The sequence below is a fragment of the Thermodesulfovibrio sp. 1176 genome (genome assembly GCF_029946585.1).
Classification (GTDB): Bacteria; Nitrospirota; Thermodesulfovibrionia; order Thermodesulfovibrionales; family Thermodesulfovibrionaceae; genus Thermodesulfovibrio.
Map to the genome: position 1 here is coordinate 346,030 of NZ_JARZRZ010000001.1, position 57,671 is coordinate 403,700.

Annotated in this window: 60 protein-coding genes, 1 other RNA gene, 1 pseudogene and 1 CRISPR repeat array (2 of these 63 only partly in view); of the genes and pseudogenes, 34 read left to right on the forward strand and 28 right to left on the reverse strand. The window is 32.6% G+C overall.

The genetic code is table 11. From position 1 onward, the window contains the following. The 17 genes from aroC to QI155_RS01930 form a co-directional block, all read left to right on the forward strand. Positions 1-737, forward strand: partial view of a chorismate synthase gene (gene aroC / locus QI155_RS01850; protein ID WP_068861038.1) — the 3' portion only. It extends 433 nt beyond the left edge of the window; 737 of the gene's 1,170 nt are visible here — the last part of the coding sequence; its start codon lies beyond the left edge, outside the window; its stop codon occupies positions 735-737. Then, entirely contained in the window at positions 734-2,653 is a 1,920-nt protein-coding gene (locus QI155_RS01855; RefSeq protein ID WP_083200129.1) for a transglycosylase SLT domain-containing protein, read from the forward strand. The genes aroC and QI155_RS01855 overlap by 4 nt, the downstream gene beginning before the upstream one ends. Then, entirely contained in the window at positions 2,646-2,852 is a 207-nt protein-coding gene (gene zapB / locus QI155_RS01860) for a cell division protein ZapB (protein ID WP_068861034.1), read from the forward strand. Before QI155_RS01855 ends, zapB begins: the two co-directional genes overlap by 8 nt. Beyond that, entirely contained in the window at positions 2,845-3,120 is a 276-nt protein-coding gene (locus QI155_RS01865; protein WP_068861032.1) for a cell division protein ZapA, read from the forward strand. The genes zapB and QI155_RS01865 overlap by 8 nt, the downstream gene beginning before the upstream one ends. A gap of 207 nt (positions 3,121-3,327) precedes the next feature. Beyond that, complete coding sequence (locus QI155_RS01870; RefSeq protein ID WP_068861030.1) at positions 3,328-3,594, forward strand: co-chaperone GroES; 267 nt, start codon at positions 3,328-3,330, stop codon at positions 3,592-3,594. Between the two features lie 22 nt (positions 3,595-3,616). Next, positions 3,617-5,239 carry a chaperonin GroEL gene (gene groL, locus QI155_RS01875; RefSeq protein ID WP_281320987.1) on the forward strand — a complete coding sequence of 541 codons (1,623 nt, stop codon included), beginning with the start codon at positions 3,617-3,619 and terminating at the stop codon, positions 5,237-5,239. Positions 5,240-5,339: 100 nt separating this feature from the next. Further along, positions 5,340-5,783 carry a 50S ribosomal protein L9 gene (gene rplI, locus QI155_RS01880; RefSeq protein ID WP_281320988.1) on the forward strand — a complete coding sequence of 148 codons (444 nt, stop codon included), beginning with the start codon at positions 5,340-5,342 and terminating at the stop codon, positions 5,781-5,783. Continuing rightward, entirely contained in the window at positions 5,783-7,165 is a 1,383-nt protein-coding gene (gene dnaB, locus QI155_RS01885; protein ID WP_068861023.1) for a replicative DNA helicase, read from the forward strand. Before rplI ends, dnaB begins: the two co-directional genes overlap by 1 nt. 1 nt (position 7,166) lies before the next feature. After that, the gene (gene amrB, locus QI155_RS01890; RefSeq protein ID WP_068861021.1) at positions 7,167-7,976 is read left to right on the forward strand and encodes an AmmeMemoRadiSam system protein B; all 810 of its coding nucleotides are present in this window, start codon (positions 7,167-7,169) and stop codon (positions 7,974-7,976) included. After that, positions 7,960-8,568, forward strand: coding sequence for a molybdenum cofactor guanylyltransferase (locus QI155_RS01895; RefSeq protein ID WP_083200128.1), 609 nt, complete (start codon positions 7,960-7,962; stop codon positions 8,566-8,568). The genes amrB and QI155_RS01895 overlap by 17 nt, the downstream gene beginning before the upstream one ends. Continuing rightward, on the forward strand, positions 8,556-8,738 hold the full coding sequence (locus QI155_RS01900) for a twin-arginine translocase TatA/TatE family subunit (protein WP_068861019.1): 183 nt from the start codon (positions 8,556-8,558) through the stop codon (positions 8,736-8,738). The genes QI155_RS01895 and QI155_RS01900 overlap by 13 nt, the downstream gene beginning before the upstream one ends. A 2-nt stretch (positions 8,739-8,740) precedes the next feature. Next, positions 8,741-9,871 (forward strand): alanine racemase, encoded by a 1,131-nt coding sequence (gene alr / locus QI155_RS01905; RefSeq protein WP_068861017.1) that lies wholly within the window; start codon positions 8,741-8,743, stop codon positions 9,869-9,871. Further along, positions 9,871-11,061, forward strand: coding sequence for a pyridoxal phosphate-dependent aminotransferase (locus QI155_RS01910; RefSeq protein ID WP_281320989.1), 1,191 nt, complete (start codon positions 9,871-9,873; stop codon positions 11,059-11,061). The genes alr and QI155_RS01910 overlap by 1 nt, the downstream gene beginning before the upstream one ends. Further along, positions 11,058-11,936, forward strand: coding sequence for a GTPase Era (gene era / locus QI155_RS01915; protein WP_281320990.1), 879 nt, complete (start codon positions 11,058-11,060; stop codon positions 11,934-11,936). Before QI155_RS01910 ends, era begins: the two co-directional genes overlap by 4 nt. Before the next feature lies 1 nt (position 11,937). Continuing rightward, positions 11,938-12,390 (forward strand): bifunctional nuclease family protein, encoded by a 453-nt coding sequence (locus QI155_RS01920; RefSeq protein ID WP_068861011.1) that lies wholly within the window; start codon positions 11,938-11,940, stop codon positions 12,388-12,390. Between the two features lie 3 nt (positions 12,391-12,393). Continuing rightward, positions 12,394-13,107: a DNA repair protein RecO gene (recO, locus tag QI155_RS01925; RefSeq protein WP_068861009.1), complete on the forward strand. Its 714-nt coding sequence runs from the start codon at positions 12,394-12,396 to the stop codon at positions 13,105-13,107. Positions 13,108-13,185: 78 nt separating this feature from the next. Continuing rightward, positions 13,186-13,353 carry a hypothetical protein gene (locus tag QI155_RS01930; protein WP_143600776.1) on the forward strand — a complete coding sequence of 56 codons (168 nt, stop codon included), beginning with the start codon at positions 13,186-13,188 and terminating at the stop codon, positions 13,351-13,353. Between the two features lie 14 nt (positions 13,354-13,367). On the opposite strand, the gene QI155_RS01935 is transcribed toward QI155_RS01930, so the two are convergent. The 4 genes from QI155_RS01935 to hisC are packed head-to-tail and all read right to left on the reverse strand — an operon-like array spanning position 13,368 to position 16,651. Beyond that, positions 13,368-14,276, reverse strand: a complete 909-nt coding sequence (locus QI155_RS01935) for a cysteine synthase family protein (protein ID WP_068861007.1) — start codon at positions 14,274-14,276, stop codon at positions 13,368-13,370. Between the two features lie 13 nt (positions 14,277-14,289). After that, entirely contained in the window at positions 14,290-15,018 is a 729-nt protein-coding gene (gene thyX / locus QI155_RS01940) for an FAD-dependent thymidylate synthase (RefSeq protein WP_143600774.1), read from the reverse strand. Next, positions 15,015-15,590, reverse strand: coding sequence for an imidazoleglycerol-phosphate dehydratase HisB (gene hisB, locus QI155_RS01945; RefSeq protein ID WP_068861005.1), 576 nt, complete (start codon positions 15,588-15,590; stop codon positions 15,015-15,017). Before hisB ends, thyX begins: the two co-directional genes overlap by 4 nt. Then, a complete protein-coding gene (hisC, locus tag QI155_RS01950; protein ID WP_281320991.1) occupies positions 15,587-16,651 on the reverse strand; it encodes a histidinol-phosphate transaminase in 1,065 nt (354 codons plus the stop codon). The genes hisB and hisC overlap by 4 nt, the downstream gene beginning before the upstream one ends. Positions 16,652-16,695: 44 nt before the next feature. Further along, positions 16,696-19,279: a CRISPR direct-repeat array (repeat unit 36 nt; unit sequence GTCGCAATCCCTTTTAAATGAGGTCAAGTTTCCTAC). Positions 19,280-19,521: 242 nt separating this feature from the next. On the opposite strand from hisC, the gene QI155_RS01955 reads away from it, so the two are divergent. Then, entirely contained in the window at positions 19,522-19,647 is a 126-nt protein-coding gene (locus tag QI155_RS01955; protein WP_256364162.1) for a hypothetical protein, read from the forward strand. A 157-nt stretch (positions 19,648-19,804) separates the two neighbouring features. On the opposite strand, the gene cas2 (QI155_RS01960) is transcribed toward QI155_RS01955, so the two are convergent. The 15 genes from cas2 (QI155_RS01960) to QI155_RS02030 all read right to left on the reverse strand — a co-directional run bounded on the left by cas2 (QI155_RS01960) (position 19,805) and on the right by QI155_RS02030 (position 33,689). After that, complete coding sequence (gene cas2 / locus QI155_RS01960; RefSeq protein WP_068861595.1) at positions 19,805-20,080, reverse strand: CRISPR-associated endonuclease Cas2; 276 nt, start codon at positions 20,078-20,080, stop codon at positions 19,805-19,807. Then, positions 20,077-20,922 (reverse strand): CRISPR-associated endonuclease Cas1, encoded by an 846-nt coding sequence (locus QI155_RS01965; RefSeq protein WP_068861596.1) that lies wholly within the window; start codon positions 20,920-20,922, stop codon positions 20,077-20,079. The genes cas2 (QI155_RS01960) and QI155_RS01965 overlap by 4 nt, the downstream gene beginning before the upstream one ends. Further along, positions 20,897-21,850, reverse strand: coding sequence for a CRISPR-associated endonuclease Cas1 (gene cas1, locus QI155_RS01970; protein ID WP_281320992.1), 954 nt, complete (start codon positions 21,848-21,850; stop codon positions 20,897-20,899). The genes QI155_RS01965 and cas1 overlap by 26 nt, the downstream gene beginning before the upstream one ends. Position 21,851: 1 nt before the next feature. Next, the gene (gene cas2, locus QI155_RS01975; protein WP_068861598.1) at positions 21,852-22,130 is read right to left on the reverse strand and encodes a CRISPR-associated endonuclease Cas2; all 279 of its coding nucleotides are present in this window, start codon (positions 22,128-22,130) and stop codon (positions 21,852-21,854) included. An 85-nt stretch (positions 22,131-22,215) separates the two neighbouring features. Further along, positions 22,216-23,142, reverse strand: a complete 927-nt coding sequence (cas6, locus tag QI155_RS01980; protein ID WP_068861599.1) for a CRISPR system precrRNA processing endoribonuclease RAMP protein Cas6 — start codon at positions 23,140-23,142, stop codon at positions 22,216-22,218. 2 nt (positions 23,143-23,144) lie between these two features. Then, positions 23,145-23,393 carry a CRISPR-associated protein Csx3 gene (locus tag QI155_RS01985; RefSeq protein WP_254045505.1) on the reverse strand — a complete coding sequence of 83 codons (249 nt, stop codon included), beginning with the start codon at positions 23,391-23,393 and terminating at the stop codon, positions 23,145-23,147. Between the two features lie 14 nt (positions 23,394-23,407). Then, positions 23,408-24,559, reverse strand: coding sequence for a DUF1887 family CARF protein (locus tag QI155_RS01990; protein WP_068861601.1), 1,152 nt, complete (start codon positions 24,557-24,559; stop codon positions 23,408-23,410). Between the two features lie 3 nt (positions 24,560-24,562). Next, positions 24,563-25,705: a type III-A CRISPR-associated RAMP protein Csm5 gene (gene csm5, locus QI155_RS01995; RefSeq protein WP_068861602.1), complete on the reverse strand. Its 1,143-nt coding sequence runs from the start codon at positions 25,703-25,705 to the stop codon at positions 24,563-24,565. Further along, positions 25,692-26,681 carry a type III-A CRISPR-associated RAMP protein Csm4 gene (gene csm4 / locus QI155_RS02000; protein ID WP_068861603.1) on the reverse strand — a complete coding sequence of 330 codons (990 nt, stop codon included), beginning with the start codon at positions 26,679-26,681 and terminating at the stop codon, positions 25,692-25,694. The genes csm5 and csm4 overlap by 14 nt, the downstream gene beginning before the upstream one ends. A 1-nt stretch (position 26,682) precedes the next feature. Then, positions 26,683-27,480: a type III-A CRISPR-associated RAMP protein Csm3 gene (csm3, locus tag QI155_RS02005; protein WP_068861604.1), complete on the reverse strand. Its 798-nt coding sequence runs from the start codon at positions 27,478-27,480 to the stop codon at positions 26,683-26,685. Positions 27,481-27,483: 3 nt separating this feature from the next. After that, on the reverse strand, positions 27,484-27,930 hold the full coding sequence (gene csm2, locus QI155_RS02010) for a type III-A CRISPR-associated protein Csm2 (RefSeq protein ID WP_068861605.1): 447 nt from the start codon (positions 27,928-27,930) through the stop codon (positions 27,484-27,486). Beyond that, entirely contained in the window at positions 27,923-30,322 is a 2,400-nt protein-coding gene (gene cas10 / locus QI155_RS02015; protein ID WP_281320993.1) for a type III-A CRISPR-associated protein Cas10/Csm1, read from the reverse strand. The genes csm2 and cas10 overlap by 8 nt, the downstream gene beginning before the upstream one ends. Positions 30,323-30,405: 83 nt before the next feature. Further along, a complete protein-coding gene (gene csm6 / locus QI155_RS02020; RefSeq protein ID WP_281320994.1) occupies positions 30,406-31,545 on the reverse strand; it encodes a CRISPR-associated ring nuclease Csm6 in 1,140 nt (379 codons plus the stop codon). 3 nt (positions 31,546-31,548) lie between these two features. Further along, positions 31,549-32,880 carry a CRISPR-associated CARF protein Csx1 gene (csx1, locus tag QI155_RS02025; protein ID WP_068861538.1) on the reverse strand — a complete coding sequence of 444 codons (1,332 nt, stop codon included), beginning with the start codon at positions 32,878-32,880 and terminating at the stop codon, positions 31,549-31,551. Further along, positions 32,877-33,689, reverse strand: a complete 813-nt coding sequence (locus tag QI155_RS02030; RefSeq protein ID WP_068861539.1) for a putative CRISPR-associated protein — start codon at positions 33,687-33,689, stop codon at positions 32,877-32,879. Before QI155_RS02030 ends, csx1 begins: the two co-directional genes overlap by 4 nt. A 160-nt stretch (positions 33,690-33,849) precedes the next feature. Between QI155_RS02030 and QI155_RS02035 the strand changes: the two genes are divergently transcribed. The 5 genes from QI155_RS02035 (at position 33,850) to QI155_RS02055 (ending at position 38,418) form a co-directional block, all read left to right on the forward strand. Further along, complete coding sequence (locus QI155_RS02035) at positions 33,850-34,542, forward strand: molybdopterin-guanine dinucleotide biosynthesis protein MobB (RefSeq protein WP_083200169.1); 693 nt, start codon at positions 33,850-33,852, stop codon at positions 34,540-34,542. Further along, positions 34,542-35,348: a cytochrome c biogenesis protein CcsA gene (ccsA, locus tag QI155_RS02040; RefSeq protein WP_068861540.1), complete on the forward strand. Its 807-nt coding sequence runs from the start codon at positions 34,542-34,544 to the stop codon at positions 35,346-35,348. The genes QI155_RS02035 and ccsA overlap by 1 nt, the downstream gene beginning before the upstream one ends. Then, on the forward strand, positions 35,345-36,622 hold the full coding sequence (gene hemA / locus QI155_RS02045; protein WP_068861541.1) for a glutamyl-tRNA reductase: 1,278 nt from the start codon (positions 35,345-35,347) through the stop codon (positions 36,620-36,622). The genes ccsA and hemA overlap by 4 nt, the downstream gene beginning before the upstream one ends. Then, the gene (gene hemC / locus QI155_RS02050) at positions 36,609-37,541 is read left to right on the forward strand and encodes a hydroxymethylbilane synthase (RefSeq protein WP_068861543.1); all 933 of its coding nucleotides are present in this window, start codon (positions 36,609-36,611) and stop codon (positions 37,539-37,541) included. Before hemA ends, hemC begins: the two co-directional genes overlap by 14 nt. 421 nt (positions 37,542-37,962) lie before the next feature. After that, positions 37,963-38,418 carry a transposase gene (locus QI155_RS02055; protein WP_281320995.1) on the forward strand — a complete coding sequence of 152 codons (456 nt, stop codon included), beginning with the start codon at positions 37,963-37,965 and terminating at the stop codon, positions 38,416-38,418. Here QI155_RS02055 and QI155_RS02060 read toward each other — a convergent pair. Together QI155_RS02060 and QI155_RS02065 are read right to left on the reverse strand one after the other, a co-directional pair. Beyond that, positions 38,348-39,187, reverse strand: a complete 840-nt coding sequence (locus QI155_RS02060; RefSeq protein WP_281321137.1) for a transposase — start codon at positions 39,185-39,187, stop codon at positions 38,348-38,350. The genes QI155_RS02055 and QI155_RS02060 overlap by 71 nt on opposite strands. Then, positions 39,161-39,362: pseudogene (locus QI155_RS02065) on the reverse strand (IS481 family transposase); the annotation flags it as partial. The gene QI155_RS02060 and the pseudogene QI155_RS02065, both read right to left, overlap by 27 nt. 196 nt (positions 39,363-39,558) lie before the next feature. Between QI155_RS02065 and QI155_RS02070 the strand changes: the two are divergent. Continuing rightward, on the forward strand, positions 39,559-39,798 hold the full coding sequence (locus tag QI155_RS02070) for a hypothetical protein (RefSeq protein WP_068860835.1): 240 nt from the start codon (positions 39,559-39,561) through the stop codon (positions 39,796-39,798). Positions 39,799-39,865: 67 nt separating this feature from the next. Here QI155_RS02070 and QI155_RS02075 read toward each other — a convergent pair whose 3' ends face one another. The 7 genes from QI155_RS02075 to QI155_RS02105 all read right to left on the reverse strand — a co-directional run bounded on the left by QI155_RS02075 (position 39,866) and on the right by QI155_RS02105 (position 47,703). Further along, positions 39,866-40,039, reverse strand: a complete 174-nt coding sequence (locus QI155_RS02075) for a nucleotidyltransferase domain-containing protein (RefSeq protein WP_083200115.1) — start codon at positions 40,037-40,039, stop codon at positions 39,866-39,868. A gap of 57 nt (positions 40,040-40,096) precedes the next feature. Further along, the gene (locus tag QI155_RS02080) at positions 40,097-40,948 is read right to left on the reverse strand and encodes a 2-oxoacid:ferredoxin oxidoreductase subunit beta (RefSeq protein WP_281320996.1); all 852 of its coding nucleotides are present in this window, start codon (positions 40,946-40,948) and stop codon (positions 40,097-40,099) included. Next, positions 40,932-42,644, reverse strand: a complete 1,713-nt coding sequence (locus tag QI155_RS02085) for a 2-oxoacid:acceptor oxidoreductase subunit alpha (RefSeq protein ID WP_281320997.1) — start codon at positions 42,642-42,644, stop codon at positions 40,932-40,934. Before QI155_RS02085 ends, QI155_RS02080 begins: the two co-directional genes overlap by 17 nt. Further along, positions 42,644-43,267, reverse strand: a complete 624-nt coding sequence (locus tag QI155_RS02090; protein ID WP_143600749.1) for a TusE/DsrC/DsvC family sulfur relay protein — start codon at positions 43,265-43,267, stop codon at positions 42,644-42,646. The genes QI155_RS02085 and QI155_RS02090 overlap by 1 nt, the downstream gene beginning before the upstream one ends. 9 nt (positions 43,268-43,276) lie before the next feature. Then, positions 43,277-43,855 carry a superoxide dismutase gene (locus tag QI155_RS02095; protein ID WP_068860834.1) on the reverse strand — a complete coding sequence of 193 codons (579 nt, stop codon included), beginning with the start codon at positions 43,853-43,855 and terminating at the stop codon, positions 43,277-43,279. Between the two features lie 237 nt (positions 43,856-44,092). Further along, positions 44,093-46,444 (reverse strand): DNA-directed DNA polymerase, encoded by a 2,352-nt coding sequence (locus QI155_RS02100; RefSeq protein ID WP_068860832.1) that lies wholly within the window; start codon positions 46,442-46,444, stop codon positions 44,093-44,095. Further along, positions 46,429-47,703 (reverse strand): radical SAM protein, encoded by a 1,275-nt coding sequence (locus tag QI155_RS02105; protein ID WP_281320998.1) that lies wholly within the window; start codon positions 47,701-47,703, stop codon positions 46,429-46,431. Before QI155_RS02105 ends, QI155_RS02100 begins: the two co-directional genes overlap by 16 nt. A 60-nt stretch (positions 47,704-47,763) precedes the next feature. Between QI155_RS02105 and ssrS the strand changes: the two genes are divergently transcribed. The 10 genes from ssrS to tmcD form a co-directional block, all read left to right on the forward strand. Further along, positions 47,764-47,937, forward strand: a non-coding RNA gene (gene ssrS / locus QI155_RS02110) — 6S RNA. A gap of 154 nt (positions 47,938-48,091) precedes the next feature. After that, on the forward strand, positions 48,092-49,672 hold the full coding sequence (rny, locus tag QI155_RS02115) for a ribonuclease Y (RefSeq protein WP_068861470.1): 1,581 nt from the start codon (positions 48,092-48,094) through the stop codon (positions 49,670-49,672). Then, positions 49,662-50,462 (forward strand): TIGR00282 family metallophosphoesterase, encoded by an 801-nt coding sequence (locus QI155_RS02120; RefSeq protein ID WP_068861469.1) that lies wholly within the window; start codon positions 49,662-49,664, stop codon positions 50,460-50,462. Before rny ends, QI155_RS02120 begins: the two co-directional genes overlap by 11 nt. Before the next feature lie 95 nt (positions 50,463-50,557). After that, positions 50,558-50,995: a cytochrome c family protein gene (locus QI155_RS02125; protein ID WP_068861468.1), complete on the forward strand. Its 438-nt coding sequence runs from the start codon at positions 50,558-50,560 to the stop codon at positions 50,993-50,995. After that, positions 50,995-53,673 (forward strand): response regulator, encoded by a 2,679-nt coding sequence (locus QI155_RS02130; protein WP_068861467.1) that lies wholly within the window; start codon positions 50,995-50,997, stop codon positions 53,671-53,673. The genes QI155_RS02125 and QI155_RS02130 overlap by 1 nt, the downstream gene beginning before the upstream one ends. Next, the gene (locus QI155_RS02135) at positions 53,670-54,041 is read left to right on the forward strand and encodes a response regulator (protein WP_068861466.1); all 372 of its coding nucleotides are present in this window, start codon (positions 53,670-53,672) and stop codon (positions 54,039-54,041) included. Before QI155_RS02130 ends, QI155_RS02135 begins: the two co-directional genes overlap by 4 nt. After that, positions 54,034-55,107, forward strand: coding sequence for a response regulator (locus tag QI155_RS02140; protein ID WP_068861465.1), 1,074 nt, complete (start codon positions 54,034-54,036; stop codon positions 55,105-55,107). Before QI155_RS02135 ends, QI155_RS02140 begins: the two co-directional genes overlap by 8 nt. Positions 55,108-55,669: 562 nt before the next feature. Continuing rightward, on the forward strand, positions 55,670-56,068 hold the full coding sequence (locus QI155_RS02145) for a HEPN domain-containing protein (RefSeq protein ID WP_068861464.1): 399 nt from the start codon (positions 55,670-55,672) through the stop codon (positions 56,066-56,068). Continuing rightward, a complete protein-coding gene (locus QI155_RS02150; protein ID WP_068861463.1) occupies positions 56,011-56,343 on the forward strand; it encodes a nucleotidyltransferase domain-containing protein in 333 nt (110 codons plus the stop codon). The genes QI155_RS02145 and QI155_RS02150 overlap by 58 nt, the downstream gene beginning before the upstream one ends. Positions 56,344-56,448: 105 nt before the next feature. Further along, a protein-coding gene (tmcD, locus tag QI155_RS02155; protein WP_068861462.1) for an electron transfer complex subunit TmcD crosses the window boundary here: on the forward strand, positions 56,449-57,671 show its 5' portion. Its footprint extends 22 nt past the window's final position; the window shows 1,223 of its 1,245 coding nt (coding positions 1-1,223); the start codon lies at positions 56,449-56,451; the stop codon falls past the right edge of the window.

The window sequence follows — 57,671 nt, forward strand, 5'->3', positions numbered from 1 at the left end:
CAAAAAAATTTTTAAAAGAATTTAATATTTTCATTGGAAGTTTTGTATGTGGAATTGGTTCTGTAAATTTAGACCTCGAAATTTCCCAACTAAAAAAAGAAGATCTCTTAGAACTTCATAAAAAGGCTGAATCTTCAAAGGTTAGATGCCCTTCCATCCAAATTGAAAATAAAATGATAGAACTAATTGATGAAGCAATAAAGAATGGCAATAGCCTTGGTGGAAGATTTGTAGTTTTTGCAGTTGGTGTTCCACCAGGTCTTGGCAGTTATGTTCATTGGGATAGAAAGCTTGATGGCATTATAGCTCAAGCATTTATGAGCATTCAAGCAATAAAGGCAGTAGAAATAGGCGATGGAGTTGATATTTCAAAAAAATTTGGCTCTGAAGTTATGGATGAGATTTTTTATGACGGGTTTTTTTATAGAAAGACAAATCACATGGGTGGAATAGAAGGTGGCATGAGTAATGGTATGCCAATCGTTATCAAAGCTACAATGAAGCCTATTCCAACATTAAGAAAACCTTTGAAATCAATAGATGTTTTTACAAAAGAGAGGGTTGATGCAGCCTATGAAAGGTCTGATATATGCGCAGTTGCTGCTGCGAGTGTAATCGGAGAAGCAGTCCTTGCATGGTCTTTAGCTCAGACTTTTTTAGAAAAGTTCGGTGGAGATAACATAGAAGATGTTAGAAAAAACTACGAATTTTATCTCAATAGAATAGGGATAAAATGAAGAAATACTGTTTGTTATTATTTATATTTTTGTTGATGATTAGTCTGCCATCTTCAATTTTATCTGAATTTCCTGCTTTAAACTATCTTATAGAAGGTAAAAGAGCATTAGATTCAGGAAATTTTTCAATTGCTGAAAAAAATTTTACAAAAGTATTACCTGAATTAAAAGAAATTGGAGACTATATTCTCTTTTGGCGAGCAAAAAGTTATATTGGACTTGGGCAATATAATGAAGCACTTATGGATTTATCTGAAATTAAAAGAAATTATTCATCCTCTCCAATTTTAAAAGATGTAAGAAAAGAGGAAATAAAAATTTTTAGTAAATTAAATAGCGCCGATATCGAAATGCTTTATCAAACATATATAAATGATTATTCTGAAGATTTAGCAGTAAAGTTTGAGTTTGCTCAGTATTTAAAAGAAAAGGGAAATACTGAAAAGTCAAAAAAGTTATTTAAAGAGATATTTTTGACATCCTCATCTTTTGCTGATAAAGCTGAAAAAGAACTGTCAAAGGAGGACATAACTATAAATGATTTAATAAGAAAAGCAAAGGCATTAAACAATGCCTATATGTTTAAAGAGTCTGAAAAATATCTCAAAGAGGCTTTATCAAGATTAAAGAATCAAAAAAATGAGGAAATTCTATCAATCCTTGGTTATAGCCTTTTTATGCAAAAAAGATACAGTGAAAGTGCAGAAATTTTTAAAAAAATTGGAGACAACTACTGGCGAGGCAGATCACTCCTTAGAGCAAGAGATTTTTTTACCTTTGAAAAAGAGATGAAAGAGTATATTAACTCTGCAGACCAGAGAATTGGTGACTTATTAATAAACTATTCAAATATTATAAGAAGAACAGGCGACACAGAAAAAGCAGTTAATTTATTAAAAAGAGTCGTTGATTTATATCCTTCATCTAAGGAAGAGGCAATGTGGTATTTAGGATGGACTTACTATAGAGCAGGTCAATATGATGAAGCAAAGAAGATTTTCAAAGAACTCTATTCATCCTATGGGAAACTTAAGTATATTTATTGGTTAGAGAAAGCTAATGAAGGAAAAGGAGTTTTTGCAACAAAACAATACTCCCTGTCCTTTCAGCCTGGAGATATTTATTCATACCTTTTGTTTTTAAAAGGTAAGGTAACATATATACCAGAACCATTATCTCTTAATGATAGCAATAAAAATCTTCCTTTAAGAGTTGAATTACTTTCAAAGGCAGGCTTTAAAGAAGAGGCTTTAAGAGAATTAAAAAATTTGATAAAAAATAATAAAGATAATGAAAACATTCCTTTTTACAGCAGAATACTTTATAATCTGGGAGATTATGCTACTTCTGTAAGACTTATATCAAGATTCCCTCATAGATTTAATTATCAAGATCTTTTATATCCCCAATCATATAGAGAAATTGTAAATAAAGTTTCTAAAAGATTCGAGATTGATCCAACTCTTATTTTTGCAATTATGAGAGAAGAGTCAAGATTTGACAGATTTGCTATATCATCTGCAGGAGCTATTGGACTTATGCAACTAATGCCTGATACAGCAAAAAGAGAGGGTAAAAGAATAGGGTTAAACATTCAGCAGGCACAAGAACTTTTTGATCCAGAGAAAAATATTACCATAGGAACTTATTATTTAAAAAAACTAATTGAAGAATTTGGAGATATAGCTTTTGCTGTTGCTGCTTACAATGCAGGAGAAAATGTGGTTTCTTTATGGATTAAAAATAATGATTATAATAGCATAGACGAATTTATAGAGGATATTCCATATGGCGAAACACGTGCATATGTACAGAGGGTTTTAGTTTCATATTTTGAATATCAAAGAATAAATAAAACTATTTCGACCGAAAAAATTTCTCAAATAATAAAAATTAGAGGAGGAAAAGATGATTGATCAAAAAATTCAATCCGCTATTGATAAGATCAAAATGCTTAAAGCAGAAAAGGAAGAACTTCAAAAACGAATTACAAGTCTTGAAGAGATTATTAGGACCAAAAATCAGGAAATAGAAAATTTGCACTCAGAGAGAGAAATAATAAAAAAACAAATTGAAGAATTGTTAAAAGAACTCGATCTGGAGTCAAATGTATAAAACTGAAGTTTACATTTTAGGGCAAAAATATACTATAAAAGGAGAAAAACCTCCTGAATATGTGGAAAGTTTAGCTGCCTATGTGGATGAAAAACTTAGAAAAGTTTATGAGCAAAATCCAAATCTTACACCTTTAAGGGCGGCTATACTTGCCTGTTTTTATGTTGCCGATGAGCTTGAAGAAACCAAAAAGATTCTTGAAGAGACAAAAAAAAAGCTAAGCAATCTCGAAACTAAAACAAATGAGTTGCTCAGTTTACTTGATTAAACTTTATAAAATCAAAGATGATAAGAAAAGAAAATTTTTTAAGGAAAATAGAGTAAAAAATAAAAAATTAAAGATATTTACTAAAAATCACTATAAAAAAGCCATATATCTTCAAATTTAAGTTTGCTTATATTTATTAAATCAGGTTATATTAGCACTCGATAACATTAGTTGCTAACAAAATAAAAATAAAGAAGGAGGGAGGATATGAAGATTAAACCTTTAAAAGACAGAGTTGTAGTTAAGTATTCCTCAGAGGAGCTTGAAAAGACACCAGGAGGAATTTATGTCCCGGATGTTGCGAAGGAAAAACCACAAAAAGGAACAGTTATTGAGATTGGCTCAGAAGTTAAAGAGGTAAAAGTTGGAGACACTGTATTATTTGACAAGTATGCTGGTTCAAAAATTAAAGTCGATGATGTTGAATATCTAATTATTAAAGAAGAGGAAATATTAGGAATTGTAGAAAAATAAAAATTTAAAAGGAGGGGATGATATGGCAGCAAAGCAGTTAATATTTGGAGATGGAGCAAGGCAAGCAGTTTTAAGAGGAATAACAATTTTAACTGATGCAGTTAAAGCAACTTTAGGTCCAAGAGGAAGGAATGTTGTTATTGAGAGAAAATTTGGTTCTCCTAATGTTACAAAAGACGGTGTAACAGTAGCAAAAGAGATAGACCTTAAAGATCCCTTTGAAAATATGGGAGCTCAACTTGTTCGTGAAGTAGCATCAAAAACTTCAGATGTAGCAGGAGATGGAACAACCACTGCAACAGTATTAGCCTATGCAATTTATAAAGAAGGACTTAAATATGTCTCTGCTGGTGCAAATTCAATGGATCTTAAAAGAGGTATTGATAAAGCTGTTGAAGCAGTTGTAGAAGAATTAAAGAAGATATCAAAACCTGTTGTAGACAAAAAAGAGATTGCTCAGGTTGGAACAATTTCTGCCAATAATGATTCCTCCATCGGTGAACTTATAGCTGAGGCAATGGATAAAGTAGGTAAAGATGGAGTTATTACTGTTGAAGAGGCAAAGGGCATGGCAACAACCCTTGATATAGTTGAAGGAATGCAGTTTGATCGCGGATATATCTCTCCCTATTTTATAACTGACCCCGAAAGACTTGAATGCATCCTTGAAGATGCCTTTGTTTTAATCCATGATAAAAAGATTTCAAGCATGAAAGATCTTCTCTCCATTCTTGAACAGATTGCAAGAATGGGAAGGCCTCTATTAATAATTGCAGAAGATGTTGAAGGCGAGGCTCTTGCCACATTGGTTGTAAACAAACTAAGAGGAGTCTTACAGGTATGTGCAGTAAAAGCTCCAGGATTTGGTGAGAGAAGAAAGGCAATGCTTGAAGACATTGCTATTCTCACAGGAGGAACAGTTATCTCAGAAGATATAGGTCTCAAACTTGAGAATGTAAAGATTGAAGATCTTGGAAGAGCAAAGAAAATTATAGTTGACAAAGACAATACAACTATTGTTGAAGGAGCCGGAGACCCACAAAAGATTCAGGCAAGAATCAAGCAAATTAAAGTCCAGATTGATGAAACCACATCTGATTATGACCGTGAAAAGCTTCAGGAACGTCTTGCTAAACTTGCAGGTGGTGTGGCAAGAATAAATGTCGGTGCAGCCACAGAATCTGAGATGAAAGAAAAGAAGGCAAGAGTTGAGGACGCACTAAATGCTACAAGAGCAGCTGTTGAAGAAGGAATTGTTCCTGGTGGCGGTGTAGCACTTCTTAGATGTCAAAAAGCTTTAAAGAATCTCAAGCTTGAAAATCATGATCAGCAATTAGGAGTTGAGATAGTCAAAAAAGCTCTTGAAGAGCCTATCAAACAGATTATTGCTAATGCAGGAGTGGAAGCAACTCTGATTGTTGAAAAGGTAAAAGAAAACAAGAATATCAATTACGGATACGATGCCTATGCAGAAAAATTTGTTGATATGATGGAAGCTGGTATTATTGATCCAACAAAGGTTACAAGAACAGCTCTTCAGAATGCTGCTTCTGTAGCAGGATTAATGCTTACCACCGAAGTATTGGTTGCTGAAATTCCAGAAGAAGAAAAGAAACCTCCTATGCCATCACCTGATATGTATTAACAGAAAGATTTATTAAACATTATTCGGGGCAGAGTTCTGACTCTGCCCTTTTTTTATGTTATGATATATTAAAGTGTAAAAAATTTTTTGAGGAGGGCAGATGAAAGTTATACTCAAAGAAGATATTCCAAATTTAGGTAAAGCAGGTCAGATTGTCAATGTAAAAGATGGATATGCAAGAAATTTTCTTTTTCCAAAGGGACTTGCCCTTTTAGCTGATGAAAAAAATATGAAACTTCTTGAATATCAGAGGAAAAAAATTGAAGAAGAAGCAAAGAAAAAAAGACAGGATGCTCAAAGTATTGCTGAAAGATTATCTCAGGTCAATCTAAAAATTTCAGCAAAGGCTGGAGAAGATCAAAAACTTTTTGGCTCAATAACATCAAAAGATATAGCAGTTGCCCTTGAAAAGGAAGGATTTGCTATTGATAAAAAACAAATCACTGTTTTAGAGCCAATTAAAAGAATTGGTGAATATGAAGTTGAAGTCAGATTCCACGAAAATATTACAGCCAAAGTTAAAGTAACCATAATTCCAGAGTAATGGCTTATTTAAGAAACATAGAAAGCGCTGTTGACAGACTTCCTCCCCAGAGTCTTGAAGCTGAACAGGCTGTCTTAGGTGCTATCATACTTGAAGGAGAATCAATTACAAAGGCAATAGAGATTTTATCTCCCGATGATTTCTATAGAGAAGCTCATCGAAAGATTTATCTTGCTATGCTTGAACTTTTCGATAAAAATGAACCAATAGACCTCATTACTATAACTGAACATTTAAAGGACAAAGGTGAACTTGAAGAAGTTGGAGGATTATCATATTTAAGTACTCTTGCCACTGTTGTTCCAACTTCTGCTAATATTCGATATCATGCAAAATTAGTTAGAGAAAAGGCTCTTCTTAGATCACTTATAAGAGCATGTACAGAAATTGCTACAAAAATTTATGAAGAACCAGAAGATGCTGAAGAAATGATTGATTATGCAGAAAAATTAATTTTTGAAATTTCTGAAAAACGGACTAATACAAATTTTTATCAAATGAAGGATGTGGTCAAACAAACTTTCAAGATAATTGAAAGTATGTACGAGCGAAAAGCTGTAATTACCGGTGTTCCTTCAGGATTCAAAGATTTAGATGAATTAACATCAGGATTTCAACCTGGGGATTTAATAATTATTGGTGGAAGACCTGGAATGGGTAAAACAGCTTTTTCTCTTAATATAGCTCAGCATGTAGGTGTTGAACTTGGAGAACCTGTTGCTTTTTTTAGTCTTGAGATGTCTAAAGAACAGATTGCTATGAGACTTTTAAGTTCCCTTGCAATGGTTAATGCTTCTGCTTTGAGAAAAGGATTCATTAGCAAAAGAGATTGGGAAAGACTTACTGATTATGCTGTTAGACTTAGTGAAGCTCCAATATATATTGATGATTCTTCCCAAATGAGTGTTCTTGAAATACGAGCAAAGGCAAGAAGATTAAAAATGGAAAAAGGAAAACTAAGTCTTATCATAATAGACTATTTACAGTTGATGAGAAGTCGAACAGCCTATGACAGAAGAGAACAGGAGATATCAGAAATTTCTCGTTCTTTAAAAGCAATGGCAAAGGAACTCAAAGTGCCTGTGATTGCATTAAGTCAGCTAAATCGCTCTGTAGAAAAAACTACCGATAGAAGACCTACTCTTGCAAATCTTAGAGAATCAGGAGCAATTGAACAGGATGCTGATGTTATAATTTTCCTTTACAGAGACGAAGTATACAACAAGAAAAATCCTGCAAACAAAGGTAAAGCAGAGGTAATAGTAGCAAAACAAAGGAATGGTCCCACTGATACTGTTTATCTCACATTCTTGAGTGATTATACACGATTCCTTGATTTTACAGATAAATATATGGGTACAGAAACAGAAGAGGAAGTTTAAAATGTATACAAGAAAACCAGCAGTAGCTGGATATTTTTATCCAGCCAATCCAACAGAACTTCTTTATGAATTAGAAGAATACATGTCAACAAGCGGAAATCTAAATGCCTATGGTGCAATCTGTCCCCATGCTGGCTATGTCTATTCAGGACATGTAGCTGGTGCTGTATATACCAAGATTAAACCAAAGGAGATATATATTCTTTTAGGACCAAATCATACTGGTTATGGCAGTGATATATCAATAATGACTGAAGGAGAATGGGAAATTCCTCTTGGAAAAATAAAAATTCATACTGAATTGGCAAAAAAAATCGTAGAGAATAATGATTATGCCAAAGAAGACATCCAGGCTCATATTTATGAGCATTCCATTGAAGTACAACTTCCTTTTATCTATAAAACTAATCCAGATGCTAAAATAATCCCAATTGCCATTAAAATGGTTAATCTAAAGTCTTGTATATCTCTTGCAAAAACTATTTTTGAGTCTATTCAAGACCTTAAACTAAATGAAAAAGTAATTTTAATCTCAAGCACAGATATGAGTCATTATTTACCTGATGATCTTGCAAGAAAGGTTGATGCCTTAGCAATTGAAAAAATAAAAAATTTTGATCCAGAGGGACTTTATAATACTGTCTTAGAAAATAAAATCTCTATGTGCGGTTTTCTACCAACAGTCACAATGCTTTATGCTACTAAGTTATTAGGAGCCAAAGAGGTTCAAATAGTAAAATATGCTACCTCTGCCGAAGTAAGCAGAGATTATGATAGAGTTGTAGGATATTTAGGTGCCCTCGTATTATAAAATTCCTCTTACAGGAGTAATACTCGCAGGTGGAAAGTCCTCAAGGATGAAAGTAACTAAATGTTTGATTTCTTTGAATGATAAAAGGTTAATTGACATTCTTACCTCAAAAATAAGGGATATATTTGAAGAAATTTATATTGTCACTAATTTTCCAGATTTATATTTTTATACTGGCATTTCTCTTCTTGGAGATATATATCCCTTTAAAGGCCCGATGGCAGGAATTCATGTGGCTTTAAGTAATGCAAAATATGACGTGTTTGCTTTTGCCTGTGATATGCCTTTTGTTAAAAAAGAAGTTATTTACGAACTTTTTGAAAGACATAGAACTCAAAAAAGTATTATAACGGTTCCATTATATCAGAGTAAAATTTATCCTTTACCTGGGATTTATTCAAAAAAACTTTTAGATGAAATAGAATATCTTCTTAAACAAGACAAACTAAGCATGATAAAACTTCTTCATGACAATCATGCTCAGTTAATTGATGTTGCAAATTTTGATGAAGAAGGGTTATCTTTTATTAATATAAACACAGAGGAAGATTTAAAAATTTTCACAAAGGGAGGCATAAAATGTTTGGCTTAGGAACACAGGAGTTACTTATAATTCTTGTAATCGTGATAGTTCTTTTTGGTGCCACAAGACTTCCACAAATAGGAAAAGGAATTGGAGAAGCCATAAAAAACTTCAAAAAAGCAACAAGCGAAAAAGACGAGATTGATGTAACACCAAAGAAGGATGAAGAGAAAAAGTAAATGTGAGCAGATTTCTTCAGGCAGAGATAGACTTAAAGGCATTAATTAATAATTTCCAAGAAATAAAAACTCTTGTTAAAAGAGTAAACTCAAACATAAAAATCATCGCTATTGTTAAAGCTGATGCCTACGGACATGGAGCAGTAGAAATTTCAAAGGCTCTTGAAAATCAACATGTAGATTTCTTAGGAGTTGCTTTTTTTGAAGAAGCCCTAATTCTAAGAGAATCCGGTATTAAATCTTTAATTCTTTTACTTTTTGATAGAGAAGTTGAAGGAGTATTTAAACACAATCTAATACCTGTCATATTCGATATAGAATATGCAAAGGAATTATCCAGAGAAGCACAAAGAAGAAACACTATACTACCAGTCCATATAAAGGTTGAAACAGGCATGGGAAGGCTTGGAATCCATGACAATATTACTGATAAAATTAAAGAAATTGCCAAAATGCCAAATTTAAGGATAGAAGGAATAATGAGTCATCTTTCACAGGCAGAAGATTTTCAGTGGACAATGAAACAGGTAAATAAATTAAAGGAAATAAAAGAGAATTTAAAGGATTTAAAGATTAATCCCCTTTTTCATATATCAAACTCTGCAGGGCTTTATTATACTGATGCTATTTTCGATGCTATCAGACCAGGAATAATGCTTTATGGTTATAATACAAAAAATAATAATGATAAAGGTCTTTCAGAAAATGCTCTTAATTTAACTCCTTGTATGACTGTAAAAACTAAGATTCTTGACATAAGAAAATTACCCAAAGGAACACCAATAAGTTACGGAAAAACTTTTATAACTAAAAGAGAAAGCCTTATTGGAGTAGTTCCAATTGGATATGCCGATGGATATTTTAGAATTTTAAGTAATAAAGCAAAGATGATTGTTAAAGGTAAAAGGGCTAATGTTGTTGGTACAGTTTGTATGGATTTAACTATGATTGATCTCACAGAGATTCCTGATGTTTCTGTGGGAGATGAAGTAATAATCCTTGGATTTTCAGGCAATGAGAAAATTACAGCATGGGATATTGCTAATTGGGCAAATACAATTCCCTATGAAGTTTTGACTTCCTTAGGAAGTAAAGCAAAAAGAAAATACAAAAATAATGGAGGGTACAAATAATGCTTACAGAGAGAACTAAAAAAATTAAACCTTCGCCAACTCTTGCAGTTGACTCAAAAGCAAAGGAAATGAAAGCCAAGGGATTTGATGTGGTAAATTTCGGTGTTGGAGAGCCAGATTTTGATACACCAGAACACATTAAAGAGGCTGCAATAAAGGCAATCAAAGATGGATTTACAAAATATACTCCTGTTGGTGGAATTGATGAACTAAAAGAAGCAATAATTGAAAAACTTGAAAAAGACAATAAAATAAAATATAAAAAAGAAAACATTTTGGTATCCTGCGGAGCCAAACATTCTCTTTATAACATTGCTCAGGCACTTTTTGGTCCAGGCGATGAAGTAATTATACCAGCACCTTATTGGGTATCTTATCCAGACCAGGTTTTACTTAATGATGCTACGCCAGTAATTTTAGAAACCTATGAAGAGGACAATTTTATGATTCGTCCAGAATTATTAAAGGAAAAAATTACAAAGAAAACAAAAGCAATAATTATAAACTCTCCATCCAATCCTACAGGTTTTATTTATAATGAAAAAGTCCTTCAAGAAATAGTAGAGATAGTCTTGAAAAATAATATCTACATAATTTCAGATGAAATATATGAAAAATTAATATATGATGGGATGAGGCATATAAGTATAGCTTCATTTAGTGAAGAGATTAAGGAAAGAACAATTGTAGTAAATGGATTAAGTAAATCCCACTCAATGACTGGTTGGCGAATAGGATATGCAGCAGGACCAACAGATATTATAAAGGCTATGACAAATATACAAAGTCAGTCAACATCAAATCCCACTTCAATAGCTCAGAAAGCAGCGGTAGCGGCATTAAAAGGTCCCCAGAAATGTGTAGAAGAAATGAGAAAAGAGTTTGAAAAAAGAAGGAATTATCTTGTAAATGAATTAAACAATATCCCTGGTATATCCTGTAAAATGCCACAGGGAGCTTTCTATGTTTTTCCTAATGTGAAACAAATTTTAGGTAAAAAGGCAGGCTCAATGGAGATTAACTCTTCTATGGATTTAAGTATTTATCTTCTTGAAAAAGCACAGGTTGCTTTGGTTCCTGGTTCTGCCTTTGGTGCTGAGGGATACATAAGAATATCATATGCAACCAGTATGGAAAATCTTTCAAAGGGTATAGAAAGAATTCGCAATGCCTTAGAAGGTCTTCAATGACAGAATTTAAATTTGGATACGTTGCCTTAATTGGAAAGCCTAATGTGGGAAAATCCACACTTCTCAATACTATTTTAGGAGAAAAAATTTCCATTGTAACTGAAAAGCCTCAGACTACCCGTAATAAAATTATGGGAATAAAAACACTTCCTAATGCTCAAATAGTATTTGTTGACACTCCAGGTATTCATAAACCAAGACATAAACTTGGTGAGTTTATGGTTAAACAATCCTATGAAGCAATTGATATGGTAGATATAATTGTTTTAATGGTTGACCCAGAAAATCCCAAAGAAGCTGATTTATCGATTATAGAAATATTAAAGAAAGTCAAAATTCCTGTAATTTTAGCAATTAATAAAATAGATACGGTTGCCAAAAAGAGCCTTCTTCCATTAATTGCTCTTTATAAAGATATTTTTCCTTTTAAAGAAATAATTCCGATTTCTGCTCTTAAATCCGATGGAGTAGAAAAGCTAATTGAAAGAATTATTTTTTATTTACCTCAGGGTAATAAACTTTATCCTGAAGATATGATAACAGACCAAGCAGAAAGATTTATTGTAGCCGAGTTTATTAGAGAGAAGATTATGAAATATACTGAAGATGAGATTCCCTATTCTGTAGCTGTAGATATTGAAAGATGGGAAGAGTCTGATAAAATTCTCACAATAGGAGCAAATATTTATGTTGAAAGGGAAGGACAAAAAATTATTATAATAGGAAAAAAGGGCGAGAGATTAAAGAAAATTGCAACAGAGGCAAGGCTTGATATTGAAAAAATTTTAGGTATAAGAGTTTTTCTTGAGGTATGGGTAAAGGTAAGAAAAAAATGGAGACAAAAAGACATATTATTAAAATCTTTGGGGTATTAAAATGTTAATAGAAATGAAAGTAGAGGGATTACTTTTTGACCCAAGAAGTGGAATGTATATTCTTTTATTGCAGCAAGTTGATGGCGATGAAACTCTTCCAATATGGATTGGCAAACCAGAAGCAGACTCCATTGCCTTAGCTTTGGGAAAAGTTATAACTCCAAGACCTTTGACTCATGATTTAATAAAAAATATTTTAGATGAGCTTGAAGTCCGTATTACAAAAATTGTTATAACTGATTTAATTGACAATACTTATTATGCTTTAATTTATGTCCATGATGGTATTAGAGAAAAAACAATTGATTCACGTCCTTCTGACGCTGTAGCTGTAGCATTAAGAGTTCAAGCTCCTATATTTGTCGAGGAAGGTATTTTTGAACTAAGAAAAGCCGATGAACTTGAAGAATGGCTCAAAAATTTAAAACCTGAAGACTTTGGCAATATTCAGTAATGGATGATTTACTCATCTGAAGCAATAGTTCTTAAAAATTATGCATATGGAGAAGCGGATTCAATAGTTACTTATTTTACAAAAGATTTTGGATTAATCAACCTTTTTGCTAAAAGTCCTCGTAAAATAAAAAGCAAATTTGGTAGTTCCCTTGAACCACTAACCTATTCAAGAATTTCATTTATTGGAAGAGAAGATAAACTTCAGAAAATAATTCAATCAGACATAATAGAACCCTTTCAGATAATAAGAGAAAATTACAAATTATTTTTAAAAATATCAGAAGTTTTGAGATTACTTTTACAATTTCTTCCTAAGAGAGAGCCAAATAATCAACTTTTCTATCTTTTTTTAGATACTCTTTTTTATCTAAAGGAAAAAAATAACCATGACAGTCACATTATTTTTTTAAAATTAAAATTATTAAGCCTTTTAGGTTATCTCCCTGATTTTAAAAATTGTGGACTCTGTAGAGATAGATTGAATGGAGATATTTATTATTCACAGGGTTTTGTAATTTGTAAAAATTGCTTTTTAAATAATTTACCATCAAATAATACAGCAATTAAATCATTATCCCAGGGGCTTGTAAAAATTCTCAATGAAATGTCAAAATGGAAATTTCAATATTTAGAAAGAGTTAAGCTTTCTGTAAGATTGTTACTTGAAATAGAGAATTTTTTATCTTATCATCTTTCAAACACTATTAAGTTATAATAGGATAAAACCATTATTTCAGGGATTAAAAATAGATTCTAAGTTATTTCAGTATGTATAAAAATTTAGGAGGCGACTATGAATCAGCAAAAACCAATGTGCGTTATATGTGCATGGAGGGCAACCTGTCAAAAACAGTTTTCCCTTAAGGCAGGGCAGAAATGCCCAGATTTTGTTAAAGATGTTACTATAAAAATTGAAGAAGAAAAAGAAGAAGAAAATAACGAAGATAAAAGGGAAAAGTAAAAATTTTCAAATTTTTATGGAGGGCATTTACTACAGATAGATGCAAAAAGGGAAGTTGAAAGATATCTATCTCCTCTGTCAGGTAGAATAACTACTATAACTCCGCTTCGGAGTTCACTTGCTTTTTTCAATGCTGCATGCATTGCGGCACCAGAAGACATTCCGACAAATACTCCTTCTTTTAGGGCTAATTTTCTTGTTGTGTCAAAGGCTTCTTCATCGTTTACATAAATTTTCTCATCTAATTTTGAAGGATCAAAAATTTTTGGAACGATTGATTCTGACATATTTTTTAATCCTTGAATCCTGTGCCCTGGGACTGGTTCAACTCCAATTATTTGAATATTACTGTTGAATTCTTTTAGTCTCTTGCTTACTCCCATAAGAGTTCCTGTTGTTCCCATTCCAGCAACAAAATGGGTAATTTCTCCTTTAGTTTGTTCAATAACTTCTTTCCCAGTTGTTTCATAATGGGCTCTTACATTAGCCTCGTTATCAAACTGATTTGGCATAAAATAACGTTCTGGTTCTTCTTCATAAATCTGATGGGCAAGCCTGATTGCTCCGTCTGTACTTTCTTCTGAAGGAGTAAGAATTAATTCTGCACTAAGAGCTTCAAGTACTCTTCTTCTTTCAACACTTACACATTTTGGCATAACCAGTTTTATTCTATATCCCTTTGCAGCTGCAATCATTGCAAGTCCTATTCCTGTATTTCCAGAGGTTGGCTCAAGTATTATTTTATCTTTTGTTAGTAGTCCTTTTTCTTCGGCTTCCTTTATTAGATAAAGAGCTGTTCTGTCTTTTACAGAACCACCAGGATTTGCACCCTCAAATTTTCCATATATTATGACTTTTGGGTTTGGATTAATTTTATCCAGCCTTATTAATGGTGTATTTCCTATAATATCTATAACGCCCATAAGTTAAATTATATCACAGATTTTTAAATTTTTTCCTTACTTGTTGGATTTGCCCACAACTAAATTTCCCTTCTGGACATTTACCAGACAAACAGGCAGGACCTGCATTTTTAAACAGTCTCGGGGCTATTGTTTTAACAATCTTCAGCATTTCAGTGGCAAGTTCTCTTATTTCCCATTGAGCACGATTACAACAACGCACTCTAAAGAAGTGAAGCAATTCTCTTGCATTCATTGTTACAACTATTTTTGTTTCTGCTGCATTTGGCAATACAAATCTTGCATCCTGTCGTGCCTTCTCTCCCTTTAATCCTTGAGATTCGAGTTTTTGTAAAATTTTACAGTAATAGTCATGAGCAGATTTCATTGCTTCAAGGAAAAGTTCTTTTATTTGCTCATTTTCTTTTATTGAAGTCGGAATTATGAAATCAAATCCTTTTTCTTCACTTACATATCTTTGTGATTGCTGACTGTAGGAGGCAATTCGGTGTCTTACAAGTTGATGAGAACAGGCTCGAGAAATTCCTTCAATGGCAAAACTAAAAGATACATGTTCAAAGGGGCTTAAATGTCCGCTCTCTCTTAAAAGATTAATTAAATTTTCCTTTTCTTCTTCTGTTAATTTTTCCTTTAATTTTTCAACTCCTACAGGACTATAACAAAGTCTTGCAGACAAAGCAACAACTTCCTCAGGTGATGGAGTATATGTAAGAATTGATACTTTCAGGGATGCTTCTTTCATAAGAGTCCTTTTGTAGAGGGAAGATTTTCTCCGATAATTTTGCTTGCTTCATTTAATGCCTTCGCAAAGGCTTTAAAGATTGCTTCGATAACATGATGTAAATCTTTCCCATATGGTACATTAACATGCAAAGTGATTTTTGCATTATTTACAACTGCTCTGAAAAACTCTTCAAAAAGATTTATATCAACATCTTTTATATAGCCTTCGAAGGGTACATTATAAACAAGAAAGGCTCTGCCTCCAAGGTCTAAGGAAACTTGAGCTAATGCTTCATCCATTGGTATAGATGCAAAACTATATCTTTTTACTCCTTTTCTTTCTCCTAAGGCTTTATCAATGCATTTACCTAAAACAATACCTAAATCCTCAATTAGATGATGAAAATCTACATGGATGTCACCTTTTGCTTCAATTTTTATATCAAATCCGCCATGGAAGGCAAAAAGCTCAAACATATGGTCTAAAAAGCCTATAGATGTAGCTACATCATTTTTGCCTGTGCCATCTAAATTGAAATCAATTTTAATATCTGTTTCTTTTGTTTTTCTGCTTAGAGAAGCCCTTCTCATAATGTTTCCTCTAATATTTTTCTCAAAGTCTTTAAAAATTCATCATTTTCATCTTTTGTTCCAACAGTTACTCTAATTGCATTTTTTATAGTTGAAGAGAGTTCCCTTACTAAGATGCCCTCATTAATAAGTTTTTTATATACATCTTTGCTATTTTTAATCTGAAGTAGAATAAAGTTTGCTTCCGATGGATAAACTTTCACTCCCTTTATTTTTAAAAGTTCTCTGTAAAGTCTATCTCTCTCTTTAACTATTTGGGATATGAATTTATTTACTTGAGAATAAAATTTATTTAGTGCTTCAGTTGCAACATATTGAGTAATTGAGTCAAGATTATAGGGAAGTCTTACTTTTACTATCTCACGTAAAAATTGTTCATCACCTATTAAATATCCCACTCTTAATCCAGCAAATCCGATTTTACTTAATGTTCTAAGTATAAGTAAGTTATCATAATCTTTTAAAAAGGTTAAAAAACCTTTATTACTTGAAAATGGCTGATAGGCTTCATCAATTACAACAATTGATGAATGTTTTTTAGCAAGTTCTATAATTTTTAAAATTTTATCAGTGGAAAAAGTATTACCTGTCGGATTATTTGGTGAACTTAGAAAAATTAATCGAGGTTTTTTAAGTTTTATAATTTTTAAGATTTCCTCTTCCTTTATATCAAAATTTTTATCAAGTTTAGATTCAAACTGTTCAACTCCAACAGATTGAGCAATTATTTTGTACATTGCAAAAGTAGGCACAGGATAAAGAACAGGTCCGCCAAATGTGAGAATTAAATAATAGATTAATTCATCAGAACCATTGCCTACAATGAGCTTTTTATAATTAAGTTTAATTTTTTTACTAAGAGCCTTTCTTAAAGCAAGAGCCTCTGGATCAGGATATCTATTCAAAGGGATATTTATCTCTGAAATAAAATCGGATAATTTAACTGGAAAAGGTGATTCATTAGCATCAAGCTTTATTTTACAAGGAATTTCTTTAGCTTGATAGGGAATTAGTTTCTGGATATTTTTTCTTACAAGGCAGTAAGGTTTAATTTTATTCATAGATTTTTATGATAATTGGTTATGCCATTATTGTCAAGCTTTAGGTCGCAATCCCTTTTAAATGAGGTCAAGTTTCCTACGAAAAAGAAACCTACGCATACATAGGCGATGATATGTCGCAATCCCTTTTAAATGAGGTCAAGTTTCCTACTTTCAAGTAAATCCAGTAAATCAGATAAAACTAAGCCAAGTCGCAATCCCTTTTAAATGAGGTCAAGTTTCCTACAAATTCCCACTTGTCAAGTTTTGAACGGATGGGAAGGTCGCAATCCCTTTTAAATGAGGTCAAGTTTCCTACATATATTCAAATTTGTGAGGTGGAGGTTCATTTAAGGGGGCAGTCGCAATCCCTTTTAAATGAGGTCAAGTTTCCTACCTATGAAAATGCAGGAAAACTTTCACGAAGCTTGGAGTCGCAATCCCTTTTAAATGAGGTCAAGTTTCCTACTGTTTTTATATTCAGGCATGTTATTTTCTACGTCGCAATCCCTTTTAAATGAGGTCAAGTTTCCTACTTAACGAAATAATGACGGCGGGAGATTCCTCTCGCCGTCGCAATCCCTTTTAAATGAGGTCAAGTTTCCTACTGTTTTTATATTCAGGCATGTTATTTTCTACGTCGCAATCCCTTTTAAATGAGGTCAAGTTTCCTACAAAAAGAGGAAAAAAATGAGAGAAATTCTGATTTATAGTCGCAATCCCTTTTAAATGAGGTCAAGTTTCCTACTCAATTCTTTCTCCTTTCAATCCGTTAGTTTGTTTAGGTCGCAATCCCTTTTAAATGAGGTCAAGTTTCCTACTTTGAAGACTGGCAAACAGTAGGGAGGTTCTACGGGTCGCAATCCCTTTTAAATGAGGTCAAGTTTCCTACCAAGACTCTGAAAGATTACATGGAAGAAATTGAGAGTCGCAATCCCTTTTAAATGAGGTCAAGTTTCCTACAAAGGCTTTGATGCTGTTTAAAAACAGTATTAAAACCCTGAAGTCGCAATCCCTTTTAAATGAGGTCAAGTTTCCTACAAGTTAATTGTGGTTGTGGTGCTTTTGGTAGCAGCGGGTCGCAATCCCTTTTAAATGAGGTCAAGTTTCCTACGTAAGATGAAAAGGAAGATTTGTCCTTTGATGTCTTGTCGCAATCCCTTTTAAATGAGGTCAAGTTTCCTACTCCTCATTGAGCAGCTTGCAACGGCTCAGGATATTCTTGCAGTCGCAATCCCTTTTAAATGAGGTCAAGTTTCCTACATATGGAAGTAAAAGGGAAATCATTTACTCTCCCTGACGGTCGCAATCCCTTTTAAATGAGGTCAAGTTTCCTACTAGTAGTAGAACGAGAACTTTTGGAGGAATACGACGTCGCAATCCCTTTTAAATGAGGTCAAGTTTCCTACAAAACGGTAGAAGAGCCAGAAGTCTAAAGGTTTATGTGTCGCAATCCCTTTTAAATGAGGTCAAGTTTCCTACTTTAGATGAATTAGAATACAGGTTAAGGCTTATTAAGCGTCGCAATCCCTTTTAAATGAGGTCAAGTTTCCTACTCTATTGAAGAATGGGGATACTATTTGTTATGACTGGTCGCAATCCCTTTTAAATGAGGTCAAGTTTCCTACCTACCAAGAGATAGCATTGCCAATTTAGGATTAAAAAGTCGCAATCCCTTTTAAATGAGGTCAAGTTTCCTACAGATTTTTCCTGCCGTCAAAATCTTGACGGCAAGCAGTCGCAATCCCTTTTAAATGAGGTCAAGTTTCCTACACTTCGCAAGGTACGGTTTCTATAGGGGAAACTGGTCGCAATCCCTTTTAAATGAGGTCAAGTTTCCTACGGAACAGTGCAGATTGGAAATACTCTCTACCATGTCCCGTAGGAAGTCGCAATCCCTTTTAAATGAGGTCAAGTTTCCTACATATAATCATGATAATAAAAAAATTTTTGGAGGTGCAGTCGCAATCCCTTTTAAATGAGGTCAAGTTTCCTACCTACCAAGAGATAGCATTGCCAATTTAGGATTAAAAAGTCGCAATCCCTTTTAAATGAGGTCAAGTTTCCTACAAGAACTCATTGAAAGATTACTGCTACTTATATATAGTCGCAATCCCTTTTAAATGAGGTCAAGTTTCCTACAAAGCAAAAAAACGGTGGAGGATATCCTCCACCGTCAAAGTCGCAATCCCTTTTAAATGAGGTCAAGTTTCCTACCATCCCATGCAAAGGATGTAAGAGAGATTTTAGGTGTAAGTCGCAATCCCTTTTAAATGAGGTCAAGTTTCCTACAGATTGGGACAGCATAAGTGAACTTGTTGGAACAGTAAGTCGCAATCCCTTTTAAATGAGGTCAAGTTTCCTACCAGTTAACTCCAAAAGTGAATTCCTGCTTAACAGTCGCAATCCCTTTTAAATGAGGTCAAGTTTCCTACGTAGAAACAGGAGAAGGAAGATTTGCTATAGGCGGTCGCAATCCCTTTTAAATGAGGTCAAGTTTCCTACGAGAAGAAAAAAAATAAGTAGGAGGCGTAAAAATGAAGTCGCAATCCCTTTTAAATGAGGTCAAGTTTCCTACCGAAAATGAAAGAAATTTTGGTATATAAAGATATGGTCGCAATCCCTTTTAAATGAGGTCAAGTTTCCTACAGACCCCCTCTTTTTTTCTCTTATTTTTCAATGGGTTATAAGGAGGGTTTTGCAAATTTTTCAGGAATTTTTCACTTACGGTTATTCTGTAAACCATTGATATTGCTTGATTTTCTGGCATAAGAAAATCAGCTATTTTCAATGGATTATGAATCATCAATATTCAAAACTTGATAAAATGAGATCCTGCTAAGGAGAAGATTCTTCGCCTTCGGCTCAGAATGACAGAGAAAGGAATCAGAATGACAGAGAAAGGAACCAGAATGACAGAGAAAGGAATCAGAATGACAGAGAAAGGAACCAGAATGGCAGAGAAAGGAATCAGAATGACAGAAAAAGGAGAGCAGAATGACAGAAAAGAAAAATAGAATGACTGAAAGGAAATCAAAATAACAGAAAAGGAATTGAGCATTATCTATAGATTAACCAGAATTGGGCTCTTCGTGCTTTGTGCCTTGAAACAATGTTTCGCCTTGTCAAAGAGCAATTTTTATAATTAAATCAAATTTTTCTTACCAATGTCAACTATAAAAAAACTTCCACTCCTTCAGGAATTCTATCTGCACAGCCTAAAACTGCTACAAGAGAATCCTTAGAAAGTGGATAAATTCTTACATCGTCATATCTTGGATTAATAATTTGTCTTATCTCATTCTTTAATGTTTTAAGTTCCTGCCATGTTAAAATACAGTAAAAAACAGAGTATTGAATATGTAAGCCTTTTCCTTTCATTAACCTATAAATTCGAGCAAGTCTCTTTTCATCAGCTATGTCATAACAGACAAGATAGGATGCTTTCATTTTCTTAAGTCTTTTATGATTTCAAAAAGTTCATCAATTACTGTTTCAACGCTTTGTGTAAAACTTTCTCTTCTTGATTCAAATCTGTCAATTATTTGTTTTACCCCGACTTCGGTAAGTTCTCCATTATGAATTGATGATTTTGATGACTTAAAAAATTTTATTGTTTGAAAATCTGCTTCTGGTTCAAAAATCAAGAATAGGTCAAGTAAAAGTCCAAAATTTACTCTCTTGTGAATTATTCCAAGATGAGGGTCTAATCCAGCTTGAATTATTCTTCCTAAAATTATTGCTCTTAGAAAGTTTTCAATTATGTCCTTTACCATTATCCAGTTTGATTGAGATTCTTCGCTTCGCTCAGAATGACAAAAATGAGAATGATTCATTTGATGTCTCTGACTGAAATTCCTTATCAAAAATTGATAATTCCCTTCACCAATCTCATGAGGAAAACTAAATCCTTTAAACAGTTCTTTGAGAATTTTAAGTTGCATTATTGATCTTCTTGTATAAATCCATTTTTTATATCTTATCATTGTTTCTTGGGATTGTAAAATCAGTCTCTGTTCTTTGTAATGTTTAGGAAGTTTGTGATTGTATGGCAATATCAAAGCTTTCTCTGTATTGTCAGGAGTAATAAAGAGCACAGGGATTTTATTCTCTGCACAAAGAATTATTGAGTTTGCATCAATTCTTATGTTACCAATTATTACAACTTTATCAATTTTGCGCACTGGAATTCTCATGGGTGCTTTATTACGAGATGTTATTAAAAGAGAAGGTCCATCTCTATGCACAGTAACTTTATTTCCTTTTTCAACAAGATAAAGAGGCTTTTTCATCAAGTATCCTCCTTGCAAGGGCTCTAACTGTTTCTCTTAATTTATGTCTTTCTTCCTGAGCCCATTTTTCATAGAGAGGATAAAATTTTTTCCTTCCTGATTTTTTTAAATAAACTCCACCCGAAGACTCATCTTTCATAAAATCTCTTTTTGACAGTTCATTCTGTTTGAAGATTTCATAGACAAATCTATCTACATCAACCCTGAATAATTCAACAATGTCACAGGCAAGCGATTCTCTTCCGTATTCAAATTGATGATAAAAGCCAATTGTAGGGTCAAGTCCTATAAGCTGAATTTCTCTTACTGCTTCGTAATGAAGCATTGTATAACACAGGCTAAGCATAGCATTAACAGGATCTGTCGGTGGTCTTTTTGTTCGTTTTGTAAAACCATAGGATTCAGGATAAAGTTTTGAATAAACTGAAAAATATAAAGCTTGCGATGAACCCTCAATTCCCCTCAAGGAATCAATGGAAGTTGCATCTTTGATTAGGTCTATTTTATTAATTAAGTTTTGTATAGCCTGTTGAGCATCCATTGAAAGAATGGGTTTAATATTAGGTATTTCTCTTAAAAAAGCAATTTGGGATGAAATTTTCCCTTCTACAAACTCTTTTGCCATATTTAAGGCGAATTCATTTGTAGATTTTTCATATTGTTTTACTCTTAATAAACCATTGTTATGCATTTGTCCATAAATTGTTCCAATGTATTTGAGTCTGCCAGTGAAAAATGTGACTGTAACATCGTTTTTCACCAGTTTATGAATTACACTTGTTTCAATGTTTACATTACCTACTATTACAACTCTTTTAAGTGGAGCAATAGGAAGAGTTCCTGTTTTTTTGCCCTTTGAGTAAAAAACAATTGAATTTCCATCTGTTTGTATTTTGATCTCCTTTTGATCTATAAAAACAGTGCCCATTTTAGCCTATGTAAAAGTATTTTGGATCCTTTGGTGGTAATGCAATTCCAAGAGTGTGGACATGGCTATGCCCATCAATTCTGAATATGTGAACTCGGTCTTCATAGGGATTTATCAATCTCTTAAGTTTGCTTGCTATGAATTTCAGTTCATCTCTCATTAAAAAACATTCATAAACTGAACGCTGTCCTCCTGTGCTGTAACCTTTGAGAAATTGTCTTACCCTTGCAAGCCTTCTTTCATCTGTAATGTCATAGGCTATAATGTATAGAATTCTCATTTTTTATTTTATTGTGTTTTTTATTGAAGTTAGAATAAAAACAATATTGCTGAAACATTGCAGTTGCCTTAGGTATTTTGTTTTATTATTTGATAATTTGGTATTTCCCTAAGCCAAAACTTGTGCCTTTGCCAATATGAAAGATTTCACCTGCCCTTAAATAAGGCATAAAGGGAGTTATATCGCCCTCATAGGTAATTTCTCCAATTACACCACCAAGCTTCATTCTGGTTTCCTGCCTTGTTGAATACCTTTCCCAGTCGTACCAGCTAAGGTTAGATGATAGAGTTCTAACATTTTCTGCATGAAATATCATCTCTTTGTATTGTATATCAGGATTCTCAGAGCAATGAAAAAATGATAAAAGAGTTAGTCTTCTTAGAAGATTTCTTATTAATATGTGAAAATCAAGTTCAGAACAGAATTTTCTTTGATATTTTATCCTTACAGGTGTGTAAATTTTTATTTTTAATATATCTTTCTTATCTGAGGGTTTAAATTTTACAGGGAGCTCAAGAACTTGAGATGGTATTTTCTTTAATATTCCTTTTTTATAAATTGTTTGTTCATTAACCTGTACTTTTTGTAATTTGTATTTTCCTCTACCTTTTCCAATTCCTATTTTACCTAATTCTTCAAAAACATATATAAAATAAGGGATATAATCAATGGCTCTTCCGATTAAAATGAGATTAAAAGTAATAGTTTGTCCTACAGGAATTAAATTTTCAGTATTTTCAGGTGGTTCTATTATAAAAGGATGAGGAATTTTTTCATATTTATTCATATTTAAAATTTGAGCCTTTTCATTTGGAATTGTTTCAAATATGTAAACATAAACACAGTTTTCTCTGAGGATACAGTCTTTACATTCAGAAAATCTTAAGGGACATGCTATTTTTTTAAAAACATTTCCAAATCCTCCTCTGAAAGTTGAACCTTTGTAATAGGGCAGATACAATAGTTCAACTGCTTCAAGAGTAAATGTATATTTCTGATAGGGTATTTTCATTTTTAGTATGGTGAGTGATCAAAAATTAAAACATCACCTGTTACTGGACTTCTGTATATTAATTTTAAAGCTTTACCATGAAGTGCATGGGCTACTTTTAGATATAACCATATTGGACCCTGTCCAGTTAGAATAACTTCATTTCCCTCACCTGCAATATTTAATACTTTTTTAACATAGTCTGAAATTTCGTTCAATTTTGCCTGTTCACTGTATAATTCTTCCATATTAACAATGACTTGTCTTGGCAAGACAAATTCCTCCTTTATGAAATTTTAAGTTTCTGCTTTAGAATTTCTTCAAGATTACTTATATTTTCGTATGTTATGATTTCGGTGTTAAACTGTTCAGCTCTGGCTTTTATGGATTGTCTTATTTGTCCATTCTCATCCATTATCTTTTGGGAAGTTGTTACAAAAAAGCTTCTAACCCTTAATCCAAATTCTTTCTGTAAAGCTCCAATTTTGTAAAGACTTTCTTGAGCTAAATTTTTATCTGGACTTAAAGATTTGCATTCTATGAAATAAATAGCATTGTCTTTTGTAAACATAACATCAAACTCATTTTTTGAGCCAGCTATATTTTCTATTTCAATCCCCAAAACAGCGTCATTTATTTCTTTATCTAAAAGTGAATTCACACAATTAAAAACATACTCTTCAAGCCATCCACCGGTTAAAAATTGAATTTCTCTGCGGGTCAATTTTTTTGAAATTTTATCTTCTTTGAGCTCACAACCCAATTGTCTAAAAAATTCCTGATAAATAGAGTCTGATGCAAATTCATATTCAAATTCAAAATTATAAAATTTTTCTGTTCTATATAATGCTAACTTTGAGTATAAATCTTTTAAAAGTGCTTCAAGCTCTTTGTAATTCTCAATTATCAATTTTGTTAAATTTTTTCTTTTTTCTGCTTCTTCCTTTTTTTGTTCAAGTTTTTTTTCATTGATTACTTTTAATGAATAGGCAGTAAGATAATCAACAACACCTAATCGTAGGCTAATAGATTCTGGATGAACATTCTTTTTTATCGGATAAATCTGAATAAACTCATTTTTAGGATAGGGAATGTAAATCATCATGCTTCCATAGTCTCTAAAAATATGAAATACTGATATAGACATTATCTTCGTGCCACAGGTGAGATTCACGGTAAACTGGTCATTCTCTGTAGATTCAATCCATTGAGATATCTTAATCTGACAATCATAGGGAGAATCTTCTTTAACAACTATTTCTGAGAAAGTGGGTTCAATTCCTGCTCTTTTTATTGTATTCAATATTGCCTCTGTTTTATTTTTTCTCTTCATTTCTTCGGTTGTTATAAACAAGATATGTTCAGGTTTAAAATGCATTATTCCAAGGATATTCGGGATTGTCTGGTCAGATACAAGGCATACATGAATGGGTTTCATGGCTTAAATCCTCTCTATTAATGCCCAGCCAAGAGGGATTGAATTATTATTGTTCTCAAAAAGCCTTCGTGACTTTGGAGCTTCATCCTCGCCTCTGTTTAAGCCTGCATAGTTGCGAATTTTTTTTCTTAAATCTTCACTTAGCAAGATTGAAATAGTTGTCGCTGTCATTCCAGAACCGAAACCTATTCTAAGATTTGGCTTGTTTACTTCATACCATCGCTTTAAAGGATGACCTTGAAGAAAGTTTATTTCAAAAGCCAAAACATCCTGAACCCAATTATTTATAAATTGTAAGACTGATTGAATATCTTCTGGCATAGCAGTATCTGGATTTTCTCTTTTAAATTCCGCAAGAAGTCTTTTATCCCATTTTGCTTCAAATTTTAAGGTAGCACCTACAGGAAGACATTCAACCCAAATGGTTGTCCTCTGATTAGTATTTTCAGTTTTATACTGCCATCCATTCCTTTGTTTTTTTAGAATATTTACAGGAATAAGAATTGTTTGAATTTCATTTTCTGAATAGGCATCGGTTATATGAAGCATCCTTAACCAATCTGTATTGGATGAATTGTTTTTGTCCGCAAGAACAAATTTTTGAAAGTATTCTATATTACCCCAATCAAAAAACCCCTTTTTTTTCTTTTTATCGCTAATATCCTTTTCAATTCTTCTTTCTATCTTTTCGATAAAATCCTGAAGTTTTTTCTCTTTAAATTGTTTAAGCAAATTATAAAGAATTGCACTTCTGAATACACCTTTGATTGAAGTTCCAGGAATATAAGGATTTCCAAATCCATCTCTTATAAAAGATCTATAAAACTGTATAGTACCAATCTCACCAATTACTTTTATCTTTTTGCCAAATGAGAGGTTTTCAAGCTCTTCGGAGTTCAAAAATATTTTTTTATTTCTGAAAAAGTCAGCAAGGTTAAATCTATGCCCTAATCTTTCTACTTCAGCACAATAAGCTGAAATAAGATTGTGTTTTTGTAAAAACAAAGAAAGCCTGTTTTCTGAAACAGGATAAATGTATTGTCCATAGGATAAAAATTCAAATCTTGTAATTTTTTGTTCAACCCCTCCAATGTGAATTGGTGATTTTACTGTTATTTTAAATTCGGCTTTTTCATATGTCTCCATTTCCTGTCTCCTTTAAAGGAACTATAAAAGCATATCCATAACGATAAACCCTGTGGTTTAGAATTTCGGAAGGAGGATAATCAGGAGTAACATCAACAAGTGTACCTTCCACAGGTTCTTTTAGAATACTTCCTTCTGTTATGAAACCTACAGATTTTCTTTTTAATGGAAGTGCATATCTGCCAGAGGTTATCCATCCTTTTTTTCGTACGAGATTATAGGAAATTAATTTTTCTTTAACATTATCCTTTTCTGCAGGATGATAAAGAGAAAGTAGTGTAAAATATTCACTTTTTGTGTTTACTATATCTTTAAGAATGCCATCAACAGGCTTAAATTCAATCACATCAAACATTCCATAACCATAGGTTTTTTCTCCTCCTATGCCTGTTTGCCCAAGAAGATTAAGTAGAATTCTAAATTTATCAATAAATGTTTTATCTTTGAATGCCAAAAGTCCCCAGAGTCCTGCATTTTCTTTAAATTTTAAAATTCCGCAAAAGTAAATTGAGCTTTGCTGATTAATTCTGTCAAGGGTAACTCTTGGTCTAATTTCCTTTTCATAGGGAGTACTGGATTTTGATAGTTTGTCCATATTCTCAATATCCATTACAGTGATCGTCTTTTTTTGCCACTTGAAAAAATCATTTGATTCAATTAATTTAAGTTTCTTTAGGACTTTACCTAAATCCTTTTTAATCTCCTTACTTATAAAGGAGTCTTCAAGAGGTTTTGGAAGAAAATATTTGTCCTCATTATAAATAAAAAGAGAGCTTATCAAAAATGGTGGATTTTCGCTAAATAAATTAAGCCATTCATCAGCTTCCTTTCTTCCATAGTATAAGGCTACAACATTAATCAATGCGGAAAAAAGACTATCTGAGCTTATACTTTCCTGAATATTTTCAAGATATATTCCTGTTTCTCCAAAATGTACAGGTGATTGAAATTTTAACTTGTAAAAATAAACTTCCATTTTATGCTCCCGATTGTGAAAATACTTTTATTATATCTGCTGTGTTACTGAAGTCTGTAAATTTTGGAAATTCTGCTTTGCCTGTTTTAAGGTCATTGATGGGAATAGATACTATCTCTTCAAAATTTATCTCTACTTTACCATAACCTCTTGAACCATGTCCACCTAAGGCATCTAATTTAAGAAGTTCAATCGCAAGGGAAAGATTATCAATGTCTTCCTGTAGGGTTTCTTCGTCCTCTACATTATAAATAATTTCAAACTCAAATTCAGCACCTCTTGGAACTCTTTCAAGTTGTCGTGGATTTGCTGAAGAAGTTACTCTGTCTATTGCATTTTCAAACTTCCACTCAGTATACTGTAACCCTGTATCAATGTTATTTAGTTTTTCTATGCTTTCCTTTGTTAAATTAGCATCTCTTACTATTAATCGTGCTGGGAAATTTTTTCCTCCGTCTTTGCCAGTTGAACCAAAAAGTCTACAGATAGGGCATTTTATAGCCTTCTCTGCATCATCACAAACATGAATGTAAACGGGATTATTTTTTGTACCAATATTGCGACGATTGTTTGACCCTAATATCCCTAATTGAATTGCTAATGCCTTCTCAAGCAATGAACGCATTTTACCTTTAATGGAACTTCCTGGAATATAAGGCTCTCTTGTTATAGGGTCTCTTACTACCGGTGAATCAATTGTGCCTATTTCAACATTTTCCTTTGAAGCTCCTATATGAAGTCCTGTTTTGCAAATAATCTTACCTGTAATTTTAATTTTTCCGATTAAATTTTTATCCATTGTTTAATCACCTCCACCATAATATTTATGATAAGCTACAATGCCTTCAATCAAGGCAATTAATTTTTTAAAACTTTCATAGGATTTTGCCCCTTTGTCTATAGCTGGGTCTAAAACTTTCATTAGAGGTTTAACTTTTTCTTCTCTACCCGCGGCATAGGCAAGTTTTGGTTTCAGCAGTATAACTAATTCTCCGTTAAATTTATTCTTATCTGTCTTAAACTGATTATCTATTTTTCTTACTCCATCAAGGAATCTTCTTATCTGCGTTGTTTTCAAGCCTATATCCTTTAAATGTTTTCCAACTTTCTCTGCAATGCTCACAAGTTCACTAGCTGAGAGTTTAGAGAGATCATCGCAAGTTTTTATACTTTCAATGATCTGTCGGGGTATTTGTTCTTCTTGATTATGTTGACCCCTATGACCCTGATGCCCTCTATGATCAGGCATTGTTATCACCTCCTCTTCTCATTAACATTAATGTTATCAATGTTGCTAATTCTGTAATTTTCCATTCCTTTTCATTAGCATTCATGATTACCTCCTTAATTTTATTAATATTCTCTGGTTCACAGTTTTTAAATTTTGCCCTTGAAATTAAATATGCTGCCTTAGGAAGAATAAGCACTCCCTCTTTTTGAAATTTTCTTGCAAGGGAAAGTAAACGATAGAAAAATGTCTTAGGTATTTTCTCTCCATCGGTTGTAAGATGGGTATCTTCTTTTTTAAGAAAACTTATAAAAAGATTTATTCTATCAATAAGTTCTGTGATTTCTTGCCAGCTAATTCTTTGATTATTAAGTAATGCTATTGCATTTTTCCCGAGGTTGTCATCTTTAGCTATCTTTTCAAGCTCCTCTGCATCCTTTGCATACTGATAAATTGGGTAGTCTTCATGGTTTATTGCAAGCCCAGCTGAAAGAGTTATGAATCTATTACCCGTATATTTCTCAAAATAATTTCTTATATCGCAAGCACATTCAAAAACATCGAGCCAATGCCCAACTATGAAGACATCATCACCCCCAGAGTAAACAATCATGAGATTTCTTCCATTCTGTTTAACATTTCTTTGAGCAATGTCAATGGAATCTATGTTTTTGCCAGCAACAATTTCATTTAAGTGATATTTAAAGAATTGAGTTAATCCGTTTGATATTGAAGCCATTCGGGAAAAAGTTCTGTCTTCTTCAATAACAGCTTGAGAAAAAATTCTGCCAAGATTGTCAACATCCATTCTCAATACCGCAATTCGGTTTATTCCAAAAATATTTGATGCATGAGACAGTTCATTTAATTGTCTATGTTTATAAAGTCCAACCGGTAAATAGATGGCATTTGGATGATTATAATGTTCTGCTTCAAAATCATTAATTCTGTAGACCGCTAAAGCCTGATTAAGCAACTCGTCTTCAGGCTTTCTTGTAAAAAAGTAATAATATTTACCTATTCTTATACTACTGTCTTTATGAGGTTGAGATAATTTATAAATAACAGGATATTTACCCCTTGAAAGATCTAAAAGTTCATCTCCGAGTTTATATTGCATTAAGCAAGGTTCACAGACATTTATAGATTCCTCCTCCCTTATGAGGGATTTTAATGGTAAGTCCTCTCTAAAGCAGACAGCGCAGTTTTCGGTGAAGCAACTCTCATCCTGACTTTCAGTTTTTAAGTAATCATTTAGACTTTCAAACCATTTTTTCTTTTTAGACTGCTCTATTTTCTCAGATAGTTCTTCAAAAACTTGTGCAGAATCTTTAAATCCCTTCTTGTTGAATTCAACATATTCAAGATTTAAAAAGATTTCACCCTTAAATTCTTTAAAGAGAAAGTCGTTTATTTCTTTTTTTATATCTGAAATTGTTCTTTTTGCCTTTTCTGTATTGTAAGCAAGAATATAAAATTGTCCTCCACCTGAGAAAATGATATTACAACGAGTAAGTACTAATTTATCAATAATCTCACTTATTATATGTTCGCTAAGAAGTTCCAGATAAAAAGACCTTCCTTTGAGAGATTTTAAGGCTCCTTTTGATGTAATTGTATATATAAATTTTTGCACTCCTGAAATATCCCCTCCAATAAGAAGAAAGGGTTTTATCTCTTCTTTTGGATTTAATATTTCCTCTTTTAATAATTCATTATTATTCCATTTTTCAGGATACATCTCTCTATAGAAATGATACATACATCCTGCAATGGCAGAGGCAAGTTTACAGTGATTGTAAAGCGAAATATCTGGATGTTTTTCTTTCTGTTCTTCTTTTTTTTCATATATTTCCAGAGTTATGGATGGTACATTACTTAAGTGTTTTTCGAAAATCATAATGAGTGAATTTATAGAAATGGTTCCTTTCAGTGCCTCTAAATCTTTTTCAAACTCTTCCAATAAATCTTTGTAATCATTTATAGAAATTTTCGGTTTTTCAAAAAATGCTATTTGAGGGTTTTGTCTTTTGAGACTATAATAGGAAATTTCTTCTAATTTATCATGTGTTTTTGGATTGCGAATTTTGAAAAAAGGAGAAACAATTGGTGTGAACATATCCCATTTTTCTTCTTGCTCTTTATCTTTTTCCTTCCTCTCCATAGATGCCAGATTGTCAGACTCATACCATATCAAACCAATGTTTGAATTAAAAGAATCTTCATCATAACTATGATGCATTATTGTTGAGTTTATTGCTGGGTCACTTTTAAAAAAATCAAACTTCTGTAACCATTCATAGCCCCACTGACCATGTTTTTTTTGAGTAGGCTTTTCTTGTACCCTCTGTATAAGTTTTCCTATATCATGTAAAAGAGCTCCTTTCACAATTATTTCAAATTCATCAGGCATTTGACCCTCCAATTTCATTGATTAAACTTATAATATCAAAATTTTTCCTAATTATATCCCAAAAACAATATTCCTGCAATATTTCATTCAATTTTGATTTTTCTTTTGTCAATTGAAACTCCGTAGGTTGTTGCTCCGTATCTTCTTATAGATTTAATCTTATATAAAGAAGCCAAAGTTTGCTCAGAAATTGCCTTTGATATATTGGTATTTATCTTAGTTATGTAGCTTCTTAATGTGTAAGGACTTATTCTTTTTTCTAATTTGTATTTTATTTCTTCTATGTCAACTATGTTGGGTTTATAAGCCTTTGCATAGAAATCTGCAAATTCATCAATTAAAGGTTTTTCAGTTAAATTTGTTAAAGATATATAGCATTCATCACAGCCTAAACAGCTCTTATTCTCCGTGCATGAAATTTTTTGTTTTAGAATTGTTGCATAAAGGGCAATCAACATGGGATTCATGGAAAAGATGGTTGTACCTATTGATATTTTTCTCTCTTTAAGCTTTATATTGATAAAAGGCTGGATTAAAGCAAAGTTTATCTCTGATTGTGTTTCTTCAATTAACTCTGTGAATGTATTTCCATAAAGCTTAATTTTTCCTGAAAGCTTAATAAAGGGAAGTTCTATAAGTTCAATTTCTGCCTTTTCTGTACTAATCTCAACTTTACTGCCATCTGAAAGTCTGCATTGGATAAATTTTTCCTTCTTTGGTTTATAGAAAAATTCTGGATTTGATTCAAACTCTGAAGATACAAGAACATGATAAAGTTTATCCCATGGACGGCCAAAAAGCTCCATCGCTGAGCCAAGATAAAAGCCCATTGTTTTTCTTCCACCAGCCAGTGAGCAGTGTAACCTCACTGATGGGTCCTTTGTAAGCTCTCTTATAAGACTAATTATGGTGTCTGCTGTGGCTTCACTCTGAAAGGAATCTCTTATGTCGTCAATTTCTTTGTCATTTTTGTCTTTTATTACAATAATTGAGGAAGTTTTTATATCTAGTGAGGGAAGTTTATATTCCTTAAGTAGTTGTTTTAAAATCCCTTTTTTAATCAGGGTATTTTCTATCTGTTTTTTACCAGTGGATGTAGTTATTATAAATATTTCATCAATATAAACAGGTGGATTTTTATTGGCAAGGGCATAAATTGTCTCTGTAATAATCTGAGGTGTTGCTCCTATAACACAAACAAGTATTTCTTTAAATTTTTCCATATTTTAAAAAGCTTTAATTAAGGCATCTTTTATTTTTTCTAATGAATCATTCTTATACCTTAAATAGATCTTATTTTCAAGTTTTTTAACCTCTGTAACTGTTCTTTCAAATCCTGCATGGGCAATAAAATTTCTTGAATGAAAGATTCCTTCGCCCGGTAAAAATTCTGAAAGACTTTGCCACTCTTCCTTTGCTTTATCAATGATAGTCTGCCGGGTTTCTTTATCGGGACGAGTTAAATTTGAAATTTCATGTTTAAGAAGTTGTTCATTTAGGGGCATTTCAAATTGCTGGTATATTGAGCTGAAATTGTTTTCAATTTCAGCAAGGCTTACACAATCCTTATATTGAACAGAATTTTCCTTTAAAATCCTCATAATTCCCATATAAAATGAAAGAGCAAGAAAAACTTTTAGGTACTCATTTTTTTCAACTTGAGGACTTTTTTGCCAGTCTGAATATAATTTATTTTTAAGGTCTTCCACAATTTGTAAAATCAGGTCTTTAATATCATCTTCCTTATGAAATTCAAATGAATAGACAACCAAGGGAGTATTGTTTTTAATCGCAGAGTAAGACAAAGCAAATTTTTTTAGCATCTCTTGAATTTTGTTTTTAAGGGTTCTGTCTTCTTTTGCTATATTTCTTGAAAGATTAAAATTTTCTAAATCAGCCTTTGTTATCGGAGAGGAAAAGAAAACTTTAAATTTAAGCTCATAATCTTTAAAAATGGTGTAATTTGACTTGGAAGATCCTATAATTGGTTCACTGAAAACAAGTTTAACGGAAAGGGAATCTTGCCAAGAACCAAGTTTCTGAAATATTGAAAAATGCCTTACTGCTTCAAGTAGTGCGGATATGTAAATATTTAGTCCACTTGATATATCAATATAAAGTTCTTTAATTCCATCTTTAAAATATCTCTCAACTAAGTCTATAAAAATCTCAAGAACGATGTCATCAAAACTACCTTCAAAAACCTGCTTTTCAAATTCTCCAATTGAGTGAATTACGATAAAATCATTGGCGATCTTTGTATGGGGGTGGGCTTTAAAAAACTTTTTTGGATTTTTAAAATATTCAACTGGATTTTCATTGGCAGATTTTAATCTCTTTTTAAATTCATCAGTCTCAGTAGTATCTATAAGTAATCCCTTGTTAAAAGGCAAACTGACTGGATATATTAAAACACACTTTGCCTTATCTCCGAGATGTTCTTTTAAAGCAAAAGAAGAGAGTTCGCTTTCAAAAAATTTTTTCTCTATTGAAAACCTAACTTTTTCATTATTGACAACTCCTCTGTCGAGTCTACCAATCTGATACAAATAAATCATTTTTGTTCAGTTATAAACAAAAATCCTTTGCTTGTTATCCATAATGCTTTTTCAAACTCCTCAGGCATTCTTGCTATAAGTCCATAAATTTCAAGTCTATCAATTTCTTCCATATAGTTTTTTTCTAATTCATCAACTTCCTTACCTGTAACTAATTTTTTGTATGATAGTTTTTTAAGAAGCTCAAGCTCTCTTCCTTTTGGAATGTAAAAAAGTTTGGGGAGAAAAACAACTTCATGAAATTCTTCATTCATGTAATAAATTTCACATTCTGTAATAATGCCTGCTAATGCAGTGGCAATTACATGGGCTTTGAGTCCGCCTGTGGGATTAAAAAATACTTTGTAACCTTTTTTTTGTTTTTTCTTTGCAAGATAAATCAATCTGTCAAGAAGTTCTGAAACTCCAAGTTTAAATTTGTCAATTGCGTAAGATGGCTCATAATATTTTGCTTCCCAAAAGTATCCGCTTACTTCATAGGGAGTGTAAATAGAAAATCCACAATCTTTAAGGAATTGTTCAATTGCTCTTCTACAAAGTTCATTTGAGGCAGTTTTAGTTCCAAATAAATAAACATCAATGGAGGATGCTGGTTTATCCTGAACAACTCTTAAAAAAGTATTCATCTCTGCTGAGTTTTTCATAGGTGCAGATTTAAGAAAATCAGCAAGCTTTTGAATTTCACTTGAAGAATTAAGAAGACTTTGCCAGTAATCCTCGTCAGAAATTTTTTTATCTGGGAAGAAACCTTGCTTTTGGGCATTTGTAAGGAGAGATATTCCTGTGCTTATTATATGAAACTCTTTCATAAATTAAATATTAAAAACATATATTATATTGAAAAGTCAAGAAGTTTTATACCCCTGAAATTGCTGTGCGGTCAGTAAGTGTCAACCCAAAAAAGTCTTCAGAATTTTGGGATAATAATTTTTGATGATAAAAATCATCTGATTTTTTTATTATAAAGACATGAATTACATTTTTAGCATAGGAGTTGGAAGTAGTAGAAGTGGCATTGGAAAAACTACTTTTATAGAAAATATTATCGTTAATTTCAAAAAAATTTTTGGAAATAAGGTAAACATTATAGCCATAAAATATACAAAAACTACTTTTTTTTCTTCTATAATTTCAGAGTCTTCAATTGTTGAAACATCTGGCAAAGACACTGCAAGAATGAAAAGAGCAGGTGCTAATTTTGTTTATTGGGTTAAATCTGGAGAAGCCGAACTACCAGATGTTGTAGAAAGACTAAAAGAGGAGATTGAAGAATCACCATCTGCTTTATCTAAAAATGATATCCAGAAAATCATTATAATTGAAGGGAACTCTCTGGTAAGAATCATGCATCCTGATGTTATAATATTTCTTAAAGATAAAGAAACAAACTATATAAAACCTTCAGGAGAGGCTCTTTTAAAAATAGCAGACATAGTTATTGAAGGGCAATACAGTATGGAGGAAACTATGGATGAAATTTTAAAAATTCAGCAGAAAAAACTAATTGAAAAGCTTCTTACAGAAAGAAGTAATAGCGGTAAAATTAGTTGTGCAGAAGCAAGAAAAATTGCTGAAGAGCTAAATGTTCCTTATATCGAAGTTGGAAGAACTGCTAATGAGCTTAAGATTAAAATTCGAAAATGTGAGCTTGGTTGTTTCTAATGGGAACAGTTTTTTTTGAGCTTTCTCTTACACTCTATTTTGCAGGATTTCTTCTAAGTGTTGCAGATATTATCAGAAAAAAACATGACTTAGACAGAGCAGTTTTTTTATTAAGTTTGGTAGGCTTTGGACTTCATAGTGTCTATCTTTTATTTAGGTATATAAAATCTGGACAGGCACCTGTTTTTTCAATGCATGAGGCTAATTCCTTTTTTGCATGGAGTATTCTTCTGATATCTTTGTGTATAAATTTTTATTATAAAGCAAGGGTTCTTAATTTTGGTATAATTTTGAGCTTTGCATTCATGTTCGTGAGTGCCTTTTTCCCAAGAGGTATTCCCTATATAAAGCCTGAGTTAAAAAGTCTATGGATTGATATTCATGCACTTATGGCAGTTTTTGGTATAGCCTTATTTAGTATAGCCTTTGTTTTTAGTCTCCTCTATTTAATTCAGGAAAGGGCCGTGAAAGCTAAAAAATTTGGTGGTTTAGAAAAAATACTCCCAAGTCTTGAAATTCTTGATAAAATTAACTATCGTCTAATTTTCTGGGGATTTCCCATATACACCTTTGCCCTTGTTGTAGGACTGATAAAATATTTTATACTGTTAGGTTTTGATATTGACCCAAAACAATTATGGAGTGTTCTTACTTGGTGTGTTTATCTTTTGATTTTTTATTTAAGAGTCAAAGGTGACTGGAGAAAGAAAAGGGCAGCTTATCTTACAATATTTGGTTTTCTTCTTTTAATTTTTGGTTTTTTTGGTATAAATCTTTTAACAGAAAGTTTTCATAAACCTCTATGAATATTATAGTAATTGGATTAAATCATAAAACAGCACCTGTTCAGATAAGAGAAAAGCTTGCATTTCAATCTGAGGATAATATAAGACAGGCTTTAAGACAGTTAATTCAGTTAGAGGGAATTAATGAAACTGTTATTTTTTCAACATGTAACAGGGTTGAAGTTTATGTTTACTCTAACAAGGAAAATGAAGATTCGATAATAAATAAAGTAAAAATTTTTCTTTCAGATTTTCACCGTATTGAAATAAAGGATTTTGAGAATTATCTTTATATTTATAAAAACAAAGAGACTGTGGAACATCTTTTCAAAGTGACAGCAAGCCTTGACTCTATGATTATCGGTGAGCCCCAAATTACAGGTCAAGTTAAAGACTCATACGAAATTGCTCTTTCTGAAAGAACAACTTCTTTAATCCTTAATCATCTTATGAATAGAGCACTTTTTACAGCAAAAAGAGTTCGTAATGAAACGAGAATTGGAGAAAATCCAGTTTCTGTAAGCTATGCAGCAGTAGGATTGATAAAAAAGGTCTTTGATGAATTGTCAAAAAAATCAGTTTTACTTGTTGGGGCTGGCGAGATGGCAGAGCTTGCATTAAAACACTTAATAGGAACTGGAATAAATAATATATATGTTACAAATAGGACATATGAAAGGGCAAAGGAGCTCGCAAAGGATTTTAATGGTGTGGCATTACCTTTTGATAACCTCAAAGAATTACTTACCAAAGTTGATATAGTAATATGTTCAACAGGAGCGCCAAATTATGTAATTACTTTACAAATGATTAAGGAAATTATGCCATTGCGAAAATATAAACCTCTTTTCTTTATTGATATATCTGTTCCAAGAAACATTGACCCAAGTATCAATGACTTTGACAATGTTTATCTTTACAATATAGATGATCTTCAAGATGTGGTTGATAATAATCTTCTTGAAAGAAAAAAAGAAGCAGATAAAGCATTGAAAATTGTTGAAGAAGAAACAGAGAAGTTCATGCAATGGTTAAACTCTCTTCAAAGTGTTCCTGTAATTATATCTATAAGAAATAAAGCAGAAGAGGTAAGACAGCAGGAACTTGAAAAATTTAAAGCTCGTTTTAAGGAACTATCCCCCGAAGTTTTAAATTCTGTAGATTATCTTACCCAAAGCATAATTAATAAAATCATGCACTCACCAACTGTAGCTTTGAAAAATAATTGTGATAATAAAGAAATTCTTATTTTTGCAGCAAGGAGGTTATTTGGAATTGATATTGAAGAGGAATAAGCTCATAATTGGCACAAGAGGAAGCAAGCTTGCATTGTGGCAGGCAAACTGGGTTAAGGAAAGGCTTGAGAAACTTTATCCTGATTTAAAAATAGAAATTGAGAAAATTAAAACAACAGGAGATAAAATTCTCGATACTCCCTTAGCAAAAATAGGAGGAAAGGGACTTTTTGTCAAAGAAATAGAAGAAGCATTACTTTCAAAAAAAATAGATATTGCAGTGCATAGCATGAAAGATGTTCCTACAGAAATTCCTGAGGGACTTCAAATCTCGGCAATTTGTGAAAGAGAAGACCCACGAGATGCTTTTATAAGTATTGATGGAACCTTATTGAGAGGTCTTCCTAAGGGTGCTCAAATTGGCACAAGCAGTTTAAGAAGGACTGTTCAGCTTAAGGCATTAAGAAAAGACTTAGAAATTAAGCCCTTAAGAGGTAATGTAGACACCAGACTAAGAAAACTTAAAGAAGGTCAGTTTCATGGGATTATTCTTGCTATGGCAGGTATTAAAAGAATGGGATTAGAATCTAATGTTACAGAAACTATTCCTGAAGAGATTATGATTCCTGCAATAGGTCAGGGTGCAATAGGAATTGAAACAAGGTTTGATGATGATTTTATAAATGAGATAATCAAACCATTGAATCATCAAGAAACATCTATTTGTGTTCTCTCAGAAAGGGCTTTTTTATCAGTAATTGGAGGAGGCTGTCAAGTCCCTCTTGCGTGTCATGCAAAGATTTTTAAAAATAAAAAGTTGAAAATAATTGCAATGATAGGAGATCCGGATGGTGAAATGCCTATGATAAAGGGCAGTAAAGAAGGCAACCTTGAAGACGCTCAAAAACTTGGTAAAGAGCTTGCCGAAGAGTTACTTTTAAGCGGTGGAAGTAAGATACTAAGAAAAGTTTATACCTGAAAAGTGTAATTTTCACCTTCAAAATTTTTCAATTCAACATAGAACCGTTGGGCTTTGAACGTTGAACACTCAGATGAAAAAAAGTCCATAAGACGAAGTCTCAGTCCCTGACATCAGGGATATCTGTTTGAACAATAGAGTAGATGAAAATGGGACAGTCCCCTTTTTTGTAGTTAAGTGAAAGAGGTTTTTTTCTGTCATCGTATATTATGGATATGGGGTATAATCTAATAATGAGAGAGAAATGGAAGGACAGACTAAGTGAATTGTCATTGGTCCTTAGAGACCGTTCGGAATGTTTTTGTCTGTCCTTCCGATCTAATGAACCTGGACGGGAACATTAGGGTTAAAACCCTGTATAAAACCCACGATGATAGGTTAAAGGAAGTCCTCTCAAAAAATCAATATCTCTGGAGGGCATATGAATAATTACAAAATTTATTTTGGAGTTGATGTATCCAAAGATTATTTCACAACTACAGTAATTTTTCATGACAAGAGAGAAACCTTTAAGATTGCCTCTAAACCTGAGGAATTTGAAAAAAAGATTAAATCTTACATTAGGAATTTAGAAAAGTCAGAGGTATTAATACTAATGGAACACACAGGGGTATATCATTTACCATTGGCAGAGTATTTAGCCAAGAGGGATTATCCTGTAGGAGTAATAAATCCCTATTCAATGAAGAATTTTTGTGAAGCTAAGATGAGTAGGGTGAAAACAGATAAAGTAGATTCAACGCATATAGCAGAGTATGGGAAGCAATTTTTTGAAGGGAAACTTTTCAAACCTAAGAAGACGCTTGTCAAGAGAATTGTGTCTGTCCATAAAATTTTTTCACAAACATTTGTTTCAATTCATATAAAGCAGATTTAACCAAAGGAAGCGGTTCTTTCCATTTATTCTTCTCTATCCTGCTTACTGTTACATATATTGCCACCTCCGCTGTCTTTATTGATTGAAAATATCCACCTGTGTTCGCCCTTATGAGCTCTATCCTGCTGTTTATGTTTTCTACTACATTCGTTGTGTAAATGTATTTCCTCACCGCCTCTGGATATTTCTTGTAATTAAAATAATTGTCTTTCTTATTAAGTAGTCCCTTTATATAGGCTGGATATTTCTTTTCATAGCCTTTACATAGTTCTTCAAATTTCATTACTGCTTTTTCATAATCTTCAATCCTTTTTATTAAGGTTAATTCTTCATAAAACTGCTTTGCATCCTGTTTAGACATATTTTTCTTAATGTTCCTCTGCATATGAAGAAAACAAAGTTGATGGTCTGTCTGAGGAAAAAGATTTTTTATTGCATGACTTAACCCAGGAAAATCATCTGATACTATAATCATTACTCTTTTTAGTCCCCTCTTTATTAAATCATTCAGTATCTGTAACCAGTCTTCTTTACTTTCTGAGCCAAAATAAATATAATAGGAAACCAGACTTTTTCTCCCCTCCATATCTATTCCCACTATGTTGTATATAACTGCCTTTTTTATCCTGTTTGTCTCTTCATCTTTTATCTGAGTATGATAGGCATCTATAAACAGGGAAAACATATCAGATGGTAATTCTTTTGTCTTTAATTCCTTTGCTTTGTTATATAAATCCTCTTTAGCAGTGAACCTTATTCTTGTGTCTATATCAATAAGATTCCACTCCATAAAAAGGCAACCTATATGTCCTTATATGTTCATAGACCTCTTCAGTTAAGGCATTTTTATCAAGGAGATGCTTTGTATCAAGCTGAAACTTGCTGAAGGGCATCAATGCCTCATAGTCATAAAGGGATCTGTGTTTGCCCTTATATGATCTTCTAAAACAGATAAAACAGATTTAGAATTTTCCAAAAAATAAAAAAACTTCTTGGTTTAAAGGTTTTAGGTGATATAAAATATCACCCAAAAGGTGAAACAAAAAACGAGGAGGGTTAATATATGATACAAAAACGATATTTCCATTCAAGTTAGAAATCACTAAAAACAATCTAACTGCTCTTACTGCTTTAGCATTGATGGCAGAATTCAATCATGGCATTGAATTAAGAGAACTAACAGACAGATATTTACCTAAACATGGAAGCAATCTTGGATTCAAGCCTTCGGTATTTGTTGGCTCTTTGGTTTTAATGTTACAGGGTGGAGGCAGAAGCCTTGAGGATGTAAGGGAATTAAGATACGAAGAAGAATTGATGAAACTGATAGATATTGAAAAGATTCCTGACCCATTTTTTTATGTTGTGCGAGACATTTAGGATATAGGTTATCGATAAAGAAAGGACCGATGTCAACAGAAAGGATAAGACAAGCGTTGAATTCAGTTCAGTCAGTTAAAACAAAAAATTCAAGTTTCTTTTCAAAAAGTATTGGTATGTCAATATCACTTTCCTTTGTGAGTCTCCCTTCAGTGAAAGAGTCAAATATAAAAACAAGTAATACTTGTTCTCTGTTTTCAAAAAAATTCTTTAATTTCTGTTGCCTTTTTTCAATATCCATAATTTAATATTTAATTTTAACACAACATTAAATTATTAGAATTTAATTCAGATGAGCTCAATAAAAATTCTTTAATATCTCTTGTATATTATTGACCCCGAAATCTTGCTTAACAAGAGGTAAGTCTTTGATAACTATAATTTGCTCTTCTAAAGTGGGTCTAATATTTCTGTAAATTACTCCGATTGGAATGCGTTCACCCCATTCAAGAGATTTTTGAAAGGCAAGTAATCTGTCTTTAGGGTCATAGTCATCAGAAAGTTTATAAACTCTTTCACGATACCATTCAAAAGTATTTATTTTATTGAAACTCACACAGGGTTGAAGAATATCAACAAGGGAGAATCCTTTGTGATTTACTGCTTCCTTTATAAGCCCCTTAAGGTGCTCAATATCACCTGCAAATCCTCTGGCAACAAAACTACAATTAAGAGCAATTGCAAGTGTAAGGGGATTAAACTGTTCTGATAATACTCCAAAGGGCTGAGTCTTGGTTATTACTCCTTTCATTGTAGTTGGTGATGCCTGTCCTTTTGTAAGTCCATAAATTTGATTATTATGGACAAAGAGCTTTACATCGATATTTCTCCTTATGGCATGAATAAGATGATTTCCTCCCTCTCCATAACAATCACCATCACCAGCTACTGCAAAGACTTTTAATTCATGGTTGGCAAGTTTTATTCCTGTTGCCACTGGAAGGGTTCTTCCATGAAGTCCATTGAAGGTATTACATCTTGTATAATGGGGGAATTTTCCAGCCTGCCCAATTCCTGAGACAATTACAAACTGATGAGGTTCAATTCCCATCTCAACCATTGCTTCATTAAAAGCCTTCAAAATTAAAAAGTTACCACATCCAGGGCACCAGGCAGGCTTTTCTCCTTTATAATCACTTAATGTAGCCATGGACTTTCTCCAAAAGTTCATCAACTGTAAAGGGTCTTCCATCAAAACGATTTATATGATTTTCCATATCTATTCCAGTTTCCATTTTAATAAGCTTTGCAAATTGATTTGTTGCATTTTGCTCAATATTTATTACCTTTTTAGCCTTTTTAATTAATTCGATCCAGCTTTGGTTCTCACTAAAGGGATAAATTTCGCTAAAATGAATCATTGCTACTTTATATTTTTCAATGAGTTCATCTATGAGTTCTTTGACAATTCCAAACATAGAACCCCAACATATTAAAACGATTTCAGGATTTTTTTCTCCATAAATAAGTGGAGGTGAAATTTCTTTTTTAATAAGAGGCATTTTTTTAAAAAGTCTTTTTTCAACCATTTTTATTCTTGTTAGGGAATCTTCAATTATGTGTCCTTCTTCATCGTGTTCATCACTGTCTGTTACAACAAGATGTTTTGATTGTCCTGGCACTGCAAATTCTGAAATGCCTGTCTCTGTAAAGGCGTGTCTTTTATAATTTTCTATTTCCTTTAATTTTTCTTCTCTCACTCTATAATCTATATATTTAATTTTTCCTAAATCAAAACCTTCATAACTCCACTGAGAGTCTGCCAGATATTGGTCTGTAAGTATTATCGCTGTAATCTGGTATTTTTCAGCTAAATCAAAAGCTTTATTTGTTAAGTAAAAAGCCTGTTCAGGACAACCAGGTGCAAAGATTACTTTTGGAAACTCTCCATGTCCAGCATACAAAGCAAAAAGAAGGTCTGCCTGCTCTGTTCGAGTAGGAAGTCCAGTTGCAGGTCCTGGTCTTTGAGCTAAAGCAATTACTATAGGAGTTTCAGTCATCGCAGATAAAGATATCCCTTCAACCATTAAAGAAAAACCACCTCCGCTTGTTCCTGTCATCGCCCTTACTCCTGCAAAGGAAGCCCCAATAACCATATTTATTGCTGAGATTTCATCTTCAGCCTGCTCAACAACTATTCCGTATTCTTTTGCATGGTCAGCGACAAAATTAAAAATTCCTGTAGAAGGAGTCATCGGATAGGCTGAATAAAATTTTAATCCAGAAGCAATAGCACCAGCACCAATTGCTTCATTTCCAGTAATAAGCATTTTTGGTTTGTCAAATTGTGATAACATAAAGGAACATTTTAAACATTCATTCTTTGCAAATTCATATCCTGCCTTTGAACATTCAATGTTTGCTTTTATTACTGCTTCGCCTTTTTTCTTAAAATTATTTTCTATGGTTTGATACATAATATCTGGATTCATTCCAAGCATTCCAAGGACTGCACCGATGGCAACAGTATTTGCCATTATTTTACTTCCTCCGTACTTTTGAGCAAGCTCAAGAAGTGGAACATTAAGAAAATAGGGTTTATCAAATTTTTCATTGATCATCTGAGAATCATAGAGAACATGACCATCAAATGAAAGTTCCCTTTCATGTTGAGTTATACTTTCCCTGTCTAAGGCAACAAGAATGTGAACTGAACTCCTTGAAGCAATAACAGGTTTGTGGGAAACTCTAATTTGATAAAAATTATGGCCCCCACGAATTCTTGATTCATAATCCTGATTGGCAAATACATGATATCCAGCTTTTGTGAATATATGAGCCAGAGTATCTCCTATGGTCTGGATACCCTGGCCTGCTTCACCGCCAATTTTGATTGTGTAATCCATTATGTTGGAGTTACGCCATATTTTACAATGTTTATTAATGTATCATCTGGTTTTGGAAGTCCTGCAATTTTCCATGCAACAAGAGGGTCTATTAATTTTTCAGCAATGCATTCTTTTGGTTGATGAACATTTTTACATACTGCATTAAGTATGGGAAAGTAGTTATATTTTTTATAGTATTCATTTATGAATTTTGCTATTTCAAGCTGATCCTTTGTAAGTATTCCCAATCCTTCTCTGAGAGCAATAGCTTGGGCAACCTTTTCATTCCAATCATTTATGTTTTTAAGATAACCTTCATCATCAAAAAGTACAGTTTTTTCAACTGCTTTATATTCAGAAACTTCTTCTGGTTTTTCTCGTTCAAATCGTTCCCTTTCTGTGAAGTTTTTGATAAACTGCCCTACCTGAACTCCAAGATAGACACATCTAATATTGTTCATGCAGTCATCGGCATCCTGTTTGTCAAGATGGGTAATAAGTTCTGATGTGCCTCTTTGAAATCTGATTATATAAGCTTGTTTTTCTTCATTGTAGTAGATATTCACATTAAATCCCTGTGCCTTAACTTCTGGATACATCTCCAAAATTTTGTTTTTTAAATCTTCAATTGTGTAAGCCATAATTTCCTCCTATCTTACTCTTTTTTCTACTTCTTGCCAATTAATGTTCTTAAAAAAGGCTTCAATGTAGTCTGCCCTTTTTAATCCGTAATCAATCATAAAGGCGTGCTCAAATACATCCATTATAAGAAGTGGATTACAACCAGAAGGATGTCCAACATCATGTTCATTAATCCAGAAATTAAACAATTTTCCAGTTATAGTATCCTGATAAAGAATTACCCATCCAATTCCACGCATTGTTCCAGTAGCCTTAAAATCTTTTTGCCAGTTTTCGAAACTTCCAAAACTTTCATTAATTACCGATGCAAGTTTCCCTTCCTTTGGGAAAACACCATCTCCACCGAGATTTTCAAAATAAAGCTCATGAAGTCTTACTCCATTCCACTCCCATCCAAGCCTTCTTTTAAGCTCAGCATACTCTGGTATCCCAGTTTTTCCTTCTTTAAGCATTCCTTCGAGAGTCTCAAGAACTTTGTTCGTATTAGTAACATAACCCTGATACAAAGTAAAATGGTTTTTAAGAAGTGTTTCAGTAAACCCCTGCATTCCAATTAAATTTGAATAATCTTTTGCCTGATAAAACATATTAACCTCCAAAAATTCTTTTTCATAAATAGAGATTATCATATAAAAAATCATCTGTCAATATTTGTTTTTGTGGTTACAATATAGAAATTTCATGTATATGGTAAAAAGGAGATGAATTAATTAGTGAAAGGAAAATATATGTGACTTGACTTTAGAGATAACAATTTTCCAAATCCTGAAATTGCCATGAGGTCAGTGCTGTATTGTGGGATTTTAGTTATGTAAATTTTCTATTTAAAATAGTGAGGAATTTTTTTTGAAGGCATTTAAAATTCTCATTGAAACAGGAATTAACTGATTTTCAATATAATAATCTATATCAATTTTTGATGGGTCTGATAATTCCAACGGATAGGCTCTTTCGCTTATTGAACCAATGCCTTTTTGAATTATATAACCTATTACGCTTCCCTCTCCAACAGGAATACCTTTTTCCAAAAGTCTTTTTGCAGCTACTACATGGGGTGATATAAGCTTATATTCTGACACAGGCTTTGAGAGCTGTTCATAAACAACAAGCTCTTTTAGCTCATATTTGCCTTCTTTTAATGCTTTTATTTTCTCATCGAGATATTTAAAGGCTCTTTCAATATCTTCATCAATAAGGCATATTTTCAATATTTCCTGTTGGGTTTGTCTGGCATACTTTGATAAATCTCTTCTTACTACTTCAAGTCCTCTGACTTTGAGTCTTCCTTTTTCATCTAATAGAGCATATCTTTTTTTAGCTACTCCACCAGATTCTCTTGGTACAAAAAGTCCTTTAACATAAAAATCCTCAAGATCAAGCCTCATTATACCTGGTAAGTAGTCATTTATTTCTTTGATAAATTTTTCAATATCTTCTCTTTTATCATTTACTTTTAAAAAAGCTGAGTCGGTATCTCCATAGATGGCGTGAAATCCCATTTTTTCAGCTCTATTGAGAACTTCCTTTATCCAGTATCTTCCCAGAGAAGTAATGGATTCAGCACATTCCTTTGAATACCATCTGCTTGCTGGATAGGCATAGTAGCCATATGAAGCATTTATAATTGTCTTTAATGCCCTTTGTTTTGTATCAAGAAGAAGATATTCATGGGTAGCTGGTTCAAGTTTTTTTAATTGTCTTTTTAGTTCGAGTCTTTCAACTAATAATTCCTTTATAATCTGAGACTCAAAACCTGTTCGATTTTTACAGAACCAATATGGAAGTCCTGGAATTTTATGTCCCTCATCTTTACAACACTGACAATTAAGAGTATCTATAGATATATTGTATGTGGCAATTATTGATGGATAGAGAGAGGCAAAGTCAACAACAGCGATTCCTTTATGAAGTCCTGCTTCTGGTTCTTTTACAAAACCTCCTTCATAAGTAATCTTTTGACGCTCCTTTATTTCGTCAAACTTTGGTTGATTTGGAATAACTCTGTTTTGTTCTTTGGCTTTTTTTATATAATACCATTCAACAAGTTGACTATAGGGCATCCTTGAAGTATCAAAGAGGGATTGTCCTGTTATCCTTGTTAACTCTTCTATATCTGGTAGTAACATTTTTGTAAGTTCATAGACAAGTTCACTGTCTTTTAGACAGTATTTTGCAAATTTATCAAGCTCATGTCCTCTATCCCACGCTTCAAGCATTTCTTCGTACTCCATATCAAGTTTAGTATCACTCAACAGTTCAGTAGCTACATTTTTAAGGGTCAGTTGCTCACTTTGAAGCATCGGGGAAAGTATGTTAAAAACAAAATTAAATATGTCAATATGAACTCTACCAATAAGTCTTGCAGTAGTAAATCTTGCTCTTTTTGAAAGGATTACTCCAGAGTTATCTCTTGAAAGAGCACTAATATTTACTTTAAGTTGTTTTGCCCTTTCTCTCAGGATTGGCATATCGTAGAGGTCTGTATTGTATCCAACAATTATATCAGGATCATAACTCTCAACTATGTCCATGAAGGTTTTAATGAGTTCTTTTTCATCTTTTACAATTAATGTATCAATACTGTATTCTGCTTCTTGATAGGTAATTATTTTTGAAATATCCTTACTGAAAAGGGAAACCATAACAATAGAAGGTGTTCCTCTCTGCACTTCAAGAACTTCCATATCAAAGGCAAGAATTTTTAATTCAGGCTTAGGTAAATCAACTTTTTTTAATTTCCTAATCCTGTCTCCATCTACTTCAACATCAAGCCAATTTAAACATGATATTCCTCTCTCTGCAAGATATATTCTGTATGGAGAAATCTGGTATTCAAACTCATCAATAACCGAACCTGAACCACCTCTTTTTGATTCGAGAATTTTTATTTCATCCCTTACTTTTTGCAAATCCTGATGTCTTTCTGTAAAAATTCTTATAAACTCTTTTTCTTCACCATAAAAATTGCATCTATCCGTTTTTATCTCTTTTACATTTATATTTTTCTTCTTTATTATTTCTCTAACTTCCTTTAATGCCTTATCTATATCTACTGGTAAAATAAGAAAAGAAGGTATATAAGAAGGATCAATAAGTTTAATCCTCTCACCTTTGTCTGTAATACCAAAAAGAATTATATCAGATTGATAATCTATGTCTATCAGATAAAATAGCATTGTTCTCTACCCTTTTCTGTCAAAGCTTCTTTAGGCACATTGAAGTATCCTATTTTAATATTCGGGAACTCTTTCTTTATCATTTTTATAAGTTTTTTAATCCCTAATACTCTTCCCTTAGGTGCTTGTACTTTACTCATATAAATGTATGGATCAATAGAAAGATTTCTCATCTGAATTAAATCAACAGGACAATCTTTTAGAAAATTAAAAAATCTTTCAATTTCATCTTCTGCATCATTATAGCCAGGAAAAGTAAGATAATTAATACTTGTAAAAAGACCTATATCTTTTGATATTCTAATTGTCTTTAACACATCTTGAAATTTATAACCTTTGGGTCTGTAATAGGCATTATATATATTCTCATCAAAGGAGTTGATACTGACTCTTATGCTGTCAAGACCAGCTTTTTTTAATAGCGGTATTATCTTAGGAAGTGAACCATTTGTATTTATATTTATAACACCACGCTCAGTTTTAGCCCTAATCATGGTGATTGCTTTTTCAATAACTTTCCATTGTAGTAATGGTTCTCCTTCACATCCCTGTCCAAAACTTACAATGGGTTCTTCCGCATCACAAAGATGGGGTACCGCTATATCAGCAATTTCTTCTGGTGTAGGAACAAAGGTTATTCTTTCTTGAGAGGGACAACAATCTCCAGATTGTTTAGATAGGCAGCCAATACATTCAGAATTGCATACCGGAGAAGTAGGAAGAGGAATTTCCCATCTGCCAAGAAAAAAGTTTTTAGCAGCAAAGCAATTATATATTAAAGCGCATATCTCAAGTTGTTTAAAAAGTCTGTTGTTATTGAAAAATTTCCTTCTTTTATTTATTAGTTCTATCACTTTTTTGTCATCATGACATTGAGGATCAGCTTTTTTCATCCATGCCACTTGTATAGCAGAAGCATATATTTTACCTTTATACCAAGCAACAGCAGTGTAAGACCATAAGGGAAGATTAGGAGTTAAATTCGTTTTTTCAAAAGCAGGTAGATGAGTTCTTGTATATCCTGGTGGTAGGAAAGCAGTAACAGGGAAATATCCTTTTATTTTCTCTACTAATCCTGCATTATTAAGACCAAGAGGTACTGCTTGAGGAATATAAAAAAGTTTACTTCCTTCAGGGAGAGGAATAAGGTCTTTTTCAGTCAAAGAGACAATACATTTTTTTTCCATACCAAGAGCATCATAATCATAGGATTCAAAAATTTCACCTTTTTTATTTGAAAGAATAACTTTTGGTCTCACTGAATAAATTATAACAAAAAAATTGCATATATTGAGTTTTTTTTGGTATAAAATAATAAAGGCTTCCTGCCCTGTGCGTGATGGAGGAAAAGGGGATCCGGCAGTTAGGTCCGTTAGGGAGCCAGCGTAGGTAGCGGTGTGCATGCCTCTTCGGAGGAAGCCTAACCTACCTACAAGGCACCCACTTGTCCGAGTGGGATCTAACTTTCCGACCACACGGCAGGGCGGGGGTATGATGATAGTGGAGAAATCCACTTTAGATAGATGTAAAATAAAGGCAATTAGCCCAAAAAAATTTTTTTAGTAATTATAATAGATTTTTATCTATCCACATCATCATATGCCCTCAAGGAAGCCATTCAAAAATCATATTTTCGGAGGTGTTTGAATGGAATTAATATACATTCTTTTAGCCATACTTCTTGGTATCGCATCGGGTTATGGTGTATATATCTACAAAAAGAATAAACTCAATGAAGAAAAATTAAAAATAAGAGATGAAGTTCAAAAAATCTTAGATGAAGCAAAACGAGAAGCTGAATCAATAAAAAAAGAAGCTGAAACAATCAAAAAAGAGGCTCATCTTTCTGCAAAAGAGATTGTCTATCAGTTGAAATCGGAAGCTGAAAGAGAAATAAAAGAAAAATCTAAAGAAATTGCCTATCAGGAAAAAAGACTTAGACAAAAAGAAGAGCTTCTTGATCGTAAATTAGAACAGGTTGAAAGAAAGGAATCTGAACTAAGTAAATTAGAAAAAGATTTAATAGCAAGGGAAAAACAAATTTATGATAAGGAAAACTATTACCATCAATTAATTAAAGAACAACAGCAACTATTAGAAAAAATAGCTGGAATGAAAGAAGAAGAAGCAAAACAAGAGCTTTTTAGGCGAATTGAACAGGAAGCTAAATTTGAAGCAGCTAAATTAATCAAGAAAATAGAAGATGAAGCAAGACAAGAAGCAGATAAAAAGGCTAAAGAAATTTTAAGTCTTGCTGTGCAAAGATATGCCAGTGACTACGTTGTTGATGCTACCGTTACAGCAGTAAGTCTTCCTAATGATGAAATGAAAGGTAGAATCATAGGAAGAGAAGGCAGAAACATCAGAGCCTTTGAATCTTTAACTGGAGTTGACCTCGTAGTTGATGATACACCTGAATTGGTAATACTTTCTTCTTTTGATCCAATCAGAAGAGAAGTAGCAAGAATAGCTCTTGAAAGGCTTATTGCAGATGGTCGAATCCATCCTGCCAGAATAGAAGAAGTGGTTGAAAAAGCTCGAAGAGATGTTGAAATATCAATAAAAGAAGAGGGAGAAAAAGCTGTATTTGAACTTGGACTTAGTGGTATTCATCCAGAAATAATTAAACTCATAGGAAGGCTTAAATATAGAACATCCTATGGACAGAATGTTTTGCAACATTCTAAGGAAGTTGCGTGGTTAAGTGGAATTATGGCAGGAGAAATCGGAGCAAATGTTATATTAGCAAAAAGAGCAGGACTTTTACATGATATTGGTAAAGCTGTAGATCATGAAATGGAGGGTTCCCATCAGGAAATAGGCGCTATGCTTGCAAGAAAATATGGAGAAAGTGAAGAAGTAATTAATGCTATTTTGTCTCATCATGAAGATGTAGAGTTTAGTTGTATAGAATCTGCATTAGTAGCAGCTTCAGATGCTCTTTCAGCAGCCCGTCCAGGCGTAAGAAGGGAAACAATTGAAAGTTACATAAAAAGACTTACTAAACTTGAAGAACTTGCCATGTCTTTTCAGGGTGTGCAGAACTGTTATGCCATTCAGGCTGGAAGAGAAATCAGACTCATTGTTAGACCAGACATGGTTACAGATGAAGAATGTGCACTTATTGCAAGAGAACTAAGCAGAAGAATCGAAAAAGAATTAAGCTATCCAGGGCAAATAAAAGTAACTGTAATCAGGGAATCGAGATTCATCGAATATGCAAAATAATGAAATCTTAAAAGTCCTTTTTATTGGCGATATCGTTGGTAAATCAGGAAGACAGATTATTAAAACATTACTGTCTAAATTGATTGAAAAATATAATGTAGAATTAGTTATAGCAAATGGAGAAAATGCAGCAGGTGGATTTGGATTAACTGAAAAAGTTGCAGAAGAACTTTTTTCTTATGGGATTGATATAATAACCACAGGAAATCATGTATGGGATAAAAAAGAAGTAATTCCTTATATTGCAAAGGAATCAAGAATACTAAGACCAATAAATTATCCAGAAGGAGTTCCTGGGATAGGAAGCATTGTTTTTAAAACAAGAAAAAACAAATTAGTCGGCATTATAAATGCTTCTGGAAGAATTTTCATGAATACTCTTGATTGTCCATTCAGAGTTACTAAGAAAGAAGTTGAAAGAATAAAAAATCAAACAAAGTTAATTTTGATAGATTTTCATGCTGAAGCCACATCTGAAAAGATAGCATTTGCTATGTATCTGGATGGAAATGTTAGTGCTGTGATCGGCACTCACACACATGTACAAACTGCTGATGAAAAGATTTTGCCTCAAGGAACAGCCTACATAACTGATGTGGGCATGACAGGACCTGAGTACTCAGTGATTGGTTTTAGAGAGGATGAAGTAATTGAAAAATTTTTGTATCAGCTACCAAAAAAGTTTGAAGTTTCAGCAAAACCATCTATACTTTCGGCAGTATACTTAGAGATAGATTCTCAAAGCGGTAAATCCCTTAAAATAGAAAGACTTATGATTAGGCAAAATTAGTTTATAGAATTCAATTTAAAAGTTTAATATCTATTAAAAAATTTTTTTATCAATCAAAGGTTTACAAAATCATTTGTTTCTGATAATCTTTAATTATGAAAGTCCTTTTTATAATTCTGCTTACTCTTTTTTATCCTCTTACATTGTCGGCTCAATATATTGGTTCAGAGGCTTGCAAGGTCTGTCATGCTAAACAGTATGAAAATTTCACGAAATATTCAAGAATGTCTCGTTCTTTTGAGGCAATTGAAAAAATGAAAAATAAAATTACGCCAGAAGAACTAAAAACCTGTTATCAATGTCATACAACAGGATATGGGAAACGAGGAGGTTTTGTTTCTTTAGAAAAAACACCCCATTTGAAAAATACAGGCTGTGAAGTATGCCATGGTCCTGGTAAAAGACATGCTGAGACAAGAAATCCCAAATTTATCAGAAGAAAATTCACTCTTCAAATCTGCGAACCCTGTCATACAGAGGAACGAGTAAGGGCTTTTAGATTTAAGCCATTACTCTATGGAGGTGCCCATTAATGTTTAAATTTATCAGAGAAAATCTTGGTAATAAACTAATGCTTACATTTGTAGGAGTAATACTATTAACTATGGCAATTGAAATAACATTTAGAATTTATTTTGGAGTCGGAGACAGACTCCGTCTTGTAGAGATGGGTAATAAAGAAGTAATGGATACCTTATATGCGACAATGAAACATCCCCTAACAGTTGGAGATAGTGATACCATTCACAGAGATCTCGAAGAAATAGGTCAAAAATATAAAAATATTAGTGTATATTTGACGGATTTTTATGGAGTGATTTCCTTTTCTACTAACAAAGAAACTTTACTAAAAAAAATTGATAACTTCATAAACCATAAAGATTTTATAAATAATCTTTATGAAAGTTTTAAAAACGAAGGAAGTGAATATAAATCCTTAGTCTTCAACTTAGAAGGCAGAAGAAATCTAATTTCTATTCTTCCAATAAAAAATACACCAGAGTGTTTTCACTGTCATGGTTCTTCAAGAAAGGTTCTCGGAGCTTTGGTTATGAAAACAGATATAGAAGATGTTTATAAAACAGTAATTGCTCAAAGAAACAGGTCATTAGTATTAGCTTTATTTGCCACTATACTTGCTATTTTTATAACAAACTTTATTGTAAGGAGATTTATAAGAAAACCTCTTCATACACTCGTAGAGGCAACACATAGATTTGCAAAAGGTGAAATGCCTCAGATTGAAAAATATCCTCCCGATGAAATAGGTACACTAATTAAAACCTTTAACAACATGGTTAATGAAGTCGCTAAATCAAAAATGGAACTCGAAAAAGAGCTTACAAGGAGAGCAAGACTTCTTGAAGAAAGAGATGAACTTGTAGCATTACTTCAAAAAGCAAATAAACAATTAAAGGAACTTGACACACTTAAATCTGCTTTTATAGCTAATATGTCCCATGAATTAAGAACTCCGATGAATGCCATAATCGGTTATACAGATTTATTACTTGATGAAGTTGATGGTCCTCTTAATGAAGATCAGAAAGCTTCATTAAAAAAAGTTGCAGCCAATGCACGACATCTTCTTCAATTAATAAATGATGTTCTTGATATTTCAAAAATTGAATCCGGAAAAATTGAGCTTAGACCTAAAGAAGTCGATTTAAGGGAACTTATTGAAGGAATTATGGTAACCTTCGAACCATTAATTATAAAAAAAGGCTTAACCTTCTCATTAAATATTGAAGAAGGTGCTGAAAAACTTTATGTAGATGAAGATAAAACAAAGCAGATTTTAATTAATTTAATCTCGAATGCGGTAAAATTTACCCATCAAGGCGGTATAACTATAACAGCTAAGGTTTCAGAGAGAGGCAAAGATAAAGATAGTAATCCTCAATTTATTGAAATAGCAGTAACTGATACAGGAATAGGAATAAAAAAGGAAGACCTGGATAAAATTTTTGACAAGTTTGCTCAGGCTGATGTATCAACAACAAGGCAGTATGAAGGAACAGGTCTTGGTTTAAGTATTGTAAGAGGGCTTACCGCTTTGCACAAAGGTATGGTTTGGGCAGAAAGTGAAGTGGGAAAGGGAAGTACTTTTTATGTTCTTTTACCTTTTAAAAAGGAAGTTTTTGATAATCTCAACCCTGTAATTGAAGAAAAAATGGCTGAAGCCCTTGCTCAATACTTTGAAGTGCCTAAGGAAGTTTTTTTGCAAGATCCCTCATATGAAGGTAAAATGATTAGATGTTGGGATTATACTCAATGTGGACATGTAAACTGTCCAGAATATGGCGCACCTGAAAAAAGATGTTGGCTTGTCTTAGGAACTCATTGTAAAGGTATGAAAATGGCTTCTTATCCAGAAAAAGTTGAAGTGTGTAAAATTTGTGAGGTAGTAAGAGACCTAGTGTTACATAGAGAACCAACTATAGCTGAAATATCCAAACCTTCTGAAAAACAAAAAGTTGTTCTTGCAATTGATGATAACCCAGATGCTATTGATTTAATAAAAAAATATCTTGAAAAGGAATACAAAGTTGTTGGAATACTTAGAAGCGAAGAAGCGGTAAATAAAGCAAAAGAAATAAAACCTGTTGCAATAACTCTTGACATAATGATGCCAAAGAAAGACGGCTGGCAAGTATTAAAAGAACTTAAAGAAAATGAAGAAACAAAGGATATACCTGTAATTATTGTCTCAATTATAGACAACAAAACTCTTGCTTTTAGCCTTGGTGCTACTGATTATTTTGTAAAACCCCTTGATGGACATGCTCTTTTAAGAAAGATAAAAAATATTGAAACATATAAGCCAATTAAGAATGTACTTATACTTGAAAGAGACGAAAAGACATCTAATGAACTTTTGAGAATATTTAAAGAAAGTGGTTATGAAGTATTTGCTACCTCAAACAGTAAAGAAGCTATGCAAATAGTTAAAACTTACAAACCTGACCTTCTAATAGTCAATATAACTGATCCTGAAAATACAGCCTTTGATTTTATTGATTTTATCAAAACATCATCAGAGTTAAAGGATATACCAATAATTGCTCTTACAAATAAAGAACTAACGGACAGAGAAAAGGAAGCATTAAATGGTAGAATAAAAGATATAATAAACAAATCTCTTTTTTCAGAGGAAGAACTAATAAAAGAATTAAAAAACAGTTTGAATAAATTAGGAGGGACTAAGTGAAAACAATCCTCGTTGTCGATGACAACGAAGACTCAAGAGATCTTGTAAAAAAAATTTTAAAGAAACATAACTACCAAGTAATAGAGGCAGTTGATGGAGAAGAAGCGATAGCAAAGGCAATAGCATACAGACCTGACCTTATCCTTATGGATATTTCTATTCCTAAAATAGACGGATATGAAGCTACAAGAAGACTTAAAGAAAGACCAGACTTCAAAGATACGCCAATTATAGCATTCACAGCCCATGCAATGAAAGGAGACCAAGAAAAGGCATTGGAAGCAGGATGCAATGGCTATATATCAAAACCAATTAATGTTAGAGAATTTCCAGAACAAATAAAAGTTTACTTAAAAGAAAATGAATGAAAATAAACAAAAAATTTTAATTGTAGATGATAACATTGATACTGTTGAACTTCTAAAGAAAAGATTAAAAGCCGAAGGTTATGACACTCAAGAAGCCTATGATGGAGAAGAAGCCTTAAAAAAAGTTTACGAATATAAGCCAGATCTTATTCTTCTTGATATAATGATGCCTAAGATGGATGGATATGAAGTTTGTCAAAGACTCAAAACCGATGAAAAAACTAAATTTATTCCTATAATTATGCTTACAGCAAAATCTGATGTAGAAAGTAAAGTTAAAGGACTTGACATCGGTGCTGATGATTATGTTCCCAAGCCCTTTGATTATCGAGAACTTTCAGCACGGGTTCGTTCACTTCTTATGAAAAAAGAAACTTCTGAAAGAGCAATAGAGGAAGAAAGAACAGAGGCTATTAAGAAACTAATTGATAGCCTTTCCCATGAGATACGCAATCCAATTGTAAGCATAGCAGGATTTGCAAGAAAAGTATATGATAATCTCCCCTATGGAGACCCAAATAAACCCTATTTGATGACTATTCTTCAGGAAGCAGAAAGGCTTGAGAGACTTTTAAAGGAAATACTAAATCTTAAAATGATTGCTATTGGATTTTTAGAAAATGTTGAGCCCATTAAAGTAATCGAAGAAGTGATAGAGGAACTATGGAGGGATATCGAAGAAAAAGCAATTGAAATTGAAACAGATTTTAAAGAAGTCTCTCCACTATATATAGATAAAGAGCATTTAAAAATAGTTATCCATAATATTATTAAAAATGCCATAGATGCAATGGAAAAATCAGAAAAAAGAATATTAAGCATTTCCCTTCAACAGGTAGGAAATGAAATAGAAATAAAAATTTCTGATACGGGGAAGGGAATTCCTAAGGAACTAATAAAAAAGATATTTGATCCATTTTTTACTTCAAAAATTTACGGACCTGGATTAGGATTAACTGTTGCTTTAACTATCGTTCAGTATTACAGGGGCTTTATCTCTGTTGAAAGTGAAATAGGTAAGGGAAGTACTTTTATCATAAGAATTCCTATTAAAGGTAGGGTGTAAATATTTTAATGAAAATTAGAACATTTTTATTTTTTCTTGGTATATTTTCACTGATTTTTAGATTTACAATTTCCTTTCTACAATCCTTGAGTAAAATTATCATTATCTTATCAAAAGGAAAGAAAAAATATAGAACAAAATCCTAAGTTTATCAATTTAATCTTGTAAATCATTGAAAAAATTGAATTTTATTTTTTGAAAAGGCAAATTTTTGTACAACAGGCTTGTAACTCGCTGATTTTCTTTATCTTTTATATTCTGAATTCTTCCTTGACTGTTATATGGGCTGGTTCACATACTTTCAATGTTTTAAATAGGGCTTTTCCTATTTTATCAATCCTGTTCTTTAAATAGTATTCTTTGCCATCTATGCTAAATTCTGTCAGGGTTATATTTCTTAAAGTTTCTCCAGAATCCTTAGGAAAAGGACATCACAAAGTCTCTTTTATTTGTAAACAATTTCATGCTGAATGGGATATTATTTCTGATATTCCTGATGCGGTAATTTTATAATAGAAAAGTTCTTTTTTAAATTAATCTTATATTAAGTTATAATTAATTCATGAGGAAAATTACCTCTAAATGGTTAAAACAATCAGAGGCTGATCTTAAAGCAGCAAAGGATAGCCTTGAAGATGGCAATTATGAATGGAGTTGTTTTCAATCTCAACAATGTGGCGAAAAGGCACTTAAGGCATATCTTTATGAGAAGGGATACACTTCAATTATGACTCATATGTTAAAAGAACTTGTGAATGAATGTATCAAGCATGATGAATCATTTAAAATTTTGATGAAAGATGCAAGAACTCTTGATATGTTTTATATTCCCACAAGATATCCTAACGGACTCGGTGGAGACCTTGCTCCAACTGAGTTTTATGAAAAGGATGATGCTGAAAAATGTATAAGCTCTGCCGAATTAATCTTGAACACAGTAAAGAAATTATTAATAAAGTAAAAGAACTTGTCAGTGAAATGAAAATAAAACTTCCTGTAAAGGAGGTTTATTTATATGGCTCTTTTGCTAAAAATGAGATTCACGAAGGTAGTGACATAGACTTAATTATAATAGGTGATTTTAAAGAGAGATTTTTTGACCGAATTGGAAAGATTCTTGAACTTACTGACTTACCTATTGAACCGATTGTATATACACCAGAAGAATTCGATGAACTTAATAAATCTCAAAACCCCTTCATTACCGAAGTTCTTAAGACAGCTATAAAACTTTAATTTATCTAAAGAGGGTTTCTTTTTTAAGTTTTTTCCATGTATTTATTAGGCAGTTAAAATACTTGACTTTTTTTTAAATCTGTTTTTTAATAGATAACGATTAACATGTTCAACTGGGATTGGCAGACAAAAGAAAAACTTATATGTAATGTTGATGAATGGAAAGAAAAATCCTCCCTTGTCCATGAATTCATTGTAAGCCCAGATGGAGAAAAAATTGCTGCAGTTACAGAAATTGAAGACAAAAAAGTCACTCCCTCTGTAAATGGTAAAACATGGGATGAAACCTTTGAAAGAGTTTGTTTTTTAAATTTTCTTCCTGACAATTCTCTTGCCTGTCTTGTCTTAAAAAATTATGAATGGACATTGGCCGTAGATGGTAAACTTCTTGAAGAAACCTTTGATTATGCATGGAATCTTCAATTTTGTGGTGGCACTATAGCATTTAATATTAAAAAAACAGATTCCTACGGAGTCTGTGTAAATGGAAAAATTTGGGATAATCTTTTTTTTGATGCAAGGGATTTATTCATTTCACCGGATGGTAAAAAAACAGCCTGCTATGTTAGAACAAAAAATCCTCAGGTTCTTGATATATTCAGCTTTAAAGAGGGTGTATGGACTGTAGCTATTGATGGTATAGCCTGGGATAAAAACTTCATCTCTGTTTACGGATTAAATTTTAGCAATGAAGGTAAAGTTGCCTCTACAGTTAGACTAACTCAGCAGGAATTTACAGTTTCAGTTGATGGAAATCTTTGGAATGAAATATTCCTTAACGCATGGGAACCTGTTTTTATAAATGAGAACGATGTATGTGTTCCAGTAAAAACAGATAAAGGATGGATGCTGTTTTTAAATGGAAAGTCTTTTTGGAATAAATCCTTTGTTCAATTATGGAATCAACGGGTAAGTCCTAACGGAAATCATATTGCAGCAGTTGTTTCACCAGAATTTGGGGAATGGACTGTTGCTGTTGACGGAATTCCGTGGAAAAAAACTTTTTCTCAGGCAGTGCTACCTCCAATTTTTAGTTCCGATGGAAAACGAATTGCAGCAGTAGTAAGAGACAATCATATGTGGACTGTTGCTGTTGATGGAATTCCATGGAAAGAAGCCTTTGATAGAGTATGGACTCCGCAATTTAGTCCAGATGGAAGACATATTATAGCAAAGGCGGAAAGACAAGGAGTTTTCTTTATTGTCCTTGATGGAAGAATTGGAAAGGATACCTTTGATATGCTTTGGGAACCGATATTTAGTCCTGACGGAGATAGAGTCTTAGTAAGGTGCATTAAAAATGGCAAGTATTATAGAAGAGTTCTTAC

Excerpts from the sequence above, each read along its gene's own strand:
- csm2 (WP_068861605.1), bottom strand. The coding sequence starts at position 27,930 with ATGCCTGATCATAGAGGGCATCAGGGTCATAGGGGTCAACATAATCAA.
- QI155_RS01920 (WP_068861011.1), top strand. The coding sequence starts at position 11,938 with ATGTTAATAGAAATGAAAGTAGAGGGATTACTTTTTGACCCAAGAAGT.
- QI155_RS02145 (WP_068861464.1), top strand. The coding sequence starts at position 55,670 with ATGAGGAAAATTACCTCTAAATGGTTAAAACAATCAGAGGCTGATCTT.
- QI155_RS01865 (WP_068861032.1), top strand. The coding sequence starts at position 2,845 with ATGTATAAAACTGAAGTTTACATTTTAGGGCAAAAATATACTATAAAA.
- QI155_RS01935 (WP_068861007.1), bottom strand. The coding sequence starts at position 14,276 with ATGGGCGTTATAGATATTATAGGAAATACACCATTAATAAGGCTGGAT.
- QI155_RS02070 (WP_068860835.1), top strand. The coding sequence starts at position 39,559 with ATGGCAGAATTCAATCATGGCATTGAATTAAGAGAACTAACAGACAGA.
- QI155_RS01990 (WP_068861601.1), bottom strand. The coding sequence starts at position 24,559 with ATGAAACCCATTCATGTATGCCTTGTATCTGACCAGACAATCCCGAAT.
- QI155_RS02030 (WP_068861539.1), bottom strand. The coding sequence starts at position 33,689 with ATGAAAGAGTTTCATATAATAAGCACAGGAATATCTCTCCTTACAAAT.
- zapB (WP_068861034.1), top strand. The coding sequence starts at position 2,646 with ATGATTGATCAAAAAATTCAATCCGCTATTGATAAGATCAAAATGCTT.
- QI155_RS02080 (WP_281320996.1), bottom strand. The coding sequence starts at position 40,948 with ATGGCTACATTAAGTGATTATAAAGGAGAAAAGCCTGCCTGGTGCCCT.
- QI155_RS02120 (WP_068861469.1), top strand. The coding sequence starts at position 49,662 with ATGCAAAATAATGAAATCTTAAAAGTCCTTTTTATTGGCGATATCGTT.
- amrB (WP_068861021.1), top strand. The coding sequence starts at position 7,167 with ATGTATACAAGAAAACCAGCAGTAGCTGGATATTTTTATCCAGCCAAT.
- QI155_RS01965 (WP_068861596.1), bottom strand. The coding sequence starts at position 20,922 with ATGAAAAAGCCTCTTTATCTTGTTGAAAAAGGAAATAAAGTTACTGTG.
- csm3 (WP_068861604.1), bottom strand. The coding sequence starts at position 27,480 with ATGGATAAAAATTTAATCGGAAAAATTAAAATTACAGGTAAGATTATT.
- QI155_RS02130 (WP_068861467.1), top strand. The coding sequence starts at position 50,995 with ATGTTTAAATTTATCAGAGAAAATCTTGGTAATAAACTAATGCTTACA.
- cas1 (WP_281320992.1), bottom strand. The coding sequence starts at position 21,850 with ATGGGCACTGTTTTTATAGATCAAAAGGAGATCAAAATACAAACAGAT.
- hisC (WP_281320991.1), bottom strand. The coding sequence starts at position 16,651 with ATGAATAAAATTAAACCTTACTGCCTTGTAAGAAAAAATATCCAGAAA.
- QI155_RS02150 (WP_068861463.1), top strand. The coding sequence starts at position 56,011 with ATGTATAAGCTCTGCCGAATTAATCTTGAACACAGTAAAGAAATTATT.
- ccsA (WP_068861540.1), top strand. The coding sequence starts at position 34,542 with ATGGGAACAGTTTTTTTTGAGCTTTCTCTTACACTCTATTTTGCAGGA.
- cas2 (WP_068861598.1), bottom strand. The coding sequence starts at position 22,130 with ATGAGAATTCTATACATTATAGCCTATGACATTACAGATGAAAGAAGG.
- QI155_RS02090 (WP_143600749.1), bottom strand. The coding sequence starts at position 43,267 with ATGGCTTACACAATTGAAGATTTAAAAAACAAAATTTTGGAGATGTAT.
- QI155_RS02100 (WP_068860832.1), bottom strand. The coding sequence starts at position 46,444 with ATGCTATTTTATCTGATAGACATAGATTATCAATCTGATATAATTCTT.
- QI155_RS01910 (WP_281320989.1), top strand. The coding sequence starts at position 9,871 with ATGCTTACAGAGAGAACTAAAAAAATTAAACCTTCGCCAACTCTTGCA.
- QI155_RS02085 (WP_281320997.1), bottom strand. The coding sequence starts at position 42,644 with ATGGATTACACAATCAAAATTGGCGGTGAAGCAGGCCAGGGTATCCAG.
- QI155_RS01855 (WP_083200129.1), top strand. The coding sequence starts at position 734 with ATGAAGAAATACTGTTTGTTATTATTTATATTTTTGTTGATGATTAGT.
- csm4 (WP_068861603.1), bottom strand. The coding sequence starts at position 26,681 with ATGGAAGTTTATTTTTACAAGTTAAAATTTCAATCACCTGTACATTTT.
- cas6 (WP_068861599.1), bottom strand. The coding sequence starts at position 23,142 with ATGAAAATACCCTATCAGAAATATACATTTACTCTTGAAGCAGTTGAA.
- csm6 (WP_281320994.1), bottom strand. The coding sequence starts at position 31,545 with ATGGAAAAATTTAAAGAAATACTTGTTTGTGTTATAGGAGCAACACCT.
- QI155_RS01930 (WP_143600776.1), top strand. The coding sequence starts at position 13,186 with ATGAATCAGCAAAAACCAATGTGCGTTATATGTGCATGGAGGGCAACC.
- QI155_RS02140 (WP_068861465.1), top strand. The coding sequence starts at position 54,034 with ATGAATGAAAATAAACAAAAAATTTTAATTGTAGATGATAACATTGAT.
- QI155_RS01955 (WP_256364162.1), top strand. The coding sequence starts at position 19,522 with ATGACAGAGAAAGGAACCAGAATGACAGAGAAAGGAATCAGAATGACA.
- QI155_RS02125 (WP_068861468.1), top strand. The coding sequence starts at position 50,558 with ATGAAAGTCCTTTTTATAATTCTGCTTACTCTTTTTTATCCTCTTACA.
- QI155_RS01870 (WP_068861030.1), top strand. The coding sequence starts at position 3,328 with ATGAAGATTAAACCTTTAAAAGACAGAGTTGTAGTTAAGTATTCCTCA.
- rny (WP_068861470.1), top strand. The coding sequence starts at position 48,092 with ATGGAATTAATATACATTCTTTTAGCCATACTTCTTGGTATCGCATCG.
- QI155_RS02055 (WP_281320995.1), top strand. The coding sequence starts at position 37,963 with ATGAATAATTACAAAATTTATTTTGGAGTTGATGTATCCAAAGATTAT.
- cas10 (WP_281320993.1), bottom strand. The coding sequence starts at position 30,322 with ATGCCTGATGAATTTGAAATAATTGTGAAAGGAGCTCTTTTACATGAT.
- rplI (WP_281320988.1), top strand. The coding sequence starts at position 5,340 with ATGAAAGTTATACTCAAAGAAGATATTCCAAATTTAGGTAAAGCAGGT.
- QI155_RS02035 (WP_083200169.1), top strand. The coding sequence starts at position 33,850 with ATGAATTACATTTTTAGCATAGGAGTTGGAAGTAGTAGAAGTGGCATT.
- cas2 (WP_068861595.1), bottom strand. The coding sequence starts at position 20,080 with ATGAAAGCATCCTATCTTGTCTGTTATGACATAGCTGATGAAAAGAGA.
- csm5 (WP_068861602.1), bottom strand. The coding sequence starts at position 25,705 with ATGGAGACATATGAAAAAGCCGAATTTAAAATAACAGTAAAATCACCA.
- QI155_RS02075 (WP_083200115.1), bottom strand. The coding sequence starts at position 40,039 with ATGGATATTGAAAAAAGGCAACAGAAATTAAAGAATTTTTTTGAAAAC.
- hisB (WP_068861005.1), bottom strand. The coding sequence starts at position 15,590 with ATGAGAAGGGCTTCTCTAAGCAGAAAAACAAAAGAAACAGATATTAAA.
- QI155_RS01900 (WP_068861019.1), top strand. The coding sequence starts at position 8,556 with ATGTTTGGCTTAGGAACACAGGAGTTACTTATAATTCTTGTAATCGTG.
- QI155_RS02095 (WP_068860834.1), bottom strand. The coding sequence starts at position 43,855 with ATGTTTTATCAGGCAAAAGATTATTCAAATTTAATTGGAATGCAGGGG.
- hemA (WP_068861541.1), top strand. The coding sequence starts at position 35,345 with ATGAATATTATAGTAATTGGATTAAATCATAAAACAGCACCTGTTCAG.
- dnaB (WP_068861023.1), top strand. The coding sequence starts at position 5,783 with ATGGCTTATTTAAGAAACATAGAAAGCGCTGTTGACAGACTTCCTCCC.
- csx1 (WP_068861538.1), bottom strand. The coding sequence starts at position 32,880 with ATGATTTATTTGTATCAGATTGGTAGACTCGACAGAGGAGTTGTCAAT.
- recO (WP_068861009.1), top strand. The coding sequence starts at position 12,394 with ATGATTTACTCATCTGAAGCAATAGTTCTTAAAAATTATGCATATGGA.
- era (WP_281320990.1), top strand. The coding sequence starts at position 11,058 with ATGACAGAATTTAAATTTGGATACGTTGCCTTAATTGGAAAGCCTAAT.
- groL (WP_281320987.1), top strand. The coding sequence starts at position 3,617 with ATGGCAGCAAAGCAGTTAATATTTGGAGATGGAGCAAGGCAAGCAGTT.
- thyX (WP_143600774.1), bottom strand. The coding sequence starts at position 15,018 with ATGAAAGAAGCATCCCTGAAAGTATCAATTCTTACATATACTCCATCA.